At 67.1% G+C, this 49212-nt stretch carries 45 protein-coding genes and 2 pseudogenes; 22 read left to right on the forward strand and 25 right to left on the reverse strand.

All coding sequences use genetic code 11. The features are described from left to right. Positions 1-292: hypothetical protein (locus LT948_RS30830; RefSeq protein ID WP_232197154.1), on the forward strand; the 292-nt coding region annotated here is incomplete at its 5' end. Here the strand turns inward: LT948_RS30830 and LT948_RS30835 are convergent. After that, positions 241-1557 (reverse strand): MFS transporter, encoded by a 1317-nt coding sequence (locus tag LT948_RS30835; RefSeq protein ID WP_003096675.1) that lies wholly within the window; start codon positions 1555-1557, stop codon positions 241-243. The genes LT948_RS30830 and LT948_RS30835 overlap by 52 nt on opposite strands. Before the next feature lie 287 nt (positions 1558-1844). Here LT948_RS30835 and LT948_RS30840 point away from each other — a divergent pair, with 287 nt between their 5' ends. Continuing rightward, on the forward strand, positions 1845-2249 hold the full coding sequence (locus tag LT948_RS30840) for an acyl-CoA thioesterase (protein WP_003096677.1): 405 nt from the start codon (positions 1845-1847) through the stop codon (positions 2247-2249). Positions 2250-2294: 45 nt separating this feature from the next. On the opposite strand, the gene betA is transcribed toward LT948_RS30840, so the two are convergent. The 3 genes from betA to betI all read right to left on the reverse strand — a co-directional run bounded on the left by betA (position 2295) and on the right by betI (position 6242). Next, positions 2295-3980: a choline dehydrogenase gene (gene betA, locus LT948_RS30845; RefSeq protein ID WP_003136284.1), complete on the reverse strand. Its 1686-nt coding sequence runs from the start codon at positions 3978-3980 to the stop codon at positions 2295-2297. A 135-nt stretch (positions 3981-4115) separates the two neighbouring features. Next, positions 4116-5588: a betaine-aldehyde dehydrogenase gene (betB, locus tag LT948_RS30850; protein WP_003114436.1), complete on the reverse strand. Its 1473-nt coding sequence runs from the start codon at positions 5586-5588 to the stop codon at positions 4116-4118. Between the two features lie 60 nt (positions 5589-5648). After that, entirely contained in the window at positions 5649-6242 is a 594-nt protein-coding gene (gene betI / locus LT948_RS30855; protein WP_003096684.1) for a transcriptional regulator BetI, read from the reverse strand. A gap of 332 nt (positions 6243-6574) precedes the next feature. Here betI and LT948_RS30860 point away from each other — a divergent pair, with 332 nt between their 5' ends. Next, on the forward strand, positions 6575-8125 hold the full coding sequence (locus LT948_RS30860) for a BCCT family transporter (protein ID WP_024947334.1): 1551 nt from the start codon (positions 6575-6577) through the stop codon (positions 8123-8125). Between the two features lie 216 nt (positions 8126-8341). Here the strand turns inward: LT948_RS30860 and choV are convergent, their stop codons facing one another. The 3 genes from choV to LT948_RS30875 are packed head-to-tail and all read right to left on the reverse strand — an operon-like array spanning position 8342 to position 11343. Continuing rightward, positions 8342-9520 (reverse strand): choline ABC transporter ATP-binding protein, encoded by a 1179-nt coding sequence (gene choV / locus LT948_RS30865; RefSeq protein ID WP_003096690.1) that lies wholly within the window; start codon positions 9518-9520, stop codon positions 8342-8344. 3 nt (positions 9521-9523) lie between these two features. After that, the gene (gene choW, locus LT948_RS30870; protein ID WP_003096692.1) at positions 9524-10363 is read right to left on the reverse strand and encodes a choline ABC transporter permease subunit; all 840 of its coding nucleotides are present in this window, start codon (positions 10361-10363) and stop codon (positions 9524-9526) included. A gap of 41 nt (positions 10364-10404) precedes the next feature. After that, the gene (locus tag LT948_RS30875; RefSeq protein WP_003104841.1) at positions 10405-11343 is read right to left on the reverse strand and encodes a choline ABC transporter substrate-binding protein; all 939 of its coding nucleotides are present in this window, start codon (positions 11341-11343) and stop codon (positions 10405-10407) included. A 463-nt stretch (positions 11344-11806) separates the two neighbouring features. Between LT948_RS30875 and LT948_RS30880 the strand changes: the two are divergent. Together LT948_RS30880 and LT948_RS30885 are read left to right on the forward strand one after the other, a co-directional pair. Then, positions 11807-13268, forward strand: a pseudogene (locus LT948_RS30880) (L-serine ammonia-lyase). A 419-nt stretch (positions 13269-13687) separates the two neighbouring features. Then, the gene (locus LT948_RS30885) at positions 13688-14791 is read left to right on the forward strand and encodes a GlxA family transcriptional regulator (RefSeq protein WP_023090977.1); all 1104 of its coding nucleotides are present in this window, start codon (positions 13688-13690) and stop codon (positions 14789-14791) included. Between the two features lie 45 nt (positions 14792-14836). Here LT948_RS30885 and LT948_RS30890 read toward each other — a convergent pair whose 3' ends face one another. Both LT948_RS30890 and LT948_RS30895 read right to left on the reverse strand, forming a co-directional pair. After that, the gene (locus tag LT948_RS30890; protein WP_003096701.1) at positions 14837-15085 is read right to left on the reverse strand and encodes a hypothetical protein; all 249 of its coding nucleotides are present in this window, start codon (positions 15083-15085) and stop codon (positions 14837-14839) included. Positions 15086-15353: 268 nt separating this feature from the next. Continuing rightward, the gene (locus LT948_RS30895; RefSeq protein WP_019727051.1) at positions 15354-16247 is read right to left on the reverse strand and encodes a LysR family transcriptional regulator; all 894 of its coding nucleotides are present in this window, start codon (positions 16245-16247) and stop codon (positions 15354-15356) included. 107 nt (positions 16248-16354) lie between these two features. Between LT948_RS30895 and LT948_RS30900 the strand changes: the two genes are divergently transcribed. After that, positions 16355-17422: a YeiH family protein gene (locus LT948_RS30900; RefSeq protein ID WP_033996083.1), complete on the forward strand. Its 1068-nt coding sequence runs from the start codon at positions 16355-16357 to the stop codon at positions 17420-17422. Here the strand turns inward: LT948_RS30900 and LT948_RS30905 are convergent. The 5 genes from LT948_RS30905 to LT948_RS30925 form a co-directional block, all read right to left on the reverse strand. Next, positions 17396-18361, reverse strand: coding sequence for an acylcarnitine hydrolase (locus tag LT948_RS30905; RefSeq protein WP_004364692.1), 966 nt, complete (start codon positions 18359-18361; stop codon positions 17396-17398). The two genes, LT948_RS30900 and LT948_RS30905, sit on opposite strands and share 27 nt — an antisense overlap. A gap of 5 nt (positions 18362-18366) precedes the next feature. Then, entirely contained in the window at positions 18367-18846 is a 480-nt protein-coding gene (locus LT948_RS30910; RefSeq protein ID WP_003096710.1) for a thioesterase family protein, read from the reverse strand. 50 nt (positions 18847-18896) lie between these two features. Beyond that, entirely contained in the window at positions 18897-19862 is a 966-nt protein-coding gene (locus tag LT948_RS30915; RefSeq protein WP_003096713.1) for an L-carnitine dehydrogenase, read from the reverse strand. 50 nt (positions 19863-19912) lie between these two features. Continuing rightward, complete coding sequence (locus LT948_RS30920) at positions 19913-20797, reverse strand: 3-keto-5-aminohexanoate cleavage protein (RefSeq protein ID WP_003096716.1); 885 nt, start codon at positions 20795-20797, stop codon at positions 19913-19915. A gap of 72 nt (positions 20798-20869) precedes the next feature. Then, complete coding sequence (locus LT948_RS30925; RefSeq protein ID WP_003096718.1) at positions 20870-21808, reverse strand: choline ABC transporter substrate-binding protein; 939 nt, start codon at positions 21806-21808, stop codon at positions 20870-20872. A 210-nt stretch (positions 21809-22018) separates the two neighbouring features. On the opposite strand from LT948_RS30925, the gene cdhR reads away from it, so the two are divergent. Beyond that, on the forward strand, positions 22019-23029 hold the full coding sequence (gene cdhR, locus LT948_RS30930; protein ID WP_003096721.1) for an HTH-type transcriptional regulator CdhR: 1011 nt from the start codon (positions 22019-22021) through the stop codon (positions 23027-23029). Here the strand turns inward: cdhR and argE are convergent. The 5 genes from argE to cls form a co-directional block, all read right to left on the reverse strand. After that, positions 22959-24113 (reverse strand): acetylornithine deacetylase, encoded by a 1155-nt coding sequence (gene argE, locus LT948_RS30935; protein ID WP_003121330.1) that lies wholly within the window; start codon positions 24111-24113, stop codon positions 22959-22961. The genes cdhR and argE overlap by 71 nt on opposite strands. Positions 24114-24169: 56 nt before the next feature. Beyond that, entirely contained in the window at positions 24170-24844 is a 675-nt protein-coding gene (locus tag LT948_RS30940) for a DUF1028 domain-containing protein (protein WP_003106037.1), read from the reverse strand. A gap of 13 nt (positions 24845-24857) precedes the next feature. Then, positions 24858-25280, reverse strand: a complete 423-nt coding sequence (locus tag LT948_RS30945; RefSeq protein ID WP_003096732.1) for a RidA family protein — start codon at positions 25278-25280, stop codon at positions 24858-24860. Further along, on the reverse strand, positions 25280-26632 hold the full coding sequence (locus LT948_RS30950; protein WP_003096737.1) for a flavin-containing monooxygenase: 1353 nt from the start codon (positions 26630-26632) through the stop codon (positions 25280-25282). Before LT948_RS30950 ends, LT948_RS30945 begins: the two co-directional genes overlap by 1 nt. Before the next feature lie 293 nt (positions 26633-26925). Next, positions 26926-28398 carry a cardiolipin synthase gene (gene cls, locus LT948_RS30955; RefSeq protein ID WP_003121332.1) on the reverse strand — a complete coding sequence of 491 codons (1473 nt, stop codon included), beginning with the start codon at positions 28396-28398 and terminating at the stop codon, positions 26926-26928. Between the two features lie 153 nt (positions 28399-28551). Between cls and LT948_RS30960 the strand changes: the two genes are divergently transcribed. The 13 genes from LT948_RS30960 (at position 28552) to LT948_RS31020 (ending at position 39396) form a co-directional block, all read left to right on the forward strand. After that, complete coding sequence (locus LT948_RS30960; RefSeq protein ID WP_003122386.1) at positions 28552-29022, forward strand: nuclear transport factor 2 family protein; 471 nt, start codon at positions 28552-28554, stop codon at positions 29020-29022. Positions 29023-29243: 221 nt separating this feature from the next. After that, on the forward strand, positions 29244-30221 hold the full coding sequence (locus LT948_RS30965; protein ID WP_003106042.1) for a dipeptidase: 978 nt from the start codon (positions 29244-29246) through the stop codon (positions 30219-30221). A 126-nt stretch (positions 30222-30347) separates the two neighbouring features. Then, on the forward strand, positions 30348-30878 hold the full coding sequence (locus LT948_RS30970; protein ID WP_033996084.1) for a DUF5943 domain-containing protein: 531 nt from the start codon (positions 30348-30350) through the stop codon (positions 30876-30878). A 15-nt stretch (positions 30879-30893) separates the two neighbouring features. After that, on the forward strand, positions 30894-32954 hold the full coding sequence (gene dgcA, locus LT948_RS30975; protein ID WP_003096745.1) for a dimethylglycine demethylation protein DgcA: 2061 nt from the start codon (positions 30894-30896) through the stop codon (positions 32952-32954). Between the two features lie 103 nt (positions 32955-33057). Beyond that, entirely contained in the window at positions 33058-35019 is a 1962-nt protein-coding gene (gene dgcB, locus LT948_RS30980) for a dimethylglycine demethylation protein DgcB (RefSeq protein ID WP_015503865.1), read from the forward strand. 118 nt (positions 35020-35137) lie between these two features. Next, positions 35138-36370 (forward strand): electron transfer flavoprotein subunit alpha, encoded by a 1233-nt coding sequence (gene etfA, locus LT948_RS30985; RefSeq protein WP_033996086.1) that lies wholly within the window; start codon positions 35138-35140, stop codon positions 36368-36370. 35 nt (positions 36371-36405) lie between these two features. Next, positions 36406-37179, forward strand: a complete 774-nt coding sequence (gene etfB, locus LT948_RS30990) for an electron transfer flavoprotein subunit beta (protein ID WP_023094270.1) — start codon at positions 36406-36408, stop codon at positions 37177-37179. A 124-nt stretch (positions 37180-37303) separates the two neighbouring features. Continuing rightward, positions 37304-37873, forward strand: a complete 570-nt coding sequence (locus LT948_RS30995; protein WP_003096751.1) for a hypothetical protein — start codon at positions 37304-37306, stop codon at positions 37871-37873. 7 nt (positions 37874-37880) lie between these two features. Further along, on the forward strand, positions 37881-38087 hold the full coding sequence (locus tag LT948_RS31000; RefSeq protein ID WP_003096753.1) for a helix-turn-helix domain-containing protein: 207 nt from the start codon (positions 37881-37883) through the stop codon (positions 38085-38087). 31 nt (positions 38088-38118) lie between these two features. Then, positions 38119-38520 (forward strand): hypothetical protein, encoded by a 402-nt coding sequence (locus LT948_RS31005; RefSeq protein ID WP_009316003.1) that lies wholly within the window; start codon positions 38119-38121, stop codon positions 38518-38520. A 26-nt stretch (positions 38521-38546) separates the two neighbouring features. Then, positions 38547-38780 carry a hypothetical protein gene (locus LT948_RS31010; protein WP_019486439.1) on the forward strand — a complete coding sequence of 78 codons (234 nt, stop codon included), beginning with the start codon at positions 38547-38549 and terminating at the stop codon, positions 38778-38780. Positions 38781-38875: 95 nt separating this feature from the next. Further along, the gene (locus tag LT948_RS31015; protein WP_003105710.1) at positions 38876-39109 is read left to right on the forward strand and encodes a hypothetical protein; all 234 of its coding nucleotides are present in this window, start codon (positions 38876-38878) and stop codon (positions 39107-39109) included. Next, positions 39106-39396 (forward strand): cell division protein ZapA, encoded by a 291-nt coding sequence (locus tag LT948_RS31020; RefSeq protein WP_003096761.1) that lies wholly within the window; start codon positions 39106-39108, stop codon positions 39394-39396. The genes LT948_RS31015 and LT948_RS31020 overlap by 4 nt, the downstream gene beginning before the upstream one ends. On the opposite strand, the gene LT948_RS31025 is transcribed toward LT948_RS31020, so the two are convergent. The 3 genes from LT948_RS31025 to gbcA all read right to left on the reverse strand — a co-directional run bounded on the left by LT948_RS31025 (position 39393) and on the right by gbcA (position 41708). Continuing rightward, positions 39393-39569 (reverse strand): hypothetical protein, encoded by a 177-nt coding sequence (locus tag LT948_RS31025; RefSeq protein WP_003096763.1) that lies wholly within the window; start codon positions 39567-39569, stop codon positions 39393-39395. The two genes, LT948_RS31020 and LT948_RS31025, sit on opposite strands and share 4 nt — an antisense overlap. Before the next feature lie 4 nt (positions 39570-39573). Further along, positions 39574-40134 carry an HdeD family acid-resistance protein gene (locus tag LT948_RS31030; protein WP_003096765.1) on the reverse strand — a complete coding sequence of 187 codons (561 nt, stop codon included), beginning with the start codon at positions 40132-40134 and terminating at the stop codon, positions 39574-39576. A gap of 284 nt (positions 40135-40418) precedes the next feature. Beyond that, complete coding sequence (gene gbcA / locus LT948_RS31035) at positions 40419-41708, reverse strand: glycine-betaine demethylase subunit GbcA (RefSeq protein WP_003096766.1); 1290 nt, start codon at positions 41706-41708, stop codon at positions 40419-40421. Positions 41709-42132: 424 nt separating this feature from the next. Between gbcA and gbcB the strand changes: the two genes are divergently transcribed. Continuing rightward, on the forward strand, positions 42133-43233 hold the full coding sequence (gene gbcB, locus LT948_RS31040; protein ID WP_003096769.1) for a glycine-betaine demethylase subunit GbcB: 1101 nt from the start codon (positions 42133-42135) through the stop codon (positions 43231-43233). Here the strand turns inward: gbcB and LT948_RS31045 are convergent. The 3 genes from LT948_RS31045 to LT948_RS31055 all read right to left on the reverse strand — a co-directional run bounded on the left by LT948_RS31045 (position 43227) and on the right by LT948_RS31055 (position 48837). Beyond that, positions 43227-45656, reverse strand: coding sequence for a hypothetical protein (locus LT948_RS31045; protein WP_033996087.1), 2430 nt, complete (start codon positions 45654-45656; stop codon positions 43227-43229). The two genes, gbcB and LT948_RS31045, sit on opposite strands and share 7 nt — an antisense overlap. A 1415-nt stretch (positions 45657-47071) precedes the next feature. Next, the gene (locus LT948_RS31050) at positions 47072-48112 is read right to left on the reverse strand and encodes a threonine aldolase family protein (protein WP_003096773.1); all 1041 of its coding nucleotides are present in this window, start codon (positions 48110-48112) and stop codon (positions 47072-47074) included. Positions 48113-48195: 83 nt separating this feature from the next. Further along, the gene (locus LT948_RS31055; RefSeq protein ID WP_033996088.1) at positions 48196-48837 is read right to left on the reverse strand and encodes a hypothetical protein; all 642 of its coding nucleotides are present in this window, start codon (positions 48835-48837) and stop codon (positions 48196-48198) included. 215 nt (positions 48838-49052) lie between these two features. Between LT948_RS31055 and glyA the strand changes: the two are divergent. Beyond that, positions 49053-49212, forward strand: a pseudogene (gene glyA, locus LT948_RS31060) (serine hydroxymethyltransferase); the annotation flags it as partial.

A 49212-nucleotide genomic window follows, 5' to 3' on the forward strand; every position in this document is an offset into this window, starting at 1 on the left:
GCGTTCAAATTCGCTGTCAAGCACCTCGGTGAAGCTTCGTTTCGAATCCCTTTCGGGACCGAACCGCTGCGGCGAACAACCTGCCGAAGCGCTTCACCACTCCTGGGAGAGAATCCGTAAATCCTTGATTTTCAAGCATTTACTCTTCGTCGTCGCCGGGAGTGGTGCGCATTATAGGGAGATAGAAACTGGCGTCAACACTTATTTCAAAAATAATTCAAATAACCGCCGGAAGCGCTTTCAGCCCACCGAAACCGCCTCGCCAGCCGGCTTTTTCTGCGCCAGCAGGTAGAGCCCGACGAGGAAGCCGACCAGGCACAGAGTGACCACGTAGTAAGCCGGCCCCATCGGGCTCTGCTTGAGCAGCAGGGCCACCGCCATCGGCGTCAGCCCACCGAAGATGGCGTAGGCCAGGTTGTAGGAAAAGGACAGGCCGGAGAAACGCACAACCGGTGGGAACGCATTGACCATCACGTAGGGAACGGCGCCGACGATGCCGACGAAGAAGCCGGTCAGTGCATATAAAGGAAAGAGCCAGTCCGGGTGGGCCTTGAGGTTGCCGTAGAAGCTCCAGGACACCAGCGCCAGCAGCACGCTACCGGCGACGAAAGTCAGCCCCGCGCCGAAACGATCCGCCATGCGCCCGGCGACGATGCAGCCAAGGGTCAGGCAGACGATCGCCAGGCTGTTGGCCTTGAGCGCCGTGGCGGCATCGAAGCCGTATACGCTCTGCAGAACGGTAGGGGTCATCAGGATGACCACCACGATCGCGGCCGACAGCACCCAGGTCAGCAGCATCGACACCAGGACGGCGCCACGATGATCGCGGACCACCGCTTTCAACGGCACTTCCTCTGCCAGTGCCTTGCGTTGCTGCAGCTCGGCGAATACCGGCGTCTCGTGCAGCCAGCGGCGCAGGTAGACCGAGAACAGGCCGAACACCCCGCCGAGCAGGAAGGGTATCCGCCAGGCGTAGTCCTGCACCTCTGTCGCGCTATAGAAGCTATTGATCGCAGTAGCCACCAGCGAGCCCAGCAGGATGCCCGCCGTCAGGCCGGAAGTCAGCGTCCCGCAGGCATAACCGACATGCCGTGCCGGTACATGCTCGGCGACGAAGACCCAGGCCCCCGGTACCTCCCCGCCAATCGCGGCGCCCTGGATCACCCTCAGCAGGAGCAGCGCCAGGGGCGCCCAGATGCCGATCTGCGCGTAGGTCGGAAGCAGGCCCATGATCAGGGTCGGCACCGCCATCATGAAGATGCTCAGGGTGAACATGCGCTTGCGCCCGAGCAGGTCGCCGAAGTGGGCCATGATCACGCCGCCCAGCGGCCGCGCCAGGTAGCCGGCGGCGAACAGGCCGAAGGTTTGCAGCTGACGCAGCCATTCCGGCATGTCCGCCGGGAAGAACAGCTTGCCGACCACGGTGGCGAAGAACACGAAGATGATGAAGTCGTAGAACTCCAGCGCTCCACCCAGGGCGGAGAGGGACAGGGTCTTGTAGTCGCTGCGGGTCAATGGACGCTGGGCCGGCGCCTCGGGAGCATTCGCGGATGGCATGTCGGGATTGTTCTCTTTATTCGTTCAGCAAGCATGAGCGGGGTTCGACCGGCAGGCGTGTCGACCTGCGACCCGGGGACGCAGGAGCGAAACCATAGCAAATCGACGAATGTCCACACAGTCGGTCGAAGAGAGAACCGGGCGGTCGTCGGCCGCCCTACTCCTCTATATAATGCCCGGGCGCCTCTGAAAGCTGTCCCAAGACCTTGCACCGGCAGGCGTTTTGGGAGAGTTTTCCCCTAAACCGCGCTTGAACAAGAAATCCGGGGGGCACGAGGCCCTTACCTATGATCGAGCTTGAACAAGAAGACCCCATTCCCCAGGGAGACCTGGCCTTGCAGATTACCGCGCTGCCGCGCGAAACCAACGGTTTCGGCGATATCTACGGCGGTTGGCTGGTATCCCAGATGGACCTGGCGGGAACCGCCATGGCCAGCAAGATCGCCGGCGGCCGTATCGCCACCGTCGCCATCGACCGCATGGCCTTCATGGTGCCGGTCGCGGTAGGTGCCCAGCTTTCCTTCTATACCCAGACCCTGGAAGTCGGTCGCAGCTCGATCCGCATGCTGGTCGAGGTGTGGAGCGACGACCCGCTGTCCAGCGAATGGCGCAAAGTCACCGAGGCGGTGTTCGTGTTCGTCGCCATCGATGGCAGCGGGCGCACCCGCCCGGTCCCGCCACGCCGGGGCTAGACGCAGGAACGCCGGCTATCGCCGGCGTTCTTGTTTGCGCGTTCCTCAGGCCCGCACGGGGTTGCCGCGTACCGGCGCATCCCCGGCCACGTAGTACTTCGCCGTGCTGCGCGGCAGCGGCTGGCGACCGCGGATCCTGTCGGCGATCTTCTCGGCCATCATGATGGTGGTGGCATTGAGGTTGCCGGTGATGATCAGCGGCATGATCGACGCATCCACCACTCGCAGTCCTTCCATGCCATGGACCCGTCCCTGGCCATCGACCACCGCCATGTCGTCGCTGCCCATCTTGCACGAGCAGGATGGGTGGAAAGCGGTCTCCGCATGGTTGCGGATGAACTCGTCGAGTTCGGCGTCCGACTGCACGTTCACCCCTGGGCTCAACTCGCGGCCCCGATAGGGGTCCAGCGCCGGCTGGTTCATGATCTCGCGGGTCAGCCGGATGCCGTCGCGGAACTCCTGCCAGTCCTGCTCGTGGGACATGTAGTTGAACAGGATGCTCGGATGCTGGCGCGGGTCCCTGGACTTCAGGTGGATGCGCCCGCGGCTCGGCGAGCGCATCGAGCCCATGTGCGCCTGGAAGCCGTGCTCCTGCACGCCCTTGCTGCCGTTGTAGTTGATCGCCACCGGGAGGAAATGGAACTGGATGTTCGGCCATTCGAACGCTTCGCGGGTTCGGATGAAGCCGCCAGCCTCGAACTGGTTGCTGGCGCCGAGGCCCTTGCCGAGGAACAGCCACTGGGCACCGATGGCCGGCTGGTTCCACCATTTGGTCGCCGGGTAGATCGACACCGGCTGCTTGCAGGCGTACTGCAGGTAGAGTTCCAGGTGATCCTGCAGGTTGGCGCCGACGCCCGGCAGGTCATGCACCACCGGGATGTCCAGGTCGCGCAGCAGGGCCGCCGGGCCGACGCCGGAGCGTTGCAGCAATTGCGGCGAGGCGATCGCGCCGCTGCACACCAATACTTCGCGGCGGGCGTGGGCGGTGACCGGGTTGTCGCCGTTGCCCACCAGGTAGGAGACGCCGATGGCGCGCTTGCCGCTGAACAGGATGCGGTCGCTCAGGGCGTGGGTGACGATGGTCAGGTTGGGCCGGCCGCGGGCCTGGTCCAGGTAGCCGCGCCCGGTGGCGGCGCGACGGCCCTCCGGGGTGACGGTCCGGTCCATGGGGCCGAAGCCTTCCTGCTGGTAGCCGTTGAGGTCATCGGTTCGCGGGTAGCCGGCCTGCACGCCGGCCTCGACCATCGCATGGAACAGTGGGTTGTTGCCGGCCTTCGGCGTGGTCACGCTGACCGGGCCGTCGCCGCCATGGTAGTCGTTGGGGCCGATGTCCCGGGTTTCCGCCTTGCGGAAGTACGGCAGGCAGTCGAGGTAGCTCCAGTCCTCGAGGCCCGGCTCCTTGGCCCAGCCGTCGAAGTCCAGGGCGTTGCCGCGGATGTAGCACATGCCGTTGATCAGCGAGGAGCCGCCCAGGCCCTTGCCGCGACCGCACTCCATGCGGCGGTTGTTCATGTAGGGCTCGGGGTCGGTTTCGTAGGCCCAGTTGTAGCGCCGCCCCTGCAGCGGGAAGGCAAGGGCCGCCGGCATCTGGGTGCGGAAGTCGAAGCGGTAGTCGGGACCGCCGGCTTCGAGCAGCAGGACGCTGACGTCGGCATCTTCGGTGAGGCGGGTAGCGAGTACGTTACCGGCAGAGCCGGCTCCGATGATGATGTAGTCGAATTCCTGGGACATGCAGGCCTTCCTCTTTTCTCGGCATGACACCGGCCGCGACGCTGGCGCGCCGGTGTCTGGAAGTTCGGAATGGCCGGTGTCAGGGAGCGTTGCCTGGGACCGGCCTGGTTAGGGGTTCGAGCGCTGCGTCGAGGCTCAGAACACCGAGGCGTAGTCGCCCAGCTCCACTTGCACGGACTTGATGCGAGTGTAATGAGCCAGGGTGGTGAGACCGTTCTCGCGACCGACACCGGATTGCTTGTAACCGCCGACCGGCATTTCCGCCGGCGACTCGCCCCAGGTATTGATCCAGCAGATGCCGGCTTCCAGGCGATGGATGGCGCGGTGGGCGCGGGCCAGGTCCTGGGTCACGACGCCGGCGGCAAGGCCGTACTCGGTATCGTTGGCGCGGCGGATCGCCTCGTCTTCGTCGTCATAGACCAGGATGCTCATCACCGGGCCGAAGATTTCCTCGCGGACGATGGTCATGTCGTCGCGGCAATCGGTGAACACGGTCGGCGCGACGTAGGCGCCTTTGCCGAACGCTCCATCGGTCACACGCTCGCCGCCGCACAGCAGGCGAGCCTTCTGCGCCTTGCCGGACTCGATGTAGCCGAGCACGCTTTCCATGTGCGGGAAGCTGACCAGCGGGCCGAAGTTGGTGTTCTCGTCCTGCGGGTCGCCGAGACGGATGCGCTGCACGCGCTCCAGTACCTTGGCTTCGAAGCGGGCCTGCTGGGAACGGTGGATGAACACCCGGGTGCCGTTGGTGCAGACCTGGCCGGAGCTGAAGAAGTTGGCCATGACGGCGATGTCGGCGGCACGGTCGAGGTCTGCGTCGGGGAAGATGATCAGCGGGGACTTGCCGCCCAGCTCCATGGTCACTTCCTTCAGCGACGAGCTGGAAGCGCTGGCCATGACTTTCTTGCCGGTGGAGGTGCCACCGGTGAAGGAGATCTTCTCGATCAGCGGGTGCTCGGTCAGCCACTGGCCGACTTCGCGTCCGCTGCCGGTGAGCACGTTGAACACGCCGTCCGGCACGCCGGCCTCGGTGTAGATCTCGGCCAGCTTGAGGGCAGTCAGCGGGGTGACTTCGCTGGGCTTGAAGATCATCGCGTTGCCGGCAGCGAGGGCCGGGGCGGATTTCCACAGGGCGATCTGCACCGGGTAGTTCCAGGCGCCAATGCCGGCGACCACGCCCAGCGGCTCGCGGCGGGTGTAGACGAAACTGGTTTCGCGCAGGGGAATCTGCTCGCCTTCGATGGCCGGGACCAGGCCGGCGTAGTACTCGAGCACGTCGGCGCCGGTGACGATGTCCACCGAGCGGGTTTCCGCCAGCGGCTTGCCGGTATCCAGGGTTTCCAGGGCGGCCAGTTCGTCGTTGCGCTCGCGGAGGATGTCGACGGCGCGACGGAGGATGCGCGAGCGCTGCATGGCGGTCATCGCCGCCCACACCTTCTGCCCCTCGACGGCGCTCTGCACGGCCCGCTCGACGTCTTCCCTGGAAGCCCGCTGGACCTTGGCGAGCACTTCGCCGTTGGCCGGGTTGATGGTCTCGAAGGTGGCGCCACTGCTGGCCTCCACGTAGCGACCGCCAATGTAGAGCTTCTGTTCTTCGAATCGGGCCATGTTGCAGTCCTCTCTTATCGGTATCGCAGGCGCAAGGCGGCGCCGCGGGGGTTTTCGTCCCTACCCCGACTGTTTTGCCAACTGCTGGTCGAGGTAGTCGTAAGCGATGTTCAAGGCCTCGTCGGTATCGAAGGCGTCGCCGGTCAGCGCGCCACGCAACCACAGGCCGTCGATCAGGGCCGCCAGGCCGCGTGCCGCGGCGCGGGCGTCGTCCGCCGAGAGCTGCCGGCGGAACTGGTAGCACAGGTTCGAATACAGGCGATGGTCGTTGACCCGCTGCAATCGACGCAGTGCCGGCTGGTGCATGCTGGTCGCCCAGAACGCCAGCCAGGTCTTCATCGCCGGACCATTGACCTGGCTGTCGTCGAAGTTGCCTTCGACGATCGCTCGCAGGTGCGCCCTCGGACTGTCGTCGTAGAGCGCCGCGCGGCGTTCGCGTACGGCCTTGCTCAAGGCGCTGAGCAGGTGCCGCATGGTCGCTTCCAGCAAGCCGTTCTTGTCTTGGAAGTAGTGGCTGATGATGCCGTTGGAAACACCCGCCAGGCGGGCAATCAGGGCGATGCTGGCGTCTCCCATGCCGACCTGATCGACCGCCTCCAGGGTGGCGTGTATCAGTTGCGAGCGGCGGATGGGCTGCATACCGACCTTGGGCATTGCTATCTCCTCTCGTCGATAGGTGCGTGCGGGCACCGACCGACGTCATTGGTGGCCAGTCTATTTTGTTTTTATTGAACGTTCAATCAACTAAGAATAAGCTCGGCGTCCATGAGCGGCTCCCAGCCTGCGTGCAACCTGGCCCGCGCCGTTCATCACCTCGTCGCCGAAGTCCGCCAAGGATCGCAGAATCCGGGCTTCAAGTGGGGTGGCAATGCTGTGTCTGTAGTCCGCGGCCATAAGCCGCCATGCTTTCACTGCCATGGGGTCATCCTCCAATGAGTACTGCTTCGCCAATAAAAACAAACGAGCAGGTACGTCTGAATCCGATCGTGTTCTTCGGCTCGACCGCACTGATCCTGGTTCTGACCGCCGCCCTCATCCTCTATCCCGACAGCGCCGGAGCCTTGCTCGGCCGCATCCAGGCGTGGCTGTCGCACAGCTTCGGCTGGTACTACATGCTGGCCATCGGCGCCTACCTGTTCTTCGTCGCCTGGGTGGCCTTCTCGCGCTTCGGCACCCTCAAGCTCGGCGAGGAGCATGAAAAGCCGGACTTCAGCTACGGCGCCTGGGCCGGCATGCTGTTCTCCTCCGGGATCGGCATCTCGCTGCTCTACTTCGCCGCATCCGAGCCGATCGACCACCTCTACCACCCGCCCGAAGGCGTTCCCGGCAGCCCTCAGGCGGCGCGCCAGGCGCTGCAACTGACCTTCCTCCACTGGGGCCTGCACGGCTGGGCGATCTATGCCCTGGTCGGCCTCGCCGTCGGTTATTTCGCCTACCGCCATCGCCAGCCGCTGGCGTTGCGCTCGGCGCTCTATCCGATCCTCGGCGAGCGCTGGGTGAAAGGCGCCGCGGGCCATGCGGTGGATTGCTTCGGCATCTTCGTCACCCTTCTCGGGCTGGTGACCAACCTGGGCATCGGCGCCTTGCAGGTGTCGTCCGGTCTCGAGTACCTGACCGGCATGCCGCACAGCAAAGGCACCCTGCTGGCGGTGATCCTGGCGATGAGCCTGGTCGCCACCCTGGCGGCGGTCTCCGGTGTCGAGAAAGGCATCCGCCGGCTGTCCAACCTGAATATCGTGCTGTTCAGCTCGCTGCTGCTGTTCGTGCTGGTCTGCGGTTCGACCCTGGAACTGCTCAACGGCTTCGTACAGAACCTCGGCGATTATCTCGACGGCCTGGTGCTGAAGACCTTCGACCTCTACGTCTACACCGGTGCCGGCACCGGCAAGAGCGAGGAATGGCTGGGCCTGTGGACCCTGTTCTACTGGGCCTGGTGGATTTCCTGGGCGCCCTTCGTCGGTATGTTCATCGCCCGCATCTCCCGCGGTCGCAGCGTGCGCGAACTGGTCTGCGGGGTGCTGCTGATCCCGCTGGGCTTCACCCTGGCCTGGCTGTCGGTATTCGGCAACAGCGCCCTGGACCTGGTGATGAACCACGGCGCGACCGACCTGGGCAAGGCCGCGCTGGAACAGCCGTCGATGTCGATCTACCTGCTGCTGGAACACTATCCGCTGTCGAAGATCGTCATCGGCCTGTCGATCTTCGTCGGCTTCGTGCTGTTCCTCACCCCGGCGGATTCCGGCTCGGTGATGCTGGCCAATCTCTCGCGCAGCGGCGGCGAGCTGGACGAGGACGCGCCGAACTGGCTGCGCATCCTCTGGTCGGCCGTCGTCACGCTAGTCACCATCGGCCTGCTGTTCGCCGGCAACTTCACGGCGATGCAAACCGTCGTGGTGCTCGCCGGGCTACCGTTCTCGGCGGTGCTGATCCTGTTCATGTTCGGCCTGCACAAGGCCATGCGCGCCGACTACGAGGCCCAGGTCGGCGACCGCCGCACCTACCAGCCAGTGCCGGCGCCAACCCAGCACCAGACCTGAATCCGGCGCCGCTAGGGCGCCCTCGCCAATCAGGTGCGTACTTGGCCCGGCGTTTCGCCGGGCCTTTCTTTTCTGCCGCCCGGCGCCCGGCGCATGCCGCAGGAACCGGCGCGCGGGAGCGTGCGAAAGGAAGAACAGACGGAAAAAGCGCGGAGGATAAACGCGAATGCCCGGCAGCGCCGGGCATTCGCAGCGGCCCCGAGCGGGCCTTGGGGGTCAGCCGAGGTTCTTGCCCAGCAGCGCGTGGTACAGCTCGCTGTCGCCGAGCACCCCGACCACCCTGTCCTGCTCCTGCAGGACCAGCTTGTGGCCGGTCTGGTAGCGAATCTGCAGGGCATCGCGCATACGGATGCTGACATCCACCAGGGTCGGTTCGCGGCGCAGCTTCTCCACCGGGTCGCCCTGGCGCCAGCGTTGCAGGTCGATGACGTTGCTGCCCTGGCGCGCGCCCTTGAGCACGTCGCCTTCGCTGAGACCGATCCAGCAGTCGCGGCCCTGGTCGAAGCAGATCTCGTCGTTCTGCCGGATGCACTGGTCGAGGCCACGCATCAGGCTCTGGCCGCACAGCACGTTGAGCGGGTTGGTATGGGCGACGAAGGTACGCACGTAGTCGTCCGCGGGGCTCAGCACGATCTCTTCCGGCTTGCCGTGCTGGATGATCCGGCCGTCCTTCATGATCGCGATGCGGGTGCCGATCTTCAGCGCCTCGTCGAGGTCGTGGCTGACGAACACGATGGTCTTGTGCAGTTGCCGTTGCAGCACCAGCAGTTCGTCCTGCAATTGCTGGCGGATCAGCGGGTCGAGGGCGGAGAACGGTTCGTCCATCAGCAGGATGTCGCCATCCATCGCCAGCGCGCGAGCCAGGCCGACGCGCTGCTGCATGCCGCCGGAGAGCGAGTCGGGACGCTTGTCGCGCCACTGCGAGAGACCGACCAACTCGAGCTTCTCGTCGATCAGCTTCTTCCGCTCGGCGGCCGGACGGCCCTGCATCTCCAGGCCGAAGCCGACGTTCTCGGCCACCGTCAGCCAGGGCATCAGGGCGAACTTCTGGAACACCATGGCGATGCGCTTGGTGCGCATGGCCTTGAGGGTCGCCGGCGAGCAGTTGGCGATGTCCACCTGCGAACCTTCGTGCTCGATCAGCAGCTTGCCGCGGCTGACCTTGTTCAGGCCGTTGATGCAGCGCAGCAGGCTCGACTTGCCGGAGCCGGAAAGTCCCATCAGCACGCAGATCTCGCCGCGGTTGACGTCCAGGCAGGCGTCCTCGACGCCGAGCACCTGGCCGGTGCGCTTGAGGATCTCGGCGCGGCCGAGGCCCTGGTCGAGGAGCTTCAGGGCTTCCTTGGTGTGGGTGCCGAAGATGACGTCCACATGGTCGAATCGGATCGCGGTCATGGCTTATTTCCCCTTCACGGCGCGCTGCTTGCACACCCGGTCGAGCAGGATGGCGAGCAGGACGATGGCCAGGCCGGCTTCGAAGCCGAGGGAGATGTCGGCGGTGTTCAGCGCGTTCACCACCGGCTTGCCGAGGCCATCGGCGCCGACCAGCGCGGCGATCACCACCATCGACAGGGAGAGCATGATGCATTGGGTGATGCCGGCGGCGATGCTCGGCATCGCGTGCGGCAGCTCGATGCGCGTCAGCAGTTGCCAGCGCGAGCAGCCGAAGGCCTTGCCGGCGTCGAGCAGCTCCGCCGGCACGTCCTGGATACCCAGGCAGGTCAGGCGGATCGGCGCGGCGACGGCGAAGATCACCGTGGAGATCAGGCCCGGCACCACGCCGAGACCGAACAGGGTCAGGGTCGGGATCAGGTAGACGAAGGTCGGTACCGTCTGCATCAGGTCCAGCAACGGCCGCAGCGCGGTGTAGAACCACGGCTTGTGCGCGGCGACGATGCCCAGCGGCACGCCCACGGCGATGCACACCAGGGTGGCGAATATCACCTGGGCGAGGGTTTCCATGGTCTCCTGCCAGTAGCCCAGGTTGAGGATCAGCAGCAACGAGGCCAGGGCGAACACGGTCAGCCCCCAGCTGCGCTGGATGAAATGCACCAGCCCTACCAGCAAGGCGATCAGCACCAGCGGGTTGAACCAGAGCAAGCCGTTGGTGACGCCATGGATGAGGAACTCCAGGGTGTCGGAGATCTTGTCGAAGAACGATGCGCCATGCAGGGTCAGCCAGTCGACGAAACCGGCGATCTGCTCTCCCAGCGGGAGCTTGTGATCAGTCAGGAACATAATCAGGGTCCATCAAGAGCGGGAAATGAACGACCGGTCGCCTACTTGGCGAACGCCAGCTTGGCCGCGGCTGCGGCAGGCTGCCCGTCGCGCGTGGTGACACCGGCCAGCCAGGCATCCAGCTGTTCCGGGTGATCCTTCAACCAGGCCTTAGCGGCTTCCTCGGGTTTCTTGTTTTCGTTGAGTACCGCGTCCATCAGCTTGTTCTCCATCTCGAGGGTGAAGCTGAGGTTCTTCAGCAATTGGCCGACGTTGGCGCACTCCTGGGCGTAGCCCTTGCGCACGTTGGTGTAGATGGTCGCGCCGCCATAGTTGGGGCCGAAGAAGTCGTCGCCGCCTTCCAGGTACTTCATCTGGAAGCGGGTATTCATGGGGTGCGGCTCCCAGCCGAGGAACACCACCCACTGGTTGCGCCGGATGGCCCGCTGCACCTGCGAGAGCATGCCCGCCTCGCTGGATTCCACCAACTTGAACTTGCCCAGTTCGAAGGCGTTCTTGTCGATCATGCTCTGGGCGACGCGGTTGCCGTCGTTGCCCGGCTCGATGCCGTAGATCTTGTTGCCCAGCTTGTCGGAGAACTTCGCGATATCGGCGAAGCTGCGCAGGCCGCCGTCGTAGACGTACTGGGGAACCGCCAGGGTGTACTTGGCGCCCTCCAGGTTGGCGCGCAGCGTCTCGACCGTGCCTTTCTCGGCGTACTGCTTGATGTCGTTGGTCATGGTGGGCATCCAGTTGCCCAGGAATACGTCGAGGTCGTTGTTGGCCAGGGAGCGGTAGGTCACCGGCACCGAGAGCAGATTGACCTTGGTCTTGTAGCCGAGGGACTCGAGGACCTGGCGGGTGACCGCGGTGGTCACTGTGATGTCGGTCCAGCCGACGTCGGCGAAACGCACCGACGCACAGGATTCGGGCTCCGCGGCCTGGGCTGCCAGCGGTGCGCACAGAGACACGGCCAGCAGCCAAGACTTGCAACCTTTCATAGCGAACTCCTCTGCAGGGTAAGGCGCCGGCGCTACCCCGAAGGGCGCGGCGGTCTGTCTGTATCGGGCCGACCGGTAGCGGCCCTCAGCGGGCAATTCGTGAACGATCATGAAACAGGACGCATCCGTCGCCTACAGGGTGGGTCGCAACCAGTGCAGGCGGGGTCGCATTCAGTACCCGCTGTGTCGCATTCAATCATAGTGGTCTTTGCCGGCGACCAGCGGATGCCGTTTTCGGAGCGGCGCGAGCCCGTTCTCATTCCGACGCCGTGCAGGTGCAGACGCCCCTCGGCCGCAGAGGTTCCCCGATCCGGGCGCGGACGCGGCGCTTTTGGACATGGCCGGGTCGGTGGCGGATGCGGCCCGCCCCGGGGAAAGCCCGATGATGCGCAGGAATCGCGGGCGGAGGAGCCGCCACCCCCACTACGCAGGCACGGATGCCGCGGCAATCCCGGAGGCCGGCATGGCTATCAGTGTGTTCGACCTTTTCAAGATCGGTATCGGCCCGTCCAGTTCGCATACCGTCGGCCCCATGCGCGCCGCCGCGCTGTTCACCGCTGCCCTGCGCCAACGCCAGGCGCTGTCGGCGGTGCGGCGTCTCGAAGTGCGCCTGTACGGCTCGCTGTCCGCCACCGGCGTCGGCCACGGCACCGATCGCGCGGTGATCATGGGCCTGATGGGCGAATGGCCGGATCGTATCGACCCGACCCAGATCGCCCCGCGCATGGCCGCGCTGCTCGATAGCGGCCTGCTGCAACTGGACGGCCGCGTGGCGGTACCGTTCGACTGGGTGCGCGACATGCGCCTGCTCGACGAGAACCTGCCCTACCACCCCAACGCCATGACCCTGGTCGCCTACGGCGAGCAGGACGAACTGCACCAGGAGACCTACTACTCGGTCGGCGGCGGCTTCGTGGTCGATGCGGCACAGGCCGCCTCGGGGCAGCTCGACCAGGACCACACGGTGCTGCCCTACGACTTCTCCAGCGCCGAGGAACTGTTGCTGCTGTGCAAGCGCCACAACCTGCGGGTATCCGAGCTGATGCTGGCCAACGAACGCATCTGGCGCAGCGAGACCGATATCCGCGAAGGCCTGCGGCGCATCTGGCAGGCGATGCGCGATTGCGTCGACAACGGGTTGCGCAACGAAGGCATCCTTCCCGGCGGGCTCAACGTGCAACGCCGCGCCGCGCGCCTGCACCGCAACCTGCAGGAGATCGGCAAGCCCAACGTGATCGGCTCGACCCTCAGCGCCATGGAATGGGTCAACCTGTTCGCCCTGGCGGTGAACGAGGAGAACGCCGCCGGCGGACGCATGGTCACCGCGCCCACCAACGGCGCGGCGGGGATCATCCCGGCGGTGCTGCACTACTATATGAAGTTCAATCCCGACGCCCAGGACCGCGACGTCGTCGACTACCTGCTGGCCGCCGCCGCGGTGGGCATCCTGTGCAAGAAGAACGCCTCGATTTCCGGCGCCGAGGTCGGCTGCCAGGGCGAGGTCGGCTCGGCCTGCGCGATGGCCGCCGCCGGCCTGGCGGAAGTCCTCGGCGCCACCCCGGCGCAGGTCGAGAACGCTGCCGAGATCGGTCTGGAACACAACCTCGGGCTGACCTGCGACCCGGTTGGCGGGCTGGTCCAGGTGCCCTGTATCGAGCGCAACGCGATCGCCGCGGTGAAGGCCATCAACGCGGCGCAAATGGCCTTGCGCGGCGACGGCCAGCATTTCATCTCNTATCGAGCGCAACGCGATCGCCGCGGTGAAGGCCATCAACGCGGCGCAAATGGCCTTGCGCGGCGACGGCCAGCATTTCATCTCGCTGGACAAGGTGATCCGCACCATGCGCGACACCGGCGCCGACATGCACGACAAGTACAAGGAAACCTCGCGCGGGGGCCTGGCGGTGAACGCCATCGAGTGCTGAACCGGAATTGCTCACGAAACGATCGAGACGCCACTTTTTGGCGCATATGACGCGTGACCGGGCGGTCGCCATCCGTCACACTGCGGGGTAACGGCTCGCCGCCCGTCGTTACCTTTGTCGCCACGGCCGCTGCCCCGCCTTCTCGCCGGGGGCCGCCCTGGTGCTACCGAAATGCCCAGGCGCGCGGCGCGCCGCCAGCCGTCGCCCATGCTGTCGTTGTGCCAGGCCCGAGTGGAAATGCCGGGCTAAAGCCTTCCGGCTTTTTTGATTGAACGCCCAATCAATATAGGCATGGCATTTGCCTTGCTCTGGTTACAAGCAACGCCGACGGCGTGGCCCAAGCAGCCACCCGGAAATTCCAACAATCATAAAAAAAGCCTCGTGAGAGGCCTGCTTGCTCAGCGTGAGGAGATACACCCATGACCACGTACGCGCCCGGAGTTCCGCCACAGAACCGAAATCCGCAGTCCATCGGCTTCCTGCTGCTGGATAACTTCACCCTGATCTCCCTGGCCTCGGCGGTGGAACCGTTGCGCATGGCCAACCAGCTCTCGGGACGCGAACTCTACCGCTGGCATACGCTGAGCCTGGACAGCCGCCAGGTCTGGGCCAGCGACGGCCTGCAGATCACCCCCGACGCCGGTACCGACAACGCCCCGGCGGTGGATTGCGTGATCGTCTGCGGCGGCGTCGGCATCCAGCGCAGCGTCACCCGCGAGCACGTCACTTTCCTCCAGGCCCAGGCCCGCCAGGGTCGGCGCCTCGGCGCGGTGTGCACCGGCAGTTGGGCGCTGGCCCGCGCCGGCCTGCTCGACGGCTACGATTGCAGCGTGCACTGGGAATGCCTGGCGGCGATGCAGGAAGCCTTCCCCCGGGTGGCCATGAGCACCCGCCTGTTCTCCATCGACCGCAACCGCTTCACCTCTTCCGGCGGCACCGCGCCGATGGACATGATGCTGCACCTGATCGGCCGCGAGCATGGCCGCGAGCTGTCGGCGGCGATCTCCGAGATGTTCATCTACGAGCGCATCCGCAACGAGCAGGACCACCAGCGCGTGCCGCTCAAGCACATGCTCGGCACCAACCAGCCGAAGTTGCAGGAGATCGTCGCGCTGATGGAGGCCAACCTGGAGGAACCGATCGACCTCGACGAACTGGCGGTCTACGTCAACGTCTCGCGTCGCCAGCTCGAGCGGCTGTTCCAGAAGTACCTGCACTGCTCGCCGTCGCGCTACTACCTGAAGCTGCGCCTGATCCGCGCCCGCCAGTTGCTCAAGCAGACGTCCATGTCGATCATCGAGGTGGCCTCGGTCTGCGGCTTCGTCTCCACCCCGCACTTCTCCAAGTGCTACCGTGAGTACTTCGGCATCCCGCCGCGTGACGAGCGCCAGGGCCAGCCGCTGGGCCAGCCGGTGGTGCTGATGCCGATCCCGCAGGACCTGGCGCTGATGCCCAACTCCTCGGCGCTGTCGGCCCTGAGCCAGGCGCAGGGCGAGTCGACCTTCGCCAGCGTGCGGATCTGACCGCGCGTCCCTGCCCGCCCCGTCCACGGGGCGGGCAAGGCCTTGTCAGCCCCGCGGCACCAGCGCCGGCAGCAGTTGCCGGGAAATCGCCTCGCGCACCGCCGGCAGCAGCGTGGCGTGCCCGCCGAGCATGTCCTCCACCAGCCGCCGCAGCGCCTGGGCGCGCTCCGGGCTGAGGCCGCGCACGGCGTATTCGCAGGCCTGCTCCGGAGTCGAGTCCGGCGGCACGCTGAAGCCCAGCGCCTGCAGGCGTTCGCGGAAATCGTCCTGGTCGATCAGATCGGCGTGCATCATCGCGGCAGCTCCTTCGATGGGGATTGCCATCGATTCTGCTGAGCCCACGTCGCTCCCGGCAAGGGGGCTGTCCCGCCTGGACATGGGCAGGTCGTTTTCGGCTAATTCGACCGTCAGCGACACCGCCACAATCACCTCCAGCGGCTTGCGGAATGCAGCGGACGGCTTCCGGAAAACGCCAGACTCACACTGAGGGCCGTTCCTGGCTCCTTTTTCATCCCCCTCCGCGCGTCGGGCGCGGCAGGGGGATCTTTTTACCGGGAGCCGGCTAGCCGGCGCCGAGTCCCGCCCGACAGTGTTCCCAGAAGCGCTCGAAGCCCGGCGAGAGGAACTTGTCGCGCTGGCGCAGCATGTAGAAACGCCGGCGCAACGGCGGCAGGCTGCTGCGCAGCTCGACCAGCGCGCCGGAGGCCAACTGTTCCTCGACCACCCAGCGCGACAGGCAACTGATGCCCAGCCCGGCGGCGACGCTGTGCTTGATCGCCTCGGAGCTGCCCAGGTCCAGGCTGTCTTCCAGGTAATGCAGGTGGCCCAGCAGGGCGTGACTGACCTCCTCGCGCGTGCCCGAGCCGGGCTCGCGCAGCAGCCAGCGCGCACGGCGCAGGGCCTCGCGGGAGACCTGGGTGCGCGAGGCCAGCGGGTGGCCGGGCGCCGCCACCACGATCAGGCTGTCCTCGAGCCAGGGCTCCACCCGCAGGCCCGGCTCGTGGCAGGGGCCTTCGATGAGGCCGATGTCCGCCGCGAAGGTCACCACGTCCTGCACCGCCGAACCGGTGTTGCCGATGCTGGCGTTGACCCTCACCCCCGGCTGCTCCCGCTCGAAGGAGGCCAGCAGGCGTGGCAGCACGTAGTTGCCGATGGTGCTGCTGGCCGCCACCGTCAGGCTCGCCTGGGGCGCGGCGGAAACCACGAACTGCTGCTCCAGTTGCGCCACCCCGTCGAGCAGGCGCAATGCCTGGGGCAGGAAGCGGCGGCCGACCTCGTTCAGTTGCAGGCGCTTGCCGACCCGGTCGAACAGGCGCGTGGAAAGCTGCGACTCCAGCTCGTTGAGCGCGGCGCTGGTGGCCGACTGCGACAGCGAGATGGATTCCGCCGCCGCCGTGGTACTGCCGCAGCGAGCCACCGCACAGAAGATCTGGAGCTGACGGAAACTGAGGGCCATGGACTCACCTACCTGTTTTTCAGGTATTTAATACAGAAACTATTCGTTTCACAAATTCATGCCCGCTACCTAACCTGCGTCCCGTGACCTCACCTGAGGAGCGAAGGATGCACACCCTCCCCGTCAAGACCGGTACCAGACCCCTGGCCCAGGTCCAGAAACTCATCCCCGGCCTGCTGCTCAGCGCCGCCCTGGCCGGCGCGGCGATCCTCCTGGGTCGTTCGCAATGGTTGCAGCACAACGGCATCAGCGCGCTGACCCTGGCCATCGTGCTCGGCATCGTCGTCGGCAACACCCTGTACCCTCGGATCGCCGCCGGCAGCGCCACCGGCGTCGGCTTCTCCAAGCAGATCCTGCTGCGCGCCGGGATCATCCTCTACGGCCTGCGCCTGACCTTCCAGGACATCGCCGGCGTCGGATTGCACGGCGTGCTGCTGGACGCCCTGATGCTCGCCAGCACCTTCGGCCTGGCGTGCCTGCTCGGCACCCGGCTGTTCGGCCTGGACCGCACCACCACCCTGCTGATCGGCGCCGGCAGTTCGATCTGCGGCGCCGCCGCGGTGATGGCCACCGAGCCGGTGGTGCGTGGCCGCGCCGAACAGGTCGCGGTGGCGGTTTCCACCGTGGTGGTGTTCGGCACCCTGGGCATCTTCCTCTATCCGGCGCTGTTCCAGCTCGACCAGGACTGGGGGCTGCTACCGCGCGACCCTGGCACCTGGGGCGTGTACATCGGTGCCACGGTGCACGAGGTGGCCCAAGTGGTCGCCGCGGGTCGTTCGATCGGCATCGAGGCAGCGGATACCGCGGTGATCGCCAAGATGGTCCGGGTAATGATGTTGGCGCCCTTCCTGATCCTGCTCTCGGCCTGGCTGGCACGCGACAAGGCGCACCGCCGGCAGCACAGCGGCGCGACCAAGATCACCATTCCCTGGTTTGCCGTCGGCTTCGTACTGGTCGCCGGGCTCAACTCGCTGGTCAGCCTGCCGCCGGCGCTGGTCAGCCACGTCAACGACCTCGACACCTTCCTCCTGGCCATGGCGATGGCCGGCCTCGGCCTCGGCACGCACCTCTCGGCGATCCGCCGCGCCGGCCTCAAGCCGCTGCTGCTGGCCGCCCTGCTATTCGCCTGGCTGGTACTCGGCGGTGGATTACTCACCCGCCTGGCGCTCGCCTGAGTCCTCCGCCAGGAAGCCCTGCACGGCCCGCCGCAAGGCCTCGTGCAGGGCTTCCACCTCGTCGATGCCGTGGCCGCGCAGGCAGCCATGGACCAGCCCGTTTCCCGGATAGAACCCTGCCTCGCCACCCGCCGCGCGTAGCGCTGCGCCATAGCGCTCGCCGTCGTCGCGCAGCGGATCGAATTCGGCGACCGCCACGAAGGCCGGCGGCAGGCCAGTGAAATCAGCGGCCTCCAGGGGCAGCGCCAGCGGCTGTCGGTGCAGCGCCGCCAGCGGCAGGTAGGCGTCCAGGCACGCCTGCACATCGCCGAGGCCGAGCAACGGCGCGTCGACGCAGTCGATCCGCGAGGGCGATGGCGCGGCGGACAGCAAGGGATAGAGCAATATCTGGGCAGCCGGCGACGGCGCGCCGCCATCGCGCAGGGCCAGGCACAGCGCCGCCGCCAGGTTGCCGCCGGCGCTGTCGCCGGCCACCAGCAGGCGTCGCCCATCCAGCGCTTCGTCCAGCTCGCCCAGGCTCAGCGCCTGCCAGGCACGCAGGCAATCCTGCAATGCCGCCGGGAACGGATGCTCCGGCGCCAGTCGGTAATCCACCGCCAGCACCAGCAGGCCCAGGCGCGCCGCCAGGTCGGCGCAGATGAAATCGTGTGAATCGAGGCCGCCGAGCATCCAGCCACCACCGTGCAGGTAGAGCAGCGCCGGCCAACCGCCGGGCGGTGCCGGGCGGTCGGGGCGATAGCGGCGCACGCGCACCGGCGGCGCGGCCGGCAAGCAGGAGTCGAGCACCCGCAAACCGGCCGGGCGCGGCGGCGCGAACGCCTGGCACATCCGCGCGTAGGCCGCACGTTGCGCATCCAGGCGCGGACTGTCGCTGGCGAACGCCCGGCTGTGCTCGACGAAGCGCCACATCGCCGGAGACAGCGGATACTTCGCAGCCATCGCGCTCAGCGCAGCGGCGGCAGGCCGATCACCCGACCGACACCTTCCGGCACGGGGAGCGCGCGATGTGCCTCGGCGAGCGCCTCGACCCGCGCCAGCACCTCGCCTGCGAACGGCACCGAGCGCGGGCCGTCGAGGCTGACGTGGAGCAGCATCTGCTCGCTCAGCGCCAGCGCCTGCCCGCTGCCAGGCAGGTACAGGGCATGGTGGATATGCAGGCGCTTGCGATCGTGACCGAGCAGTTGCGTGCGCACCTCGACCCTGGCGCCCTCCTTCACCTCGTGGAGGAAGTTCAGGTGGCATTCCAGGGTGAACAGCGAGTGTCCGCTGGCGTCGCGGTTCTGGCTGTCCAGGCCGATATGCGCCATCAGCGCATCGGTGGCGTAGCTGAACACCAGTAGGTAGAAGGCATCGCGCAAGTGGCCGTTGTAGTCCACCCACTCGGGCAGGACCGGCGTCTCGTAGGTCGTCAGGGCTTGGCTCATGGCAGGCTCCGTGGTTGCGCTACGCCCGGCGGGGCGGAAGGCGCGTCATGTCACTCGGCGAAGGCGAAGCCGTGCCGGGCCTTGGTTTCCCTGATCGCCCCGAGCACCGCCAGCAGGCAGTCGTCGCGGTAGCGCTCGAGCTCGGCGATGCTGCGCGCGCCCTGCTGCTCGGCGGTGCCCTCCACCACCCGGTCGATCAGGGCCTCGGTGAGTTCCGGCGCCGGCAGGTAGGTCCAGGGCAATTGCAGCGCCGGGCCGAACTGCGCCATGAAGTGGCGCATGCCGGCGTTGCCACCGGCCAGGGTGTAGGTCAGGAAGGTGCCCATGAACGACCAGCGCAGGCCGGCGCCGAAGCGGATCGCATCGTCGATCTCGCCGGTCGTGGCCACGCCGTCGTTGACCAGGTGCAGCGCCTCGCGCCAGAGCGCCTCGAGCAAGCGGTCGGCGATGAAGCCGGGCACTTCCTTGCGTACGTGCAGCGGACGCATGCCCAGCGACTCGTAGACCCGCATCGCCGCCCGCACGGCCTCGGCAGCGGTGCGTTCGCCGCCGACCACCTCCACCAGCGGCAGCAGGTAGACCGGGTTGAACGGGTGGCCGACCAGGCAGCGCTCGGGGTGGCTCGCCTCGGCGTAGAACTCGCTGGGCAGCAGGCCCGAGGTGGACGAACCGATCAGCACGTCGGGCCGCGCCGCGGCGCTGATCCTGGCGTGCAGGTCGAGCTTCAGGTCGAGCCGCTCGGGGGCGCTCTCCTGGATGAAATCGGCGTCGCCCACGCATTCCTCGATGCTCGCGACGAAGCGCAGGCGCTCCTGCGCCGCGCCGGGCGCTAGGCCCTGTTTCCGCAAGGCCGGCCAGGCATTGGCGACGCGCGCGCGCAACGCCGCTTCGGCGCCCGGCGCCGGATCCCAGGCGACGACGTCGAGGCCGTGGGCCAGGGCGCGGGCGATCCAGCCGCTGCCGATGACGCCGCTACCGAGGGCGGCGAAGGTCTTGATCTCGGTGACGAAGGACATGGACATCTCCAGAAGTTGTTCCCGCCCCCGACGGGGCGGGGAGGAAGAAATCAGCGCGGCTTCAGGTTCATCCTGCGGCGCCCTTCCGCCGGGCTCAGGGCACGCCCGCCGAGGCGCTCGATGATCTCGATGGCGCGCTCCACCAGGCTGCCGTTGCTCGCCGGCACGCCCTTGTCCAGCCAGATGTTGTCCTCCAGGCCGACCCGCACGTTGCCGCCCAGCAACATGGCCTGGGCGACCATCGGCATCTGCGTGCGGCCGATGCCGAAGCCGGCCCAGGTCGCCCCCGGCGGCAGGTTGTCGGCCATCGCCTTCATGGTCGTGGTATCGGCCGGCGCGCCCCAGGGAATGCCCAGGCAGATCTGGAACAGCGGGTCCTCCAGCAGCCCTTCCTTGAGCATCTGCTTGGCGAACCAGAGGTGGCCGGTATCGAAGATTTCCAACTCGGCCTTGACCCCCAGCTCGGTGATGCGCCGGGCGCCGGCGCGCAGTTGCGCAGGGGTGGAGACGTAGATGTAGTCGCCGTCGCCGAAATTGAGGGTGCCGCAGTCCAGGGTGCAGATTTCCGGCAACAGCTCCTCGACATGCCTGAGCCGCTCCAGCGGGCCGACCAGGTCGGTGCCGGCACCGAACTCCAGGGGCTGCTCGCCCTTGCCGATCTCCAGGTCGCCGCCCATGCCGGCGGTGAGGTTGATGATCACGTCGGTGTCGCTTTCGCGGATGCGCTCGACCACTTCGCGGTACAGCGCCACGTCGCGACTGGGCTTGCCGGTGGCGGGGTCGCGGACGTGGCAGTGGGCGACGGTGGCGCCGGCCCTGGCCGCCTCGATGGCGGCCTCGGCAATCTGTTTCGGGGTGACCGGGATCGCCGGATGCCGGCCGACGGTATCGCCGGCGCCGGTCACCGCGCAGGTGACGATGACTTCATGGTTCACGGTGGTAGCTTCCTGTATTCGGGGTGTACAAAGCCCCGCCCGGCCACGCCGGGCGGAACGGATAGGTGCGGGTTACTTCAGCGAGGCCTGGAGCGCGGCCAGGCCGTCCTTGCCGTCGAAGGTGCTCACGCCATCCAGCCAGGCCTTCAGCGGCTCGGGGTTGGCCTTCAGCCACTGGCGCGCGGCGTCGAGGGGCTGGGTGCGATCGAGGATCGGCGCCATCACCTGGCTGACCTGGGCGCTGCTGAAGCGCAGGTTGTGCAGCAGCCGGGCGACGTTGCCGCACTGCGCCTGGTAGCCGGCGGCGGTCATGGTGGAGACGGTGGCCGCGCCCTCGTCGGGACCGAACACATCCTCGCTGCCGGTGAGGTAGGTCATGTCGATCTGCAGGTTCATCGGATGCGGCTTCCAGCCGAAGAACACCACCCACTGCTTGCGCTTGATCGCCCGCTTCACCGCCGTGAGCATCCCGGCCTCGCTGGACTCCACCAGTTGGAAGCCCTTCAGGCCGAAACGGTTGTCGTCGATCATCTTCCGGGTGATGCGGTTCGAGCCGCTGCCCGGCTCGATGGCGTAGATGCGGCCGCCAAGCTTGTCCTTGAAGCGGGCGATGTCGGCGAAGGTCTTCAGCCCGCCCTCGGCGACGTAGCTCGGCACCGCATAGGTGGACTGCGCGTCGGCCAGGGTCGGTGGCTCGATCACTTCGATCCGGCCTTTGTCCAGGTAAGGCCTGGCGACCGGCTGCATGGTCGGTTGCCAGTAGCCGAGGAACAGGTCCAGCTGCTTGTCGGCCAGGCCGGCCAAAACGATCTGTTGCGAGGCGCTGGTCTGCTTCACCTGGTAGCCCAGGCCATCGAGCAAGGCTTCGGCCACGGCGCTGCTGGCGACCACGTCGGTCCAGTTCACCGTGCCCAGGCGCACCGTACGGCACTGCTCGGGTTCTGCGGCCAGGGCGGCGCCACTGGCCAGGATCAGCAGGGCGCAGCCCAGCTGGCGAATCGTCGTCTTCATCGGTCTCCCCTCGTGCGGCTATTGATTGTTTTTCTGCGAGGTGGGCGCCGGCCCCTTGCGAGACCGACCCTGGCGACCAAGGTACGCAGCCGGGACGGCGGCGAAGCGCACTGCGGCGACCAGCTCTTGCACTGCAGCGACCTGGCCATTGCCAAGCGCGGCGGGCCTGCGCTACACACAGGCTGCGCAACCTCAACCCCGGAGCGCCCCATGTCCCAGGACTTCTGGTTTCTCCTGCTGCCCGGCTTCTCGGTAATGGGCTTCGTTTCCGCCGTGGAGCCACTGCGCGTGGCCAACCGCTTCCACGCCGACCTCTACCGCTGGCACGTGCTCAGCGCCGACGGCGGTCCGGTGCTGGCCAGCAATGGCATGTCGGTGAACAGCGACGGCGCGCTGGAGCCGTTGAAGAAAGGCGACCTGCTGTTCGTGGTAGCCGGTTTCGAGCCGCTGCGGGCGGTCACCCCGGCACTGGTGCAGTGGCTGCGCAAGCTCGACCGCAACGGCGTGACCCTCGGTGGCATCGATACCGGCAGCGTGGTGCTGGCCGAGGCCGGTCTGCTCGACGGGCGCCGCGCGACCCTGCACTGGGAAGCCATCGACGCCTTCCAGGAGTCCTACCCGCAACTGAGCGTGACCCAGGAGCTGTTCGAGATCGACGGTCCGCGCATCACCTCTGCCGGCGGCACCGCCTCCATCGACCTGATGCTCGACCTGATCGCCCAGGCCCACGGTCCGCAACTGGCGGTGCAGGTTTCCGAGCAGTTCGTGCTCGGCCGCATCCGCCCGCGCCAGGACCACCAGCGCCTGCAGGTGGCGACCCGCTATGGCGTGAGCAACCGCAAGCTGGTGCAGGTGATCGGCGAGATGGAGCGGCATACCGAGCCGCCACTGACCACCCTGGAGCTGGCCGAGCGCATCCAGGTCACCCGCCGCCAGCTGGAACGGCTGTTCCGCGTGCACCTGGACGACACGCCCTCGAACTTCTACCTCGGCCTGCGCCTGGACAAGGCCCGCCAGTTGCTGCGCCAGACCGACCTCAGCGTGCTACAGGTGAGTCTGGCCTGCGGCTTCGAGTCGCCTTCGTACTTCTCCCGCAGCTACCGCGCGCGCTTCGCCGCCAGTCCCAGCCAGGACCGCGCGGTGCTGCCGCTCAAGGCTCCCGCAGCCACGCCGCCAGGCGCGCCAGCAGGGCGTCGCACGCCTCGAGCTGAGCGAGGCTGACGAACTCGTCCGGCTTGTGGCCCTGGTCCATGCTGCCGGGACCGCAGATCACCGCCGGGATACCGGCCTGGTGGAACAGCCCGCCCTCGGTGCCGAAGGCCACGGTGGAGAAATCCGTCGAACCGCTGAGCAGGCCGATCAGCTCCGCCGCCTGGCTGTCGTCTGCGGTGAGCAGGCCGGGATAGGCCGATAGCGGCGTGAAGCGGATATCGGTACTTCGCTCTACCGCACGCATCCGCGGCAGCAGTTCGCTTTCGGCATAGTCACGGAGTTCCTCGGCGACCTGCCGCGGGTCGTCCGCCGGCAGCGCGCGGACCTCGAAGTCGAAGCGGCACTCGGCGGGCACGATGTTCAGCGCCCGGCCGCCCTGGATCAGTCCGGTCTGCACCGTCGAGTAGGGCGGGTCGAAACGCCGGTCGTGGCGCTCCGGCGCCGCCAGGCGCGCGCCGATCTCGCCGAGGCGGCCGATCAGCCGCGCGGCGTATTCGATGGCATTCACCCCCTGCGGCGCGTAGGCCGAATGGCAGGCCGCGCCGTGCACCTCGCAGCGCATGGCCAGCTTGCCCTTGTGGCCGAGCACCGGCTTCAGCTCGGTGGGCTCGCCGATGATGCACAGCAACGGCTTGTGCGGACGCCGCTCCAGCGCCGCGAGCAGCGAACGGACGCCCAGGCAGCCGACTTCCTCGTCGTAGGAGAACGCCAGGTGCACCGGCAGGCGCAACGGCGCGGCGAGGAACGCCGGGACGGCCGCCAGCACGCAGGCCAGGTAGCCCTTCATGTCCGCCGTGCCACGCCCGTAGAGGCGACCATCGCGCTCGCTGAGCCGGAACGGCGGCACGCTCCAGGCCTGGCCGTCCGCCGGCACCACGTCGGTATGCCCGGAAAGGCAGACGCCGCCACGGTCGCTGGGGCCGATGGTGGCGTAGAGATTGGCCTTGCGGCCGTCGGCGTCGAAGAACAGTTCGCTGTCGACGCCGAAACCCGCCAGGTAGTCGCGGACGTAGTCGATCAGCGCCAGGTTGGACTCGCGGCTGACGGTGTCGAAGGCCACCAGGTCGGCGAGGATGTCGCGGCTGCCGGGCATGTCGGGCTCCAGGGCGCAGGTCTCGCGCTGCGCCGTCGAGGAAGGGAACGACCCGCTCACTCGTCGCCGGGCACGCCGTAGCTCGGCGCACGGGTCGGGTCGAGGGCGCGGGTCACATAGTCCTGCATCTGCGGCTTGTAGGCGAGCCACAGTCGCTCGAGCTGGCCGATGGGGTCGTGCTCGGCCCAGTCGACGCGCAGGTCGACCACCGGCCAGAGCAGGTCGCCGACCACCGACAGCGCCGCCGAATGCACCGGCCCGGCTTCGCCACCAGCGGCCAGCGCGGCACGCATCGCCGCCAGCAGGCGCTCGGCGAGCAGGCCTTCGGCGTTCTCGAAGGCATCCACCATCGCCTCGATCACTTCCGGCGCGGCCAGCAGGTTGCCGGCCGCCACGCATTGTTCGCCGGCCCGCGCATGGTGCACGCCGAGCGCCTCGCGGCCGGTGAACAACGCGGTGCGGCCGTGCTGGTCGATCACCGTGACCTGGCGATACTGGCCATAGCCGTTGCTGCTCAGCGCCTGGTCCAGCGCTTCGCCAGGGGCCAGGCCCTGGTCGAGGCGGTCGAGGATCTGCGGGCCGAGCGCCGGCAGGGTGATGTTCTGCGTAGCCACCGCGCCGGTGCCGGCGCGCAGCCAGGGACAACGGGCGCCGACGGCGATGCTCGACGAGCTGATGGCGATGCCCAGCTGGCCGGTTTCGGCGCAGCGGCCGACGATGGAAAAGGTCATGGCGCGCGCCTCCTCATTGCTGCCAGTCGTCGGGAATCACCGCGATCACGTCGATCTCCATCAGCCACTGCGGCTGGCCGAGGGCCGAGACCACCAGTCCGGTGGAGATCGGGAACACCCCTTTGAGCCACTTGCCGACTTCGCGATAGACCGGCTCGCGGTAGCGCGGATCGATCAGGTAGGTAGTGGTCTTGACGATGTGCGAGAGGTCGCTGCCGGCTTCCTCCAGCAGTTGCTTGACGTTCTTCATCGCCTGCTCGGCCTGGGCGCGCGGATCGCCGAGGCCGACCAGGTTGCCGTCGAAGTCGGTGCCGACCTGGCCGCGCACGTACACCGTGTTGCCGGCGCGCACGGCCTGGCAGAGATCGTTGTCCAGAGACTGGTTGGGGTAGGTGTCCTTGGTGTTGAACATGCGAATGCGGGTATGGGTAGGCATCAGCTGACTTCCTGGAGGCTGGTTTGCGGAGCTTGCGAGGCGCGGTCCTGTTCCTGGCGCTGGGCGGCGTCGCGGTATGCGAGGTACTTGCGCTGGATGGCGATGTGGTCGGCGACATGGCGCGCGTCGTGCCAGACGCCCCAGATGAACGAGGAGCCGCGCCGCGACAGCCAGGGCAGGCCGATGAAATACACGCCGGGTTCGCTGGACACACCACGCTGGTGGCGCGGCTTGCCGTCGCGGTCGAAGGCATCGACCTGCAGCCAGCCGAAGTCGACGGCATAGCCGGTGGCCCAGATGATGCTGCCCACCCCGGCCTCGGCCAGGTCCAGTTCGAGGATCGGATCGGTCACGCACTGCGGGTCCGGCAGCCGGCGGCGCGCCTCGGGCTCTTCCGGCAGGTCAAGGCCGTTGCGGGCGATATAGGCGTCGGCGGCGTCGAGCAACGCCAGGTAGTTCTCGTCGCCGCGCGCTAGGTTCTCCGCCAGGTCCGGCCGGAAGGTCGCGACGCCGTCGACGAAGGATTCGGTCAGTCCGACCAGGGTCACGCCCTGATGCGCCAGGGCGCGGAAGTCCACGGTATGTCCGCCGCGGGCACCGCTCACGGCGATGGTCACATGCTCGCGCCCGGGCTTGGCGACTTCCGCGTCCCATTCGCCGAGCACGCCCAGCCACCAGCAGAAGTCGCGGTTGCGGTAGGAACGCGGCGGACGGTCATGAGCGCCCACCGAGAGGTAGACCTGGCGCCCGGCACGTTGCAGCTCGTCGGCGATCTGTACCCCCGACGAACCGGCGCCGACCACCAGTACCGCACCTTCGGGCAGCTGCTGCGGGTTGTAGTAGTGGGCCGAGTGGATCTGCCGGATACGCTCGTCGCGCGGCGCGATCGGCGGGATCACCGGACGCTGGAACGGGCCAGTGGCGGCGACCACGCGGTTGGCCTCGATGGTCCCGGCGGAGGTTTCCACGGTGAAGCCGGGGCGGCCGACATTGCGCACCACCTTCCTCACCTCGACGCCGGTACGGATCGGCGCGTCGAATTTCTTCGCGTAGGCCTCGAAATAGGCCGCCACCTGGTCCTTGCCGGGGAAACCGTCGGGATCGATGTCGAATTCCATTCCCGGGAAGCGGTCGTGCCAGGCCGGGCCGTTGGCCACCAGCGAGTCCCAGCGTCCGCTGCGCCAGGCCTCGGCTATGCGGTTGCGCTCCAGGACCAGGTGCGGCACGCCGAGCCGGCTCAGGTGCTCGCTCATCGCCACGCCGGCCTGGCCGGCGCCGACGACGAGGGTGTCGGTCTTTTCCACGGTCCCGTCCGTGCGCGAGGGCAAGGCGGTGCGATTCAGGTCGGTCATGGCTCGGTTCCTCGGACTCTGGTCGTTCTTGTTCTGCGGTTGCGTGATGGCCGCATTCTGTTCAGAGCCGGGGAATAGCGAAATTATGATTTTTGTAGTCGCTGGCTAGGGAAAAGCTGCACGCCCGCGCGGTCGGCGGGCGGCAGAGGCGTCGTTCAGGACCTGCCGACGATCTGGCGAGCTGGAGAAACCGGGCGAAAACGAACGGGGAAGCGGAGTCCCCGAACGGCAACCGAGCTTTCCGAAGCCGTTTCCAACGCGGTTTTGCCGACGTACAGAGTTTGCGAAGGTTTTCAGAGGATCGGCGAGACCAGCCGCGCCACGCGCATCCCCAGTTGCTGCAGGCGGCGCACGCTGCGGCGGTCTTCCGGAGTGAATTCGAGCGACTCGGCGAAGTCCGCCTCGAGCATCGCCTCCACCTCGCCGGCGAAGCCCTCGTCGACGGTCACCACCATCACCTCGAAATTCAGCCGGAACGAACGGTTGTCCAGGTTGGCGCTGCCGACGGCGGCGGTGTCGCGGTCCACCAGCACCACCTTCTGGTGGAGGAAGCCGGGCTGGTAGCGGAACACCTTGACCCCGGCACGGATCGCTTCCAGCGCGTAGAGGCTGGACGCGGCATACACCGTGCGGTGGTCCGGGCGCGAGGGGATCAGCAGGCGCACGTCGACGCCGCGCAGCACCGCCAGGCGCAGGGCGGCCATCACCGCTTCGTCGGGAACGAAATACGGCGAGGTGATCCAGACCCGCTCGTGGGCGGCGTTGATCATCTCGACGAAGAACAGCGAGCAGGTTTCCTGGGCATCCGCCGGGCCGCTGGCGACCACCTGGCAGAGCGCGCCCTCGCTGTCGTACTGCGGCGGCAGGATCAGCGGCGGCAGGCTGTGGGTCGCCCAGTACCAGTCCTCGGCGAAGCTTTCCTGCAGGCACGCCACCGCCGGCCCGCGCAGTTCCATGTGGGTGTCGCGCCAGGGCGCCAGCGGCGGCTTCTCGCCGAGGTACTCGACGCCGACGTTATGCCCGCCGACGAAACCGCACTCGCCATCCACCACCACGACCTTGCGGTGGTTGCGGAAATTCACCTGGAAGCGGTTGAGCATGCCGCTGCCGGTGCTGAAGCCATGCATCTGCACGCCGCCCTGGCGCAGCCGCTCGACATAGCGGTGCGGCAGCGCGTGGCTGCCGATGGCGTCATAGAGGAAGAACACCTCGACGCCGTTGGCCGCGCGTTCCAGCAGCAGTTGCTGGAGGCGCTGGCCGAGGGCGTCGTCGCGGACGATGAAGAACTGCACCAGGATCACCTGGCGGGCGGCGGAAATCGCCTTGAACATCGCTTCGAAGCTGGCCTCGCCGTTGACCAGCAGGCGCACCCGGTTGTTCGCCAGGGTCGGCGTGCGGGTCATCCGCACCAGCGCCTTGAGCCCCTTGTAGCCGCTGACCTGGCGGGCCGCCAGGGCCTCCTCGACCCAGGGACGCCAGTCCAGCTCGGCGGCCGCCAGGTGCATCTCGCGGTTGGCCTGACGCCGCGCCTCGATGTAGGCGTCGAAACGGCTGCGACCGAACACCAGGTACGGCAGCAGGGTCAGGTACGGCATGAATACCAGCGAGGTGGCCCAGGCGATCGCGCCCTGGGCGGTGCGCACGGTGAGCACGGCATGGATGGCGGCGACGAAGCCGAGTACCTGGATACCGACCAGCAGCAGGCCGAGGTAGGTGGTGGAGGTCATTGCGCGAGGTCGATCCTTGTCCACTCCGGTGGCGGCCATCATAGCCCTCTCCGGGGTAGGTCTGGCCAGCCTGGCAAACAGCCAGGGGGCGAGGCGGGATTGGCAGGATCCGTGGGATCGACGTCATTCGGCCGCGCTCGCCCTGCCCTACGCTGTTCCCATCGAAAACCACCGCAGACCGAGGAGCCCGCCATGAGCGACGTCCGTCCCCCGCTTCCCCCCTTCACCGCCGAAACCGCCGCGCAGAAGGTCCGCGCCGCCGAGGACGGCTGGAACAGCCGCGACCCGCAGCGCGTCTCGCTGGCCTACAGTCCCGACAGCGTCTGGCGCAATCGCTCGACCTTCGTCCGCGGCCGCGAGCGGATCGTCGAATTCCTCAGCGGCAAGTGGCAGCGCGAGCAGGAGTACCGGCTGATCAAGGAACTCTGGGCGTTTACCGGCAACCGCATCGCCGTGCGCTTCGCCTATGAATGGCACGACGACTCGGGCAACTGGTTCCGCTCCTACGGCAACGAGAACTGGGCGTTCGACGAGCAGGGCTTGATGTACGAACGTCACGCCAGCATCAACGACCTGCCGATCCGCGAGGACCAACGGCTGTTCCGCTGGCCGCTGGGGCGCCGGCCGGACGACCATCCGTCGCTCAGCGAACTCGGCCTCTGAACCCGCGCCGGCAGGAGCGCGCGCACTCCCCGTTGGCGGCCCCGGGCGGCCAGCGCCTGTTCCATCCGCGACATTCCCCTCCGTCGTTGCGGTCGCACGCTTGACGCTTTCGGCACGACCCTGGTCGTTTTCGGGCCGGGTCGCGCCGGGCCCCGACGATATGCTGCCCCCAAAGCGTCGGCACAAGTCCCGGCGCGCCCAGCCTGAAAGGGGTATGCCAGATGAGCCCAGCCGAATTGCACGCCGACAGCATCGTCATCGACGGTCTGATCATCGCCAAGTGGAACCGCGAACTGTTCGAGGACATGCGCAAGGGCGGCCTGACCGCCGCCAATTGCACCGTATCGGTATGGGAAGGCTTCCAGGCGACGGTGAACAATATCGTCGCCAGCAACAAGCTGATCCGCGACAACAGCGACCTGGTGATCCCGGTGCGCAGCACCGCGGACATCCGCAAGGCCAAGGAGCAGGGCAAGACCGGCATCCTCTACGGCTTCCAGAATGCCCACGCATTCGAGGACCAGATCGGCTACGTCGAGGTGTTCAAGCAGCTCGGCGTGGGCATCGTGCAGATGTGCTACAACACCCAGAACCTGGTCGGCACCGGCTGCTACGAGCGTGACGGCGGGCTCTCCGGCTTCGGTCGGGAGATCGTCGCGGAGATGAACCGGGTCGGCATCATGTGCGACCTCTCCCACGTCGGCAGCAAGACCTCCGAAGAGGTCATCCTCGAATCGAAGAAACCGGTCTGCTACTCCCACTGCCTGCCGTCCGGCCTCAAGGAACACCCGCGCAACAAGTCCGACGAGGAGCTGAAGTTCATCGCCGACCATGGCGGCTTCGTCGGCGTGACCATGTTCGCGCCGTTCCTCAAGAAAGGCATCGACTCGACCATCGACGACTACGCCGAGGCCATCGAGTACGTGATGAACATCGTCGGCGAGGACGCCATCGGCATCGGCACCGATTTCACCCAGGGCCACGGCCACGACTTCTTCGAGTGGCTGACCCACGACAAGGGCTACGCCCGGCGCCTGACCAACTTCGGCAAGATCGTCAACCCGCTGGGCATCCGCACCGTCGGCGAATTCCCCAACCTCACCGAGACCCTGCTCGAGCGCGGCATGCCCGAGCGCGTGGTGCGCAAGGTGATGGGCGAGAACTGGGTAAGGGTCCTGCGCGACGTCTGGGGCGAGTAACTCCCGGCCCATTCCCGACTTGTCGCCTCTCCCTCCAGGGAGGGGCATTGCATCGCACCCATCTTCCCTCTCCCCGCCTCTCTCCCCGAAGGGAGAGAGGGAGTCAAAAGAATCGGAGCTTACACCATGGCCAAACATGCCCCCCAACTGCCCATCGAGGTCGACAGCGAGACCGGCGTCTGGACCACCGACGCCCTGCCGATGCTCTACGTACCGCGACATTTCTTCGTCAACAACCACATGGGCATCGAGGAAGTGCTGGGCGCCGACGCCTACGCCGAGATCCTCTACAAGGCCGGCTACAAGTCCGCCTGGCACTGGTGCGAGAAGGAAGCCGAATGTCACGCCCTGGAGGGCGTGGCGGTGTTCGAGCACTACATGAAGCGCCTGTCCCAGCGCGGCTGGGGCCTGTTCGAGATCGAGCGGATCAACCTCGAGGAAGGCACCGCCGAGGTCCGCCTGCGGCACTCCGCCTTCGTCTACGTCTACGGCAAGGTCAATCGCAAGGTCGATTACATGTTCACCGGCTGGTTCGCCGGCGCCATGGACCAGATCCTCGCCGCCCGCGGCAGCAGCCTGCGCACCGTGGCCGAACAGGTCTACAGCGGCGCCGAGGACGGTCACGAAGACGGCCTGTTCGTCGTCAAACCCCTGTAAGCCGAGGAAAGGGTCATGGCCTTCGAAGCAATGTTCCAGCCGATCCAGATCGGCAAGCTGACCATCCGCAACCGCGTGCTCTCCACCGCCCACGCCGAGGTCTACGCCACCGACGGCGGGATGACCACCGAGCGCTACGTGAAGTACTACGAGGAAAAGGCCAAGGGCGGCATCGGCCTGGCCATCTGTGGCGGCTCCTCGGTGGTCGCCATCGACAGCCCGCAGCAGTGGTGGAGTTCGGTGAACCTGTCCACCGACCGGATCATCCCGCACTTCCAGAACCTGGCGGACGCCATGCACAAGCACGGCGCCAAGATCATGATCCAGATTACCCACATGGGGCGCCGTTCGCGCTGGGACGGCTACCACTGGCCGACCCTGATGTCGCCGTCGGGTATCCGCGAGCCGGTGCACCGCGCCACCTGCAAGACCATCGAGGTGGAGGAGATCTGGCGGGTCATCGGCAACTACGCGCAGGCCGCCCGCCGCGCCAAGGAAGGCGGCCTGGACGGCGTCGAGCTGTCCGCCGTGCACCAGCACATGATCGACCAGTTCTGGAGCCCGCGGGTCAACAAGCGCACCGACGAATGGGGTGGCAGCTTCGAGGGGCGCATGAAGTTCGGCCTCGAGGTGCTCAAGGCGGTGCGCGCCGAGGTCGGCGAGGACTTCTGCGTCGGCATGCGCATCTGCGGTGACGAGTTCCACCCGGACGGCCTGTCCCACGAGGACATGAAGCAGATCGCCAAGTACTACAGCGATACCGGCATGCTCGACTTCATCGGCGTGGTCGGCTCCGGCTGCGATACCCACAATACCCTGGCCAACGTCATCCCCAACATGACCTTCCCGCCGGAGCCGTTCCTGCACCTGGCGGCCGGCATCAAAGAAGTGGTCGACGTGCCGGTGCTGCACGCGCAGAACATCAAGGACCCGAACCAGGCTACGCGGATCCTCGAAGGCGGCTACGTGGACATGGTCGGCATGACTCGCGCGCACATCGCCGACCCGCACCTGATCGCCAAGATCAAGATGGGCCAGGTCGACCAGATCAAGCAGTGCGTCGGCGCCAACTACTGCATCGACCGCCAGTACCAGGGCCTGGACGTGCTGTGCATCCAGAACGCCGCGACCTCCCGCGAATACATGGGCGTGCCGCACATCATCGAGAAGTCCGCCGGACCGAAGCGCAAGGTGGTGGTGGTCGGCGGCGGGCCGGCCGGGATGGAAGCTGCCCGCGTGGCGGCCGAGCGCGGCCACGACGTGACCCTGTTCGAGAAGAAGGAGCAGCTCGGCGGCCAGATCACCACCGCCGCCAAGGCGCCGCAACGCGACCAGATCGCCGGCATCACCCGTTGGTACCAACTGGAGCTGGCGCGCCTGGGCATCGACCTGCGCCTGGGCACCGCGGCCGACCCCGAGACCATCCTCGACCTGCGCCCGGACGTGGTGGTGCTGGCCAACGGCGGACATCCGTTCCTCGAGCAGAACGAACACTGGGGCGCCGCCGACGGCCTCGTGGTGAGCAGCTGGGACGTGCTCGACGGCACGGTCGAGCCAGGCAAGAACGTGCTGGTCTACGACACCATCTGCGAGTTCAGCGGCATGTCGGTGGCGGACTTCCTCGCCGACAAGGGCGCCCAGGTGGAGATCGTCACCGACGACATCAAGCCGGGCGTGGCCATCGGCGGCACCACCTTCCCCACCTACTACCGCAGCATGTATCCCAAGGAAGTGATCATGACCGGCGACCTCATGCTGGAGAAGGTCTACCGCGAGGGCGACAAGCTGGTGGCGGTGCTGGAGAACGAATACACCGGCGCGCGGGAAGAGCGGGTGGTCGACCAGGTGGTGGTGGAAAACGGCGTGCGCCCCGACGAGAGCCTCTACTACGCGCTCAAGCAGGGCTCGCGGAACAAGGGCCAGATCGACGTCGAGGCGCTGTTCGCGATCCAGCCGCAGCCCTGCCTCAGCCAGCCCGGAGAAGGCTACCTGCTGTTCCGCATCGGCGACTGCGTGGCCCAGCGCAACACCCATGCGGCGATCTATGACGCGCTGCGCTTGTGCAAGGATTTCTAAGACACGCCTCGTGGCATCCGACCGGCACGGCCGCCCCCCCTCTCCCGCAAGCGGGAGAGGGGGCCGATCCAGCGCCGCCTGACGTCCCGCAGGGAGACCAGAAATGCTCGACACCCTCCTTCCCGTCCTGCTCTTCGCCGCCCTGGCACTTGCCGTGCTCGGCGCCGCGAAGCGCTTCCTCATGTGGCGCCGCGGCCGACCCGCCAAGGTCGACTGGATCGGCGGCCTCTTGCAGATGCCGCGTCGCTACCTGGTGGACCTGCACCATGTGGTAGAGCGCGACAGGTACATGTCCAGGACCCACGTCGCCACCGCCGGCGGCTTCGTCCTGGCGGCGCTGCTGGCGATCCTGGTACACGGTTTCGGGCTGCACGGCCGGATCCTCGGCTTCGCCCTGCTGGCGGCCACGGCGCTGATGTTCGTCGGCGCGCTGTTCGTCGCCCGCCGCCGCCTCGACCCACCGTCGCGGCTGTCGAAGGGCCCCTGGATGCGCCTGCCGAAGAGCCTGCTGGCGTTCGCCGCGAGCTTCTTCCTCGCCACCCTGCCGGTGGCCGGGATCCTGCCGGAAGGCTTCGGCGGCTGGTTCCTCGCCGGCCTCCTCGCCATTGGCGTGGCCTGGGGCGTGTCCGAGCTGTTCCTCGGCATGACCTGGGGCGGGCCGATGAAGCACGCCTTCGCCGGTGCCCTGCACCTGGCCTGGCACCGCCGCGCCGAACGCTTCGGCGGCGGCCGCTCCACCGGCCTCAAGGCGCTCGACCTGGCCGATCCGCAGGCGCCGCTGGGCGTGGAAAAGCCCAGTGACTTCACCTGGAACCAGTTGCTCGGGTTCGACGCCTGCGTGCAGTGCGGCAAGTGCGAGGCGATGTGCCCGGCGTTCGCCGCCGGCCAGCCGCTGAACCCGAAGAAGCTGATCCAGGACATGGTCATCGGCCTGGCCGGAGGCAACGACGCGAAGTTCGCCGGCAGCCCCTATCCAGGCAAACCGCTGGGCGAGCACGGCGGCGGCCCGCACCAGCCGATCGTCGCGCTGGATGGCAAGGCCCTGGTCGACGCCGACACCCTATGGTCCTGCACCACCTGCCGGGCCTGCGTCGAGGAGTGCCCGATGATGATCGAGCACGTCGACGCCATCGTCGACATGCGCCGCCACCTGACCCTGGAGAAAGGCGCCACGCCGAACAAGGGCGCCGAGGTGCTGGACAACCTGATCGCCACCGACAACCCCGGCGGTTTCGCCCCCGGCGGCCGGTTGAACTGGGCGGCCGACCTGAACCTGCCGCTGATGAGCGAGAAGAAGAGCGCCGACGTGCTGTTCTGGGTCGGCGACGGCGCCTTCGACATGCGCAACCAGCGCACCCTGCGCGCCTTCGTGAAGATCCTCAAGGCAGCCGCGGTGGACTTCGCCGTGCTCGGCCTGGAGGAGCGCGACAGCGGCGACGTGGCGCGCCGACTGGGCGACGAGGCGACCTTCCAGAACCTGGCCAGGCGCAATATCGCAACCCTGGCGAAATACCGCTTCACCCGCATCGTCAGCTGCGACCCGCACAGCTTCCATGTGCTGAAGAACGAATACGGCGCCCTCGGCGGCGACTACCAGGTACTGCACCACAGCACCTTCATCGACGAACTGCTGCGCGCCGGCACGCTGCAACCGGGCCGCAGCAAGGCCGGCAGCGTCACCTACCACGACCCCTGCTACCTGGGCCGCTACAACGGCGAGTACGAGGCGCCGCGCAACGTGCTGCGCGCACTCGGCATCGAGGTCAAGGAAATGCAACGCTCCGGCTTCCGCTCGCGCTGTTGCGGCGGCGGTGGCGGCGCGCCGATCACCGACATCCCCGGCAAGCAACGGATTCCCGACATGCGCATGGCCGACATCCGCGAGACCGGCGCCGAGCTGGTGGCCGTCGGCTGCCCGCAGTGCACCGCGATGCTCGAAGGCGTGGTGGCACCGCGGCCGGAGATCAAGGACATCGCCGAGCTGGTGGCGGAAGCGCTGATAGAGCAGGCGGAAGCGCCGGCAAAAAAGCCGGTGCGGCGTGAAGCCGTGGCGGAGGTGCATTGATGAGAGTGTCGAGCTTCACATCGAATCCGCTGCTGACCGGGGCAGCACGGATAGCGGCCTCTCCCTCCAGGGAGGGGGCCGCGGGATCGGGTAGCCGCAGCCACAGGAAGCATTCCGCATGAACGACATCGTCCGTCGCGATCCACGCGCCGAATGGATCGCCCGCAACCGCCTGCATCCGCTGCATGCGGCCATGCACTCCGCCCAAGGCGGCGAGGTGCGCTGGATGGGCCCCCACGGCGTGGTCCGCAAGAACCCGCACGCCGTCGGCTTCGTCGGCCCCAACGGCATCCGCCGCATCGATCGCTCCGGCGGCCAGCAGGGCAGCGGCGCGCGCCGCGCCAGCGCAGTGCAGGAAGCGCAGTTGCCGCTGCATGTGGTCGAGCAACCGGCATTCCTCGTCGCGGTGGTCCCGGACATGGTCGGCGGCCGTCTCTCCAGCCACGACAAGGACCTCCTCGGACTGGCCCGCAAGCTCGCCGGCAACGACGGCGCGGTGCTCGCCGTGGTGTTCGGCGAACACAAGGAAAGCGCCTTCGACAGCGCCGGCGTCGACCGCCTGCTGCACCTCGCCGGCGGCGAGTACGACGGCTACGCGCCCGAGCAGCGAATACTCGCCCTGCGCAACCTGGAGAACCAGCTCGCCCCGCGCCACTGGCTGTTCCCGGACAGTCGCAACGGCGGCGGCGAACTGGGCCGGCGCCTGGCCGCTGCGCTCGGCGAACGGCCGGCCGGACGCGTCTGGCAGGTCGAGGACGGCCGCTGCATCGGCCGCGCCGGCGCCGGCCGCGAGGACATCCAGCGCGCCCTGCCGCGCCTGCTGCTGGCCGCGGCGGAATGCGCCGAGCCGGTCAGCGAAACCCGCCATGAGGTTCGCGAACTGCACATGGCCGAGCAGGTGGCGCGCAACCTGCCACGCATCGAGGACCTCGGCCCGGTGGCCGTGGACCCGGCGCGGACTCCCATGGCCGAGGCCGAATTCATTCTCTCCGGCGGCAACGGCGTGCAGGACTGGACGCTGTTCCACCAGGCCGCCGCCGCCCTCGGCGCCACCGAGGGCGCCTCGCGGGTGGCGGTGGACGACGGGCACATGCCGCGCAACCGCCAGGTCGGCGCCACCGGTACCTGGGTCACCGCGCGGGTCTACCTGGCGGTGGGCATCTCCGGGGCGATCCAGCACCTGCAGGGCATAGGCGCCTGCGACAAAGTGGTGGCGGTGAACCGCGACGCCGGCTGCGACATGATCAAGCGCGCCGATCTCTCGGTGATCGGCGACTCGACGGAAATCCTCCGCGCGCTGATCCGCCTGGCCGAGGCACACCGCAACGGCGCCGCCCGCGATGCGGCCTGAACCCGCTTCCACGTACCTTTCATCGGTATCGAACCATGACTGAGCTGAACATCGTCGCGCTGGTCTCCATCGGCGCCCACCCCGCCTCCGGACGCCCGCGCCGTGCCGAACAGGACGCCCGCGCGGTGGAACTCGGCCTGCGCCTGAGCGGCCCACGCCTACAGGTGCTGCACGCCGGCGACCCGCACGCCGAGGCGCTGCGCGGCTATCTCGGCATGGGCCTGGAACGCTTGTCCGTGCTGGAACAGCCGGCCGGCGCCGACGCCCTGCCCGCACTGGCCGAGCACCTGCGCGACTCTCGCGCCCAACTGGTGCTCACCGGCAGCCAGGCGGAAACCGGGGAAGGCTCCGGGATGCTGCCCTTCCTCCTCGCCGAGCGCCTGGGCTGGCCACTGGTGGTCGGCCTGGCCGAGGTCGAGAAGGTCGAAGACGGCAGCGCCCAGGTCCTCCAGGCTCTGCCTCGCGGCCAGCGACGCCGGCTGCGGGTACGCCTGCCGTTCGTCGCCAGCGTCGACAACGCCGCACCGGCGGCCCGGCAGAGCGCCTTCGGCCCGGCGCGGCGTGGCGAGGTCGAGGTCCATGAGGTGGAGGTGGTCGTCGACCCGCTGCTCGCCGAAGACAGCCTGCAACCGGCCCGGCCGCGCCCGAAGCGGCTCAAGGTAATCAAGGCGAAGACCGGCGCCGAGCGGATGAAAGCCGCCACCGCCAAGGCCTCCGGCGGTACCGGGCAGGTACTCAAGGATCTTTCGGCGGAAGCCGGCGCCGAAGCCATCTTCAAGCTCCTGCGCGAGGAAGGCGTGATCCGCTGAAGCGGGTCAGAACGCACTGTGCGCCAGATCACAAGTTATGACGCGGTGACGATAAATTATTGTATTACGATAATTTATTCCCTAGTTTCGTCATCCAGACGCGAAACACACAGGGGAACCCGGCATGGCGCTGTCCACGCATCTCAGCAACCACAAGCTCTATCTGCTCGGCATGCTCTGCGCCATCCTGGCCTGGGGCATGGCCTGCATCGAACTCGGAGCGAACACCCACCTCTGGTTCTCCGGCCTCAGCGAGCAGGGCTACCTGCAGGCCTGGAGCGATGAAATGCCGCGCCTGGCCAGCGACGGCTTCGTCCTGTCCTGGAGCAGCCGGGCGCTGCTGATGCTGCTGGACTACCTGCCGACCCTGCTTTCCGCGTTCGGCCTGGCGCTCACCGGCCTGTTCTTCCGCCGCCTGGCCAAGGGCGAACGCTGGTCGCAGCGCAACGCCAGGACCCTGGTGCACATCGGCCTGCTGTCCTTCCTGGCACTCTTGCTCCAGCCATTTATCAATACGCTGCAAGGTCTTGTACTATCTCTCGACCTGCCCGACGGCGAGCGTGTCCTGAGCGTTTCGATAGGACTCACTTCCGAAGCGGCCTACGAGTTCCTCAAGGCGATCTTTCTCTGCTCGTTCGGCCTGATGATGAGCGAAGCCAGGAAACTGGACGAAGAAGTAAGAGCCTTCATATGACGACCCCATGATCATCATCCGACTAGACGTCATCCTGGCGAAGAACAAGGTCCGCTCCAAGGAGCTGGCGGAAGCCATCGGTATCACCGAACAGAACCTGTCCCTGCTGAAGAACGGCAAGGTCAAGGGCATCCGCCTCGACACCCTGGAGAAGATCTGCGCCTTCCTGGACTGCCAGCCGGGCGACATCCTGGAATACGTCGCGGACGACTGATCCCCGCTCCACCCTTTCCCAACCAGAAACCATGAACAGACACCTGAACCTCTCGGGCGTTGCGCTCGCGCTCGCCCTGATCTCGGGCTGCGGCCCCTCCGTCCGCTACCAGTACGTGATGCCGCCAAGCGAGGCGGGACGCACCTGCGTCGCCCAGTGCCGCACGCAACAGAGCCAGTGCGAAAGCCTCGCGCGCCTGGAATGGCAGAACGAAAACCGCCTGCGCGAAGCGGAACGGCGCAGCTACCACTATTGCAGCCAGGGCAAGAGCAAGAAGCAGGCGCGCAAGGAATGCCTGGCACCAGGCTATTCCTCCTCGTTCGGCTACAACGGCTTCGGCGGCTCCGGCAACTTCAACTGCGGTTCCGACTACGACCGCTGCTTCACCGACATCTGCGGCGGCACCATCCGCCGCATCGTCGAGCAACCCTAATGATCCCCACCCACCGGAGTATCCCCATGAGCCGACGCCTCTTCCCTCTCCTGCCGTTCCTGTTCCTGATCGGCTGCGCCCAGGGCTATCCCTCCTTCTCCGGCATCCTTCCGGACGTCCGCGTCAGCGGCGACGAACGCAGCTACGCCGAGCGCGCCGATGACTGCCTGAAGCGGCGCAACTGCCCGCCGGCCACCGATCGCGATCCCTTCGTCGCCGACCCCGGGCACTACTCGCTGGGCGGCAGCTTTCACTGGTGAAGCCGGGTGCCGAAGCCTGGCAACCGACCACGGACCTGGCTTCGGCAGACGCTTTTCTTTATCCTGCGCGCCCTTTGAACGACTGGGACGAGATCATGCTGGAGAACACCCTGGAACGCCTGGAAACCCTGGTAGCCGAGCTACTGCAACAGAACCAGGCCCTGCGCGACAGCCACGACCAGCTTCAGCAGCAGCTGCGCCAGGCCACCGAGGAAAACGAAACCCTGCAACTCTCCATGCTCGAGCAGGAAGAAAAGCAGAGCGGCACCCAGGCCCGCCTGGAAGCCCTGGTCGAGCGCCTCAGCGCGCAGCAACCGGTTAGCGCATGAGCCGCGACGGCGTCCAGGTCCTGTCGATCCTCGGCCGGGACTATTCGATCCGCGTGCCGGCCGGCGAGGAACGGGCCCTCGCGGACGCCGCCGCGTTGCTGCAGGCGGAAGTGGACGCCAACAAGCGCAAGTTTCCCTACGTCACCAGCAACGAGCTGGTGGTGCTCTCCGCGCTCAACCTCTGCGCCCGCCAGCTCGGCGCGAACGACGGCGAGTCGCCGCGCCTGCGGGCGGTGGAGCAGCGCCTGGAGGCGCTGGTCGAGCGGATCGCCGGGGCATCGAGCTAGTCGCGCGCCTGCGGACTCGCCCAATACAGCTGCCGATGCCCGCGCGCCTGGTAGTCCTTGACCAGCGCGCAGGCCTCGTCGCGCGTCAGGTCGCGGCGCATGACGAAGGCATTGCCGTTGTCGTCCTGGCGCCACAGGCACCAGCGCGTTTCCTCCGCCGGCTTCGCCGCCACCGCCTCAGGCCTTCAGGGTCGAAGTCTTGCGCAGGCGCAGCGCGAGCATGACCAGCAGCACGCCGAAGAACACCGCGTAGGCGCCGATCACCCAGACCACCGCCAGCGCCCCGGCGCCGGGGTTGGCGATCATCAGCACGCCGAACAGCACCGAGATGGCGCCAGAGAGGATCATCCACCACTCGTTCTGGATCGACTTGCGCAGGCGGATCGCCGCGACGATCTGGAAGATGCCCATCGCCAGCGCCCAGCCGGCGATGATCAGGAGCAGGCCGATGGCGGTCAGTTGCGGCCAGAAGAACGCAACCAGGCCGGCCGCCACGCCGATCACCCCGACCAGCGCCAGCGGCCAGTTGAACTGTCCGTCGCTGCGCATGTTGAACGCGGCGATCAGGGCGAACGCCCCGTCCACCAGCGCGTAGGCGCCCCAGAACAGCACCAGCACGGTCAGCGCCAGGGCCGGCGAGAGCAGGGTCAGGACGCCGAACACCAGCGCCGCCACGCCGCGCAGGGCCACCAGTTTCCAGTGCTTGCCCAGTTCGGCCCACAGGGGATTGTTTTCCACGCTTGCCTCCAGAGGCCGCCCTTGAGCGGCCCGTTCAGGTTGAGTCCTCCCACCTTAGTCCTTTTGCCGGGAGGCTGTCAGGGGGCGGAAGCGGGAGGCGAGGCGAGGCGTGGCGAGCGCGCGGGCTCAGGGCCGGGACTTCTCCGGCGGCCGCTGGCGGCGCCAGCAGGCGAACAGGTTCCAGGCCAGCAGCAGGCTGACGAAAGCGGAACTGACGTAGAACAGCAGGTTGTCCATGACCTTTCCTCCGCAGCGGCGCCCCGCCAGGGGGCGCCTCGTCCGGCTTAGCTGCCGGCCACCTTGCGCACGTGGGCGGACTCCTCGCCGAGGTTGTTCAGCATGCGCTCGCTGTACCAGTCGAGGAAATTGATCACGCCGAACTCGTAGGTCTTCGAGTATGGACCAGGCTGGTAGGCGTCGGAGTTGATCCCGCGCTGGTTCTCCTCGGCCAGCCGGCGATCCTGGTCGTTGGTCGCGTCCCATACCTCGCGCAGGCGCGCCACGTCGTAGTCGACGCCTTCCACCGCGTCCTTGTGCACCAGCCATTTGGTGGTGACCAGGGTTTCCTGGGCGCTGATCGGCCACACGGTGAAGACGATCAGGTGGTCGCCCATGCAGTGGTTCCAGGAGTGCGGCAGGTGCAGGATGCGCATCGAGCCGAGGTCGGGGTTCTTGATCCGGCCCATGAGCTTCTTGCTGCCCTGCTTGCCGTCCATGGTCATCGACACGGTGCCGTCCAGCAGCGGCATGCGCACGATGCGATTGCGCAGGCCGAAGCTGGCGTGGGCGTACGGGATCTTCTCGGCGTCCCAGGCGCTGGTGCAGGCCGCCACCTGGTCCTTGAACGCCTGGCTGGCGCGCGGGTCGGTGACGTCGTCCCACTCCAGCAGGGTCTTCAGCAGTTCCGGGTGGGAGCCGTTGCAGTGGTAGCACTCGCGGTTGTTCTCGATCACCAGCTTCCAGTTGGCGGCTTCGCGGATGGTGGTCTGCACCGCCACCTTGGCGTTCTCCATGTCGTACGGCTCCATGTAGTGCTCGAGCGTCGCCAGGAAGTCGTCGATGGCCGGCGGGTTCTCCGCCAGGCTGATGAAGATGTAGCCGCCGGCGGTCTTCACCTGGATCGGCTTCAGGCCGTACTCCTTCATGTCGAAGTCGGCGCCCATCTCGGTGCCGGCGAACAGCAGGCGGCCATCCAGCTCGTAGGTCCACTGGTGGTAGGGGCAGACCAGCTTGGCCACCTTGCCCTTCTCGCTCACGCACAGGCGCGAGCCGCGGTGCCGGCAGACATTGTGGAAGGCATGCACCTGGCCTTCGGCGCCACGAATCACCAGGACCGGGTTCTTGCCGATCTGCAGGGTGAGGAAATTGCCCTTGGCGGGAATCTCGCAGGTCATGCCGGCGATCAGCCATTCCTTGTGGAAGATCTCCTGCATGTCGATCTCGAACAGGCGCTGGTCGCAGTAGAAGGGCTGCGGCAGCGAGAAGCTGTGGTCGCGGCTGCGCAGCATGTCGGCGGTGGCCTTGCGGGCCGGTTCCAGGGGATCGCCGAGACTCAGGGTGGAAGTGACGTCCATCGGTAACTCCTCATGCCGCCCCCGCGCGGGTGGCGGCGGAAAAAGTGGCTGATACGGTTGCTACGCAAGGTGGCGTTCACAGCCTTCCTCATCCCGGCGCGGCGTCCAGAATCCCGCCCTGCCGATGGACGGGCCCCGCCGTGGCGGGAATGAAGGTCAGTCGCTCTACACGTCCGGGCTCTACCCTCCCGGGGTTCATGCAAACCCTCGTCTCGGCTGGTCTGGAGTGTGGGCCCGCGCCCGCCGCCGACCTTATCCATGGGCGACATGACCGCATCCGTTTCCGACGCTCCGGGCCGCGCCCCAGCAGGCAGGTCGCGATAAGCATGTAAATGTCGCTGGCAGGTAAATGAGCGGCCACGGCGATGCGCACAATCCGCCCCATCAGGCCATCGTTCGGCCCCGTGCGCGCGGAGAGATCATCATGTCGAGCAACTTCCTCAATCCGGTCACCACCCAGACCTGGGCCAACGGCCGGCACCTCGTGCGCTGCGTCAAGGTCATCCAGGAAACCTGGGACGTGCGCACCTTCTGCTTCATGGCCGACCAGCCGATCCTGTTCTTCTTCAAGCCGGGCCAGTTCGTCACCCTGGAGCTGGAGATCGACGGCGAGCCGGTGATGCGCTCCTACACCATCTCCAGCTCGCCCTCGGTGCCCTACAGTTTCTCCATCACCATCAAGCGGGTGCCGGGCGGGCGGGTTTCCAACTGGCTGCACGACAACCTCAAGGAAGGCCAGGAGCTACCGGTGCACGGTCCGGTCGGCCTGTTCAACGCTATCGACTTCCCGGCCGACAAGGTGCTGTTCCTCTCCGGCGGGGTCGGCATCACCCCGGTGATGTCCATGGCTCGCTGGTTCTTCGACACCAACGCCAACGTCGACATGGTCTTCGTCCACAGCGCCCGTTCGCCGAAGGACATCATCTACCACCGCGAGCTGGAGCACATGGCCTCGCGGATCGACAACTTCAGCCTGCACATCATCTGCGAGCGCCACGGCCTCGGCGAAGCCTGGGCCGGCTACCGTGGCTACCTGAACCTGCGCATGCTGGAACTGATCGCCCCGGACTTCCTCGAGCGGGAAATCTTCTGCTGCGGCCCGACGCCCTATATGAGCGCGGTGAAGCACCTGCTGCAGGGCCACGGCTACGACATGAGCCGCTACCACGAGGAAGCCTTCGGGCCGACTCCGCCGGAGGTCCGCGCCGACGTCAGGGAACTGGCCGCGGAAGCCGCCGAGGCGCCGGAGGTACCGGTCGCCGACCAGCACCAGGTGGAATTCACCGCCACCGGCAAGAGCATCCGCGTCAGCCCCGGGGAAACCGTGCACGCCGCCGCCGCCAAGCTCGGCCTGCACATTCCGAAGGCCTGCGGGATGGGCATCTGCGGCACCTGCAAGGTAATGAAGACCGCCGGCGAGGTGGAGATGGAGCACAACGGCGGGATCACCGACGAGGATGTCGCCGAAGGCTACATCCTCTCCTGCTGCAGCGTGCCCAAGGGCGACGTGGTCATCGACTACTGAGGACGCGAGGGAAACGCCAGGCGCTCCCAGTAGCGCCGCCGCGGCAGCTCCTCGGCCGGCAGCCAGCGTCCGACGCAGGCCTGTAGCGACTCGGCGGGAGCCTTCAGCAGCGAGTCCAGGGCCAGCACGTAGCGCCCCGTCCCCGCGCAGCGGAAGCACAGGTCGTCGTCGAAGCTGTCGAAGCACGGGTACTCGCCGAGGTCGTCGCGGTAGCGACGCAACGTCCGCTCTTGCACGTCGAGCAGCAGCAGGCGCCACTGGTCCCGCTCCAGCTCGCTTTCCTCGTAGCGCTGGACGTGCCGGGTCAGCGCCAGGTAGCGACCGTCCGCCGACCAGATCATTGGCGCCGCCAGGTTGCCCAAGCCGATGCCCGACGCGGTCAGCAGGTAGCCGTCGCGGCTGAACCCGGCGCGCACGTCCTCGTCGCGGTGCATGCCCTCGTAGTGGAAACCGAAGCCCCAGGCGGCGTCCTTCGCGCCCACCGACGGCAAGACGAAGTTGCCGTCGCTCCAGGGCCGCGGCGGTGCGTCCAGCCAGCGCGACGCGGGGCACAGCCGCCAGGCCGTGCCATCGAACGCCACCCGCGCCTGCTCGTAGTAATGCCGCCAGTCGTCGTGGAAGCGGCCGAATGCGTGCCAGGCGCCGGGCTCGGGCAAGCCTTCGTCGAAGCGGCGCAACAGGCCGGGGTCGCCTTCGCCCGGCCCGCCCGGCGGCTGGTAGGCGTTGCGGCCGAGCAGGTGGAGCAGATGCACCTGGCCATCGATGAAACCTTGCAGGTGTAGATCGGCCAGCGGCTCGGCGAGCCACTCCAGACGCCGCTCCCGGCTATCGAGTATGGCCAGGCGCTGTGGCAGGGTCGGCGCCTCGGCGAAGGCCACCAGGGCCAGGTAGCGACCGCAATCGGACACGCGGTGGTCGAGCGTCCACTCGCCATCCAGGCGCCAGTCGCCCAGGCGCAAGGCATAGGCGCCGCGCTCCGCCTCCTGATCGTCGCGCAACCACTCCCAGACGGCCCGGCTGCCATCGGCCAGCGGTGCGCTCTGCAACAGGCATCCCGGCCTGCCGGCCGCGCCATCCAGGGGCAGCAACAGGTCCAGGCGCGGCATGTCGGCCTCGCGCCAGCGCGGCCGGTCGTCCGCATCGCGAGCGTGCAGAAGGTAGAGGCTGGAATGGCTGTACGAACCCAGCGTGCCGTAGCGTTCGTAGGTCAGGCAGGGTTGCGCCAGGTCCAGGCCAAAACGCAGCCAGCCATCCTCCAGCCCGAGCAGTTCGGGCCCGCCGGCATGGGGCTCGGCGGGCAACGCCGACCACGGCGCGCCCAGCGCACGCAGGCCGCCACCCTCTCGCCAAAGCCAGTAGGTATCCTGCCCCAGGGGCTCGCCTGCTGCCTGCAGCGCCAGCGCCCGGCCGTCATCGTTCCAAGCCAATGGCGGCGCTTCCCGCGACAGGTAGAGGCCGCTGGCCTCGCCGTTTATCCACAGCTCGCCGCGGTTGGCGCGCAGCGGCGCGAAAGGATCGTCCAGGGCCAGCAGGCTGGCCGGCAGCCAGGGGCGGATTTCCAGCGCGGGCCCGCCAAGCGGGGACGGTAGCGGTTGCGCGCGCAGATCCCCGCTCCAGCGCTGCCATTCGCTTTCGGGCAGCCAGAGGTCACCGATGGCAACGAAGGCCTCGGCCTCGCTGCCGGCCTTGAGCGCCTGCAGCTCGAGGCGCTGCGGTGCGTTGGACGTCAGCGGGCTGTGCCGGCCGATCACCTCGCGCTCGGTGACGCTATCCAGCTCCCAGAAGTTGTCCACGGCACAGCGGTAAAGCAACCGCTCCTGCCGGTCGAAGATCGCCAGGCCCCACGCGCCTCGGCTCGGTATCGGCGAAACGAAGTGGCGGCCATCGCTGGAAAAGCGTGCCGAAGGATTGCAGTCGGGGATGAAGCAACCGTCGGGCATCAGGTAGTGGCATACCAGCGGGCCGCCCATGGCGATCTCGCCGCCGTCGAACAGGCGGATCGGCTCGCCCTCGGGGGTTCGCTCGGGCGCTTCGCCGCCCCAGGCGCTACCTCCCGCCGGCAGCGGTACGTCCAGCGCCTGCGGAGCCTGGCGCTCCAGGCGCAGGCCACGCTCGAAACGGATCTGCAGCAGCACGCCGCCGATCACCGCCAGCAAGCCACCGCCCAGTCCCAGCCAGAAGCCCGGCAGTGCCTGGCCCAGGGCGATGCCGCCACCCAGAACCCAGAAGAACAGCGCCTGTTGCAGGCGATACGGCACCTTGCCGCGCCAACGATCCATGGCCCACTCGGCGCCCAGCAGCAGCGCCCAACCCAGCGCTACCAGCGGCAACGGCAGGAGGACGCCAAGGGCCACCAGCACGGCGATCCAGGCGATCTCGCCGAGGCCTTCGAGCAACAAGCGGCCGAGCGGCTTGTCTGACATCCGATCATCCATGATCCATCCCACTTTCCTGGCAAAAGCCAAGGGTAATCAAGGCTCCGGCCAACCACCAGAGCCATCGCGCAGCTCTGTCCTTCTCATACTTGAAAACACCAGGGCGCCAAGGTTGTCCACATTCGGACTGGAATTCCATACAGGTGTCTTCTCGCCACCTTGGCGTTCTCGACGATCGGTTGTAAGCATTTGAAGTTAAAGGTAAAAACGACAATTTCAGGTTGGTTTCAGGCTCCAGGAACAAAGCCCTTGCCGATCTCTGGAGAGGCCTTTCGAGGGTAGGTTGATCACAGACTTATCCACAGACCGTGTGGTCCATGAGACCCCCTGATACCCCGCGGGTCAACGATCGCTATACCGACGATGTCCACTCGCCCTAGCGCATGGGCTCCGCCAGCACATCCGGCTACCCTCCGGGTGAATCGCGCTTCTCCTCCGCTCGCGCTAGGCGCAGTCTCCTGCTCATTTAACGATCAATCCGCCAGAGACCCCGCCGTCCGGCCGCCCCAAGCGTGAGCGAACAATTTTTCCACAGGGCTTTACACTCCCCTTGGGGAAAACCAGAAAAATATTCACAGGATGAAGAAAAAACCTGGCCTATTCTGGCTCTTCATCCCTTCCCGCCCGGCCTGACCATTTATTGACCAACTCCATGCAGGCCTTACCTTATAAGGCTTACAGAACTATCCATACAGGTTGTCCACAAGGCTTTCCAGGCCTTTTGTGAGCAACCCTGCGTTTGTGCACATGCCCCCTAAAGCAAGCCGGCAGCCTGTTGACAGAAAATCCGCTCAATTCTTGACCAATAGCCTGAAAGGCGCGGGCCCTCTGGCTCCCAGCATTCTATAAACAGGCTCTGCACACTGACCTCAACAGGAATTGGGGGAAATTCCCGGCGGCGGCCGCAACCGCTGTTCCAGCGCCATCGGAGCGGGAGAATTTTGTCTTTTTCCTCAAGCCGTTACGTCCGCGCAGGGGGTTTGCGGCATTTGCCCCCACTTCGCTCCTTGCTTTTCTATCCACAGGCCTGTCTGGGTCCCGCAGGGACAATGCCCGTCACCGTTTCGTCAGCGCTTTTCACCTGAACCTTCATCGTCCTTTCACAAACGGCTGTTTTCGCTCAAAAACCGACCAACCTCCGAAGAGCCCGGCAGGGCACCGCGCGGAAGCGACTGCGAACACGTTATTCACATTCGACTCCACAGTGTTTGTGGATTGGCCAGGTTCTCCTGCCATGGGAGTGGAACCGCGTGGATAAAGGCTTTCAACACCCCCGGCGGAGATAGGGAGGGTGTTGCCGGGGGCACTTTTGCATAGCTCCCGAACAGTTAGCCCACAGAGTTATCCACAGGAGATGAGGAAAGAGCGGCCGCCCCGGTTCATGGAGGCGGCCGAGAGTGGACTCAGGCGCCCATCACCAGGCGGATGTCCCGCGCCAGTTCGCGGACCCGCTCGATATCGGTATCCCAGGAACACATGAAACGCGCGCCACCTTCACCGATGAAGGTGTAGAAGCGCCAGCCGCGCGCGCGCAAGGCTTCGATCGCCGGCTCGGAAAGCTGCAGGAACACGCCGTTGGCTTCTACCGGGAACATCAGGCTGACGCCGGGAACGTCGGCCACCAGTTCGGCCAGCAGGCGCGCGCAGCGGTTGGCGTGATCGGCGTAGCGCAGCCAGGCATCGTCCTGCAGTACGCCGACCCAGGGCGCGGCGAGGAAGCGCATCTTCGAGGCCAGTTGGCCGGCCTGCTTGCAGCGGTAGTCGAAGTCCTCCGCCAGGTCGCGGTTGAAGAACAGGATCGCCTCGCCCACCGCCATGCCGTTCTTGGTGCCGCCGAAGCAGAGCACGTCGACCCCGGCCTTCCAGCTCAGCTCCGCCGGCGAGCAGCCGAGGAAGGCGCAGGCGTTGGAGAAGCGCGCGCCGTCCATGTGCAGGTGCAGGCCGAGTTCCTTGCAGGTGGCGCTGATCGCCTTCAACTCGTCCGGGCGGTACACCGTGCCGACCTCGGTGGCCTGGGTGAGAGTCACCACGCGCGGCTTCGGATAGTGGATATCCTGGCGCTTGAGAGCGATGTCGCGGATCGACGCCGGGGTCAGCTTGCCGACCTCGGTCTGCGCCAGCAGCAGCTTGGAGCCGTTGGAGAAGAACTCCGGCGCGCCGCACTCGTCGGTCTCGACGTGGGCGGTCTCCGAGCAGATCACGCTGTGGTAGCTCTGGCACAGCGCGGCCAGGGCCAGGGAGTTGGCGGCGGTGCCGTTGAAGGCGAAGAACACTTCGCAATCGGTCTCGAACAACTGGCGGAAGTAGTCCGAAGCGCGCGCGGTCCACTGGTCGTCGCCATAGGCGCGCTCGTGGCCGCGGTTGGCTTCGGCCATCGCCGCCCAGGCTTCGGGGCAGATACCGGAATAGTTGTCGCTGGCGAACTGTTGGGTGTTATCGGTCATGTGGGCCTCGGATGGAACGGTTGCCGAGCCCTCGTGGGGCTCCGTGCGGTCGCGCCGGTACGGGTAGGTGCCGGCACAGTCTGTCAGGGTAGCTTGGTCAGCTTCATCTGCTCGACGAACGGCACCAGCACCTGGCGCATCGCCGTGGCGCTGCCGCCATTGGGCATGTCGCGGGTGCTGAGGGTCAGTACGTAGCGGTTCTTGATCACTCCGCTGAGGGTCGAGACGCCCTCCTCGCCCTTGGCCGGGACCATCACCCCCAACGGGTCGCCCATTCGCGTGGTATCGATCAGCGGCAGGTAGTCCTCGCCGCCGAAGCGCTCGGCGGTGCCGTTCTTCAGGGCGGTCTCGCGGGTCTTGTGGAGCAGGGTCAGGTTGGTCTGGGTCATCTCGCGCAGCTTGTCCTGCGCCGCCCGATAGGCCACCGCGTCGCCCTCGGTCGGCGGCGCCGGCAGGCCGGTGTCGGTGAGGACGATCTCCAGGCGCTTGCTGCCGTCGGCGGCGCCGAAGACCACGGTGGCATCGTTGTAGCCGCACTGGCGGGAGAGGAAGTCGTAGCCGAACAGTGGCTTGCCGGCCGGCGGCAAGGCCACTTCGAGTTCATGGCCGGTGCAGGAATCGGCCGGCAGCGCAGGCGCGGCGGCCTGCTTTTCATCGCCGCCCCCGCACCCTTGCAGGGATGCGCCGAGCAGCACGGCGGAAAGGAAGATCAGCGGGTGTTTCATGGTGTTCTCGCAAGACGAAGAGCACGCAGTTTAGCGCCAGCCCGGGGCGTTCCGCATCGGTTGCCGAATCCCACCGCCATGTCGCAAACGCACCTCCCCGTGGCGTGCATAGGCATCTGGGCCGGCAGGGCCGGTCATACCATCGCTGGCAAAGGGACCGCGTGTCCCGTTGCAGCCATTCCGGCGCGGTTCCGGCGCCGCAGGGAGACCCAGCGATGTTCAGCAAGCATGACCAGATCCGCGGCTACGACGACGAACTGCTCGCCGCGATGGACGCCGAAGAGGCCCGCCAGGAAGACCATCTCGAACTGATCGCCTCGGAGAACTACACCAGCAAGCGGGTCATGCAGGCGCAGGGCAGCGGCCTGACCAACA

The sequence above is a fragment of the Pseudomonas sp. CP-1 genome (assembly GCF_021213715.1).
In the GTDB taxonomy this organism is placed as follows: domain Bacteria; phylum Pseudomonadota; class Gammaproteobacteria; order Pseudomonadales; family Pseudomonadaceae; genus Pseudomonas; species Pseudomonas aeruginosa.

Bases quoted from the DNA above. Each gene is read 5' to 3' on its own strand.
- LT948_RS30835 (WP_003096675.1), bottom strand. From the start codon at position 1,557: ATGCCATCCGCGAATGCTCCCGAGGCGCCGGCCCAGCGTCCATTGACC.
- LT948_RS30840 (WP_003096677.1), top strand. From the start codon at position 1,845: ATGATCGAGCTTGAACAAGAAGACCCCATTCCCCAGGGAGACCTGGCC.
- betA (WP_003136284.1), bottom strand. From the start codon at position 3,980: ATGTCCCAGGAATTCGACTACATCATCATCGGAGCCGGCTCTGCCGGT.
- betB (WP_003114436.1), bottom strand. From the start codon at position 5,588: ATGGCCCGATTCGAAGAACAGAAGCTCTACATTGGCGGTCGCTACGTG.
- betI (WP_003096684.1), bottom strand. From the start codon at position 6,242: ATGCCCAAGGTCGGTATGCAGCCCATCCGCCGCTCGCAACTGATACAC.
- choV (WP_003096690.1), bottom strand. From the start codon at position 9,520: ATGACCGCGATCCGATTCGACCATGTGGACGTCATCTTCGGCACCCAC.
- choW (WP_003096692.1), bottom strand. From the start codon at position 10,363: ATGTTCCTGACTGATCACAAGCTCCCGCTGGGAGAGCAGATCGCCGGT.
- LT948_RS30875 (WP_003104841.1), bottom strand. From the start codon at position 11,343: ATGAAAGGTTGCAAGTCTTGGCTGCTGGCCGTGTCTCTGTGCGCACCG.
- LT948_RS30885 (WP_023090977.1), top strand. From the start codon at position 13,688: ATGACCACGTACGCGCCCGGAGTTCCGCCACAGAACCGAAATCCGCAG.
- LT948_RS30890 (WP_003096701.1), bottom strand. From the start codon at position 15,085: ATGATGCACGCCGATCTGATCGACCAGGACGATTTCCGCGAACGCCTG.
- LT948_RS30895 (WP_019727051.1), bottom strand. From the start codon at position 16,247: ATGGCCCTCAGTTTCCGTCAGCTCCAGATCTTCTGTGCGGTGGCTCGC.
- LT948_RS30900 (WP_033996083.1), top strand. From the start codon at position 16,355: ATGCACACCCTCCCCGTCAAGACCGGTACCAGACCCCTGGCCCAGGTC.
- LT948_RS30905 (WP_004364692.1), bottom strand. From the start codon at position 18,361: ATGGCTGCGAAGTATCCGCTGTCTCCGGCGATGTGGCGCTTCGTCGAG.
- LT948_RS30910 (WP_003096710.1), bottom strand. From the start codon at position 18,846: ATGAGCCAAGCCCTGACGACCTACGAGACGCCGGTCCTGCCCGAGTGG.
- LT948_RS30915 (WP_003096713.1), bottom strand. From the start codon at position 19,862: ATGTCCTTCGTCACCGAGATCAAGACCTTCGCCGCCCTCGGTAGCGGC.
- LT948_RS30925 (WP_003096718.1), bottom strand. From the start codon at position 21,808: ATGAAGACGACGATTCGCCAGCTGGGCTGCGCCCTGCTGATCCTGGCC.
- cdhR (WP_003096721.1), top strand. From the start codon at position 22,019: ATGTCCCAGGACTTCTGGTTTCTCCTGCTGCCCGGCTTCTCGGTAATG.
- argE (WP_003121330.1), bottom strand. From the start codon at position 24,113: ATGCCCGGCAGCCGCGACATCCTCGCCGACCTGGTGGCCTTCGACACC.
- LT948_RS30940 (WP_003106037.1), bottom strand. From the start codon at position 24,844: ATGACCTTTTCCATCGTCGGCCGCTGCGCCGAAACCGGCCAGCTGGGC.
- LT948_RS30945 (WP_003096732.1), bottom strand. From the start codon at position 25,280: ATGCCTACCCATACCCGCATTCGCATGTTCAACACCAAGGACACCTAC.
- LT948_RS30950 (WP_003096737.1), bottom strand. From the start codon at position 26,632: ATGACCGACCTGAATCGCACCGCCTTGCCCTCGCGCACGGACGGGACC.
- cls (WP_003121332.1), bottom strand. From the start codon at position 28,398: ATGGCCGCCACCGGAGTGGACAAGGATCGACCTCGCGCAATGACCTCC.
- LT948_RS30960 (WP_003122386.1), top strand. From the start codon at position 28,552: ATGAGCGACGTCCGTCCCCCGCTTCCCCCCTTCACCGCCGAAACCGCC.
- LT948_RS30965 (WP_003106042.1), top strand. From the start codon at position 29,244: ATGAGCCCAGCCGAATTGCACGCCGACAGCATCGTCATCGACGGTCTG.
- LT948_RS30970 (WP_033996084.1), top strand. From the start codon at position 30,348: ATGGCCAAACATGCCCCCCAACTGCCCATCGAGGTCGACAGCGAGACC.
- dgcA (WP_003096745.1), top strand. From the start codon at position 30,894: ATGGCCTTCGAAGCAATGTTCCAGCCGATCCAGATCGGCAAGCTGACC.
- dgcB (WP_015503865.1), top strand. From the start codon at position 33,058: ATGCTCGACACCCTCCTTCCCGTCCTGCTCTTCGCCGCCCTGGCACTT.
- etfA (WP_033996086.1), top strand. From the start codon at position 35,138: ATGAACGACATCGTCCGTCGCGATCCACGCGCCGAATGGATCGCCCGC.
- etfB (WP_023094270.1), top strand. From the start codon at position 36,406: ATGACTGAGCTGAACATCGTCGCGCTGGTCTCCATCGGCGCCCACCCC.
- LT948_RS30995 (WP_003096751.1), top strand. From the start codon at position 37,304: ATGGCGCTGTCCACGCATCTCAGCAACCACAAGCTCTATCTGCTCGGC.
- LT948_RS31000 (WP_003096753.1), top strand. From the start codon at position 37,881: ATGATCATCATCCGACTAGACGTCATCCTGGCGAAGAACAAGGTCCGC.
- LT948_RS31005 (WP_009316003.1), top strand. From the start codon at position 38,119: ATGAACAGACACCTGAACCTCTCGGGCGTTGCGCTCGCGCTCGCCCTG.
- LT948_RS31010 (WP_019486439.1), top strand. From the start codon at position 38,547: ATGAGCCGACGCCTCTTCCCTCTCCTGCCGTTCCTGTTCCTGATCGGC.
- LT948_RS31015 (WP_003105710.1), top strand. From the start codon at position 38,876: ATGCTGGAGAACACCCTGGAACGCCTGGAAACCCTGGTAGCCGAGCTA.
- LT948_RS31020 (WP_003096761.1), top strand. From the start codon at position 39,106: ATGAGCCGCGACGGCGTCCAGGTCCTGTCGATCCTCGGCCGGGACTAT.
- gbcA (WP_003096766.1), bottom strand. From the start codon at position 41,708: ATGGACGTCACTTCCACCCTGAGTCTCGGCGATCCCCTGGAACCGGCC.
- gbcB (WP_003096769.1), top strand. From the start codon at position 42,133: ATGTCGAGCAACTTCCTCAATCCGGTCACCACCCAGACCTGGGCCAAC.
- LT948_RS31045 (WP_033996087.1), bottom strand. From the start codon at position 45,656: ATGTCAGACAAGCCGCTCGGCCGCTTGTTGCTCGAAGGCCTCGGCGAG.
- LT948_RS31050 (WP_003096773.1), bottom strand. From the start codon at position 48,112: ATGACCGATAACACCCAACAGTTCGCCAGCGACAACTATTCCGGTATC.
- LT948_RS31055 (WP_033996088.1), bottom strand. From the start codon at position 48,837: ATGAAACACCCGCTGATCTTCCTTTCCGCCGTGCTGCTCGGCGCATCC.